Raw genomic sequence first — 57,671 nt, forward strand, 5'->3', positions numbered from 1 at the left:
CACCTTTAGTGTCATGCCTCAGCGGTGGGTGGTGGAACGCTCTTTTGCTTGGCTGGAGAAATGCCATCGCCTTTGGAAAAACTGTGAGCGGCAATTGAATACCAGCTTGCAATTCGTTAATTTGGCCTTCCTCACTTTGCTCTTGCGCCGGGAGTGATCAAAAAAGATCTCGAACAGGTTCTAAGTTGAGTTGTGCTTCAGCATTGCCCTGCTCTGCAGCCTTGCGATACCAGATCAGTGCCTGTGATGGATTTTTTGTAATGCCCTGTCCATCTTGATACATGACGGCAAGTCTGAACTGCGCCACAGGAAAATCCTGCCCGGCTGCCTTGCTAAAATAATTGAATGCCAGGGTATAGTTTCTCTCCACACCACGGCCTTTGTAATACAAGTAGCCCAGGGCGCTCTGCCCGCGGAAGTCTCTCTGGTCGGCGGCTTTGCGAAACCAGGCTGCGGCCTGGCTATAGTCTTGTGGCACGCCCTGGCCTTTGCTGTACAAGACACCCAGATTAAACTGGGCTGTGGCATCGCCTTTTGCTGCCAGTGGCCTCCATTCCTTGAGTGCAGTTGCAAAGTCCAGGTTTTCTGCTGCAGCAAATCCAGTGGCAAGATCTGCATGAGCAAGCGATGCATGGAGCGCACTTGACAACATGAGTAGGGGAATGAATTTGCGCATGGATGGATTAAGAAGTGATTAACAAAGATTTACTTGAAATGAAATAGGTGGTTGGCGTCGGGTGTTGCACTTCAATTTCTGTAGCAGCGACTGCACTGACGCGCTCAAGGCCGCAACCCGGCTTCCTGGTTTTGGCAGTGATTGTGTTTTTTCGTTTTTTTTGGAAAGGAAGAATAAGCTTTAATTTTTTTGTACGCCATACAATGTGCGGTGACACAGGTCTGCCATAATGTATTCAATCCAGAGGGATGTTACTGCAGCAATATGCCCCCAATCTCTGCAGAGTCCGATACACGGCCATATATTTTATGGGCAGCAATGAGCGATTTCATTGCTTCTGCACTTTTGACGAGTAATCCAAGTGCCTTGAAAGCAGGTGGGGCAAGCAGCATGTCTTCCAGCAAGGATTGCTGTATGACTCCCAATACGGCAGAAACCTGTTCATCAACTTTGCTTCTGACATATAGTTGACATGTGCCTGCATAAGAGCAGTGGAACAGTTGCAGTTTCTGATCAAGCAGCTTGTGCGTGTAGCCATCCGGATTATTGTTGATGTAGTTGTCGGCATGAATGACTTCTACTCCGCTCTTGGTTCGCAGGATCTTGGTACCCTGCCTGAAGCTTCCATCGGGATTGAATTTGCCGAGGAAAGCGAGATTTCCATTGACCTTTAAATAGCCAGAGTCATATTCTCCTTTTTGATTCATCAATCCATAGAATACGCCCAGCCTGGAGACAAGTATCACGTGGCCTGTGATCTTTCCATCGACTGCTTCGCCTGTGATTTTTCCGGGAACCTGAGAAATATCCTGAGTATTGGCTGGTCTGCATTCCGGGTTGTTGCACCAGAATCCGACAACCACACCTGTAGCTTTTCTATATTGATTGCAGTCTCCACGTATGATTGCGGATGATCTGATCGCAGTTTCATTTTTTAACGAGCCAATCGGGCTGATCTCGCACAATGCGTACTTACGTGTACCTGGCTCTGATTGATAGGCAGGCTTTCTCACGGGTGTTTCTTTAACTGGAGCAGGTGGTGGTGTATAGGTATTGTTACTGCTGGTCGCACAGCCACTTAACCCCGCAATGACAAGCAGGACGATGCAGGTAAAAAAAGAATTCCACAAAAGTTTATTGTTGCGTTTCATCTTTCACCTTTGGCGGTGTTTCAATTACTGCATTTTGTCCGGGTTCGTAAGGGGTGTTGAATTTTTGTTCTTCTTCCTGAGATATTTCTCCAATGGGTGCAGCGGCAGCAGCAGGTGACGCATCTGCAGGTGCTTGTATAGTCAGCCTCTCTGGGATGACAATTTGGCGCGCTGCATTCATGGCGGCCTGAGCGTCGCGGACCAGTTGGTCACAAGGTATCGTCGAAACTTGTACATCCATGACGCTGCCATCTAATTGCGGGACATGGCAAATTTCTGGTGGCTGCGGTGTTTTGGATGAATATGCTGAGGCCACGAGAAAGATTGCGCCAAGGGTGACGATGCCTCCCATCTTGCTGTCAGACATGATGTTCTCCTTGTCAATTTTTCTTGTGAATTACACATGTACTACTGTAATGTCTTTTGAAAAAAAAGGCTATTAAAGTTTTTGAAAAATGATATTCTTTAAGTGCCAGCATTCACCACGGCAAGCATTGTTTTTGATGTCATACGAAAGGGTTTTGATATGAAATATTGTCGAGTAAAAATGCCTCACAAAAAATTGGAATGGAAATGCAAATGCGGGAATGTCTTACCGGACGACAGGAACTTTTGTGTGCAGTGTGATCGTGAGCGGCCTATTAAATAAATCAGATAAATAAATTCTCATCAGGTAGTTCGTCATTGTCATGCAATAGAGGGCATCAGCCGACTGGTGTCCTTTATTAATAATGGCAACATGAGGTTAACATCCAGGCGTCTGGTGACAGATATCATGAAGATAGATGCACGCTTAAGTGGAAGTCGCTGCTAGCGCTAGCATTGTCAAATGAGCTGAAAAGGGAACGCTTAAGTTTTTCTCTTTCGTCACTATGCGGACAGTGGACAAGATGTACTGTTTCAAGTCCGCAACCAAAGCTTGCGAAAATCCATCCAGCCGCAGCGGGCCAGGGTTACGCCGCCGAGTTGCGGGCCATAGTCTATGCCGTGGCGGGTGTGGCGCATGGGCAGTATCCAGGCTTCTTTATTTTATTGTGGCAGTCAGATTGCTTCTGTCGCCCCAACGTGCGATGAGGGCAGAAAATGTCGCCACACTACTTGTGACTCCGCGCCCATTAGGATTGATATCCTTTATCTCTTTACCGACAGCAATGCAACCCTGTACCTGAAATGGCCAATTGGCATTATGGATTTCGCACAGGCTGCGGCCTTGCTGGCCGGCTGGTATCATTTTTGGGGTACCGTAAATGCCAAGTTTGGGATTGTGAAATACGATCGTATGCCCGTGAGCGGGTGAGTCATAGGGCAGGAGTTGATAGTCACCCACCGGGATACAGGACTTGTTAGCCAAATTATTGTTCCAGGGTTGCTCGCAAGTAAAACAAAAAGATTTGCCATCGATAAAGAGTTCGCCAAAAGTTCCGTTTGGCCCTGACAATGCTTGATTACGTATGATAAGCAACTGCATCCTTGTCTCCTTAAGATAGTTGATGTGTCTAATGTCTGACTAAAGCCTTGGACAAAATTTATCGCAAATGAAGTAAGTGATTTGCATCAGGGTTTTCACTTGACTTTGCAGGACCGGCTTTAGCCGCGAACCCCTGATTGATGATCATGCCGCTGTTGATTTCAGCACGGGTGATGGGACGCATGTTTTGCATATGAGCCGCTCTGATTCGCTCAATTGATCCCTTCACTCTATTCACTCACTGTTGCGCATACTGATCAATTGCTTTGAGCAGGTTGCCGGGGATGCTCATCTGGACCGATAATTTTTGTGCTGCATCTGCTGACTGTGCAGACATCGTCGCCAGGATGTTATCGCGATTTGCTTTGGCATCGTAGGTATCCGAGCTGGCTGCCAGCGTATAAAGCGCGCAGGCTATGATCTTGTTTTGTGATACGGCGGCTCCTTTCTCGTACATTGCCGCCAATGCTGACTGGGCATCGCCATTGCCCTGATCAGCCGCTTTACGAAACCAGCTTAAGGCCAAAGGTAAATCTCTGGGTGCGCCCGTTCCATTTACGTGCAAAATGCCTACATAAAATTGTGAGGCAGCATGTCCCTGGTCTGCGGCTTTGTGAAACCAGCTATAAGCTTGCGCGTTATCCTGTGTCACGCCTTCGCCGTCGAGATACATGGCTGCCACGTTGAATTGTGCAGTGGCAAGGCCTTGAGCGGCAGCCTTGCTGTACCATGCCAGCGCTTGAGCATGATCCTGCTTTACCCCACGCCCATGGCTGTACAGGTATCCAAGACTGAGTTGTGCGGACCGGTCTCCCTGCTCTGCTGCTTTGCCATACCAGATAAAGGCTTTTGCATGGTCTTGCGGCACTATCAGGCCCTTGTCATACATGAGCGCCACATTGTATTGTGCAATGGCCTGGCCTTGCTCTGCTGCTTTGAGATACCATTCAAAAGCTTGTTGAGCATCTTTGTTGATACCTTCACCATTGTTTAGCATAAACGCCAGATTGAGCTGGCCATCTGCATCCCCCTGGTCTGCCGCTTTGCGAAACCATGCCGCCGCTTGCGCTTCGTTTTTGGTGACACCTGTTCCAGTAAAGTAGATGTGGCCCATTTGCACTTGGGCCTCTGCATCGCCAAGCTCAGCTGCCTTGCGGAACCAGATGAGTGCCTCTGTAGAATTTTTAGGAACACCTTGCCCAAGTTCGTACATGACGCCAAGCCTGAATTGCGCTGTGGGTAAATTCTGCGCGGCGGCTTTGCTGAACAAAATGAAAGCCTGCTTATAATCTTTTGTTACCCCCCACCCCTTATAGTAAAAAGCACCCAGGTTGTGCTGTGCGCCGGAGTATCCCTGGTCGGCAGCTTTGCGATACCATTCTGCGGCCTTGGCATAGTTTTGCGGTACCCCCTGGCCTTTTGCATATAAGACGCCCAGATGAAATTGCGCTACGCTATTGCCTTTTTCTGCCAGTGGCTGCCATTCCTTGAGTGCAGTTGCAAAATCCTTTTTCTCTGCCGCTTTAAATCCGGCGTCAAAATCTGCATAAGCAAGAGACGCATGGAGTGCACCTGACAACATCAGGAGGCGGATGATTTTGCGCATGGACGTTTGAGAAATTGAGGGACAAAGATTTATTGTAAATGAAATAAGTGAGGTGCGTCAGGTGTTGCGCTGGATTTTTTGTAGGAGCGGCTTTAGCCGCGAATGCCCGATATAGCTAACAACGATAGACACGGTGACAGGTTCGCGGCTAACGCTGCTTCTACTTAGTTATTCCTGCTTAGCCGGTTTTACTGACACACCTCAAGGCCGCAGCCACAGCTTGCGAAAATCCATCCAGCCGCAGCGGGCCAGGGTTACGCCGCCCAGTTGCGGGCCATAGTCTATGCCGTGGCGGGTGTGGCGCATGGGTAGTATCCAGGCTTGTTCGACCATGCGGGCGAAGCAGGCTTCGATGAATGCTGCGCGCTTTGTCGCGTCTGCCTCTGCGGCGATTTTTGTGCTGGCTTGCGCCAGCCAGTTGCGCGCTGTTTTGTCTGTCATCTGCTTGACCAGTGATTCTCCGGCCAGCCAGCTATACAGGCCAAATTCCATGTCATTGTCGAGCACGTCACCGGCAATCACCACGTCCGCCCAGTCCCGCCAGCCGTAGGGGCCAAATTCTGGGAAGGGCAGGATGTGGATGCTGACATCGGCGCCTGCCTCGCGCAATCTGTCTGCTACGCAATAGGTAAGGGCGATATGGCTGTCGAGTTCATAAGTCACGACGTCGAGGTGGGCAGGCAGGGTGGGTGCTGTGGTTGTAGTTTGCTCAGGTAAATGCCGCCATTGCGGCAGCATGCCAAAGGCCATGGGGCGGGTTTCTTTTGCGGCCAGTTCAGCCGCCGCGGTACGCAGCCACGCGCCGACTGCAAGGCGTGCAGCAGGCGTGGCAAATTCTGCGCGTGCCGGGTTCAGCATGACCAGGTCACAACCTTGTTCCAGCGCGCGTATTCGTGACCAGCTATCATCAGCTGCAGGTACTTGATCAGGCGAGGCATGTGCCAGATGCAGGTCAACTTCAGGCAAGGGGCTGCCATGCGGCACTACCCATAAATCGATTTCATCCAGCAGGGCACGTACGCGGAAATAGCCATCAAACGCTGCCAGCGTGGCCCGGTGTTCATTATTGCGTATCAGCCGGAAAGGCCCGGCACCTATGGGCAGCGTGGCAAAATCTGCGCGCCGTGCATCATCCACTGGCACGATCACGGCAGCATGATGCGCCAGCAGATGCAGCAACAAATGATCGGGCTTGTTGAGTTGCAGCTTCACACTGCGCTCTGTGCCGCTAATGACGGTCAGGTGGGCAAACATGGAGCGGTAGGGGCCGTCTGTATCGCGGGCGCGTTGCAGGGTATAGACCACGTCCTCGGCGCGCACAGTGCGGCCATCGTGGAATTGCAGGCCGGGCCGTAAGATAAATTCCCAGCTACGGCCATCGGCACTGGCATCCCATCTGTGTGCCAGCGCCGGGATGATCTGTTCGCTGGCACGATCATACTCCGTCAGACCAGCGCATATCTGCATGATGATGTGCTGCTCAGTGCGGCGGTTGATGTGGATGGCATCCAGCGCATGCAGGGGGCGATAAAAGGGCATGCGCAAAGTGCCTGCGCGACCACTGCCAAGGTAACCGGGCAGTGATTGCTTGAGGCGTTCACGTCCGGCATTTGGCAAGCCATCAAAGGCAGCTTCGAGTTTGCCATCCGCCAGCAAGTGATGCAGCCTTTGCAGGCGCAGGCTCTCATGGTCTTGCAGCAGGCTCAGGCGTGAGCGATGGCCGCGCCCGTTGCCTGGCTGCCAGTCTATCCAGCCTTGCTCTTGCATGCGCTTGAGCAGCAGGCGGGCATTGCGCTCGCTACAGCACAGGGCCGCAGCGATCTGGGCCAGGTCGGGTGCCTGGGCGCCGGGATACCATTCGGCCAGACGCTGGAAGTGATCTAGCAGTCGCATTTTGTCCGGTAATAAAGGGGGAAAGAAATACCTGATTCTATCCGTTTTGTGCTTCCGCCTTTGATATACGCTAGCGGCATTGTTTCATTCCGCTCACTTTTAAGTTTCCATGTCTACTTCTTCACTTTGGCAACATGCCAGCTTTCGCCGTCTGTATGCATCGACCATCAGCTTTTCACTGGGCACGCAAATCTATCAGCTCGCCATGCCGCTGATACTCTATCAGTTGACGCAATCTGCCGGGGTCATGACGGGCATGCGCGCCGTTGAACTATTGCCCAATCTGCTACTGGCGATGTTCATCGGCGTCTGGGTAGACCGCATAGACCGTGGCCGCTGGGCACGCTTTGCCATTGTCGGCATCGTCGTCTTGACCGGCATGCAGGCCGTGTTGCTGGAGAATGGTGCGCGGGCTTTGTCTTTTTTCTTTATCACCGCCTTCCTGCTGATGACCCTGCATTATGTGTATGCGATCTGCCGCATGGGCATGCTCAAGGAAATGCTGCCAGAACAATTGCTCTTGCCTGCCACCGGCCATTTAACCGTGCTAAACCAGGTGTTCAGCATCCTTGGCCCGGCACTGGCCGGTGCCGTGATTTCCATACGCATGGACCTGGGCCTGTGGCTGCCCATGCTGGCGATGCTGCTGGCCGCCTGGTTGCTCAGGGATTTGCAACTACCAGTGCGCAAACCGGATGCAGATGGCTTCTGGAATGAATGGCGCGATGGCTGGCGCGTGCTGGTCGCCAACAAACCCCTGTGGCACCTGGCCTGGCTGGTGGTCATCATCAATGGTAGCGCAGGCGTGGTGGATGTACTGTTTTTATTCCGCGCCCGTGACCAGTTGCAACTGAGCGCAGCCGAAGTCGGCCTCATGTATGGCGTGGCAGGCATAGGCGGAGTCATCGGCGGCCTGGTCGCCAGCCGCCTGCGCCAGCACTTTGGCCTGGGCCGCCTGCTGGCACTGGAACTGGGCGTCGAAGCCTGCTCCATGCTCTTACTGGCCTGGGGTAACAGCATCCCCTTGCTGCTGCTGGCACTGGCCATCAACAGCTTTTGCACCGTCATCGGTAACGTCTGCGTCTGGGGCTATCGCCAGGAGAGTACAGACAGCCGCTACATAGGTCGCATATCCGGCCTGACCGGTTCACTATTCAAACTGCTGATGCCAGTGAGCCTGGTGTTGTCTGGCGCATTGGTGGGGGACTTGCCACTGGCCTGGATATTGAGTGCCTGCGCGGCCACGCATTTCTTGCTGGTGGTGGGGACGCGGGTGTCTGCGGTTTATGGGGTGGAGTAGGGGGAGTAGAGATAGTTGTGATTCATGTTTTGTAGGAGCGGCTTTAGCCGCGAATTCATGGTGCGGGCAGAGCAATAGACACGGCGACATCTTCGCGGCTAAAGCCGCTCCTGCAAGGGCTACACGGGCTATGGTACTGGTTTGGGTATGAGCAAGCCGCTGGCAAGCACTTGAGTTTCGCAGGTCTTGAGTGTGCTTTTGAGCCAGCGAGACTTGGGATCTCGTTTGAGATGATTGCGCAGGGTATTGATCATCCTTATTGCTGCTGCGCCTTTAGCCAGTAGCAATCGTTGATTGGTTTCGCTTTCTTTTGACAAAAACTTTGCAGTTTCATTAAACAACGCTTCGGTACGCTGCAATTCTTCTTTATGCATGAGTTGCCCAACCCTGGAGCAAGCGGAGAGTGAATAGTCAGCGATATACAAGTCTGTCAGTTCACGGAAAAGAAGTTCCCCGGCCAGCTCATATTCCCCTAAATCAAAGGCCAAAATTCCTCGCGGCTGTTTTGCTAACAAAGATTGTGGGGAATCATATTGACCAAGAAATGTGATGCCATGCCTGGCAATAGTGTCTATCGCACGCTCAAATTGACTTTCTGCAGCAGTCCATGAAGTTGATCCCGCATCGATACCGCCCGCGCATAAATGGCGGCTGAATCCAACGCAGCGAGGGAAAGAGTCGCCAGACGACAACTGGTATCCCATCCAGTACGGACCAATCAAAATATTGAAATAGGGATTGCCTCTCGCAGAGAAACTAAAAGCAATCACCCAGACCAGCCTTTGGTCGTCACATGGAAAGCGCCAGTATATTGGCGTATCGTTTTTCCCTTTGATAAACCCCAGTTCTGCCATACGGCTTGTCAAGGTTTTGAAGTAGGTTTTCTTAAACTCCTGGTAGTTCATGACACTGCTCCGTTCGGCGTTTCAATGTACTCTACCGGCTGATTTCTGATGCTTACACTCTGCCTTACATCATCAAGATAGGCAGTTTATATCAGGTCGATCAATAATTATTATCGGCTCATACTTCAATGCGAAAATATAGTTATCTGCTCTATGAAGCGTTGCGAAAAAGTGCGCATTTCCTGTTGCTCAATCAGTAGGAACCCATTTGACAACTGATAAAAACAGGATTATTCTATAAAGATGAAAACACTGAGCATACTCTTTTTTACCTCCGCCCTCCCGGCATGTCAGACGACATCCCGGGGCCGCTGATGTGTGCCCGTTGAAACTCTGATCAGATTGAATCAGAAAAAAAACAAAGGCCCACAAGGGCCTTTTTTGTTTTCCAGCACTTTGTTTCCGGTACTTTGTTTTTGCCCTTGATAACCAAAAACTCAGCACCACTTTAGTAAGCACTTTTAATTGTAACTAGTACCAAACATTCTCTCATTGAGGAGCCATATAACATGAAGTCAGCAGATGTAGAACGCGCGCGGGTCCACTGAAATAAGGGTGGTCGCATGGCCCCGCGGCGCTGTCACCAAGACAACCCCACGACCGCTCGCTATGAAAGATCATCATGACGAACACTGTCCCCCGTGCCGCTTCCAACAAGGCATCTGCTCACTCTGCGCGTAACAACTGGCGCAACTTTGGCATCATCGCGCACATAGACGCTGGCAAGACCACGCTGTCTGAACGCATCCTGTTTAAAACCGGCGAAATCCACCGCACTGGCGAAGTCCATGAAGGCAATGCCACCATGGATACCATGGCACTGGAAAAAGAACGCGGCATCACCATTGGTGCAGCGGCGACCCGCTGTGTCTGGAACGGCCATGAATTCACGCTGATTGATACACCAGGCCATATCGACTTTGCGATAGAAGTTGAACGCTCTCTACGCGTGCTTGATGGTGCCATCACCGTCTTGTCCGGCGTCGCTGGCGTGCAGCCGCAGACCGAGACTGTCTGGCATCAGGCTGAGAAACATGGCGTACCCATGATCATCTTCGTCAACAAGATGGACCAGACCGGCGCTGACTTTGCCCGTGTCACAGAACAAGTGCGCAAGCAACTCGGTGCGCGCCCTGTGCCACTGGCGATACCTGTAGGCGCGGCGGACGAGTTTGGTGGCGTCATCGATGTCTTGCAACAGCGTCTGTTGCACTGGGATGCCAAGGGCAATATGACGGTGCTGGCTTTGCCTGCAGAACTGCAGGCGCAAGCCCAGGCGGCTTATGCCTATGCAGCCTCGATTGCGGCAGAAGCGAGTGATGCATTGACGGATGCCTATCTGGCGAACGACACGCTGACCCATGCAGAAATTTTGCAAGGTTTGCGTAGCCTGACGCTGGCCAGAAAAGCCACGCCCATGCTGGCAGGTTCTGCGTATAAAAACGCAGGCATAGAACCGCTGCTTGATGCCGTGATTGACTGGCTGCCTGCGCCTGACGACCGCGCTGCTCCTGTGGCTACCTTGAATGGTGAAAGTGTGACCGTGGCAACTGGCGATGCTGATCCTCTGGCCGCGCTGGTGTTCAAGGTCACGCATGATGAACATGGCTCGCTGGCGTTTGTGCGTATTTATGGTGGTAGCTTGCATGAAGGTGAAACCATCTGGAATGCCAGCCTGGATAGTTCTGTACGCATAGGCCGTCTGTATGTCGTGCATGCGGATGAACGTACCAGTACCACGCAGTCTGGCGCGGGCAGTATCATCGCCATCGCCAACCTGAAAGACGCGCTGACCGGGCAAACTTTGTCCAGCAAGGCGCAAGCGTGGACGCTGGAAACCATTCATGCGGGTGAGCCCGTGGTGGCGCTGGCGGTTGAACCAGGCAGTGGCACTGACCGTGCCAAGATGCTGGCTGCACTCGACAAGTTCCGTCGTGAAGATCCGTCTTTGTGTCTGGAAAACAATGTCGAGACTGGCGAGACTATTTTGTGGGGCATGGGTGAATTGCATCTGGATGTGGTGCTCGAACGTGCCCGCCGTGAAGCTGCGGTGGATATACGTGTCGGCGCGCCGCATGTGGCTTACAAGGAAACCATGGGTCTGCGTATGGTCGAAGCAGAAGGCAAGCTCGACAAGCAAAACGGCGGCAAAGGCATGTATGCCCGCGTTGTCGTGCGGCTTGAGTTGCTGGATGAAGGCGATTTTGCCTTTGCCAATGTCGTCAAAGGCGGCGTGATACCGACGGCGTTTTTCCCGGCTGTTGAAAAAGGCGTACAGCAGGCCATGCAACAAGGCCCGCTGGGGCAAAAAGTGACAGGCGTCAAAGTCACTTTGCTCGATGGTGATTTCCATGCCGTTGACAGTAACGAAATGGCCTTCATCATCGCCGCCAAGGAAGCCGTGCTGGCAGGCTTGCGCAAGGCCAGCCCGGTCTTGCTTGAACCTGTCATGAAAGTGACTGTCGATGCCCCCGCCATCAATACCGGCGATGTCATCGGTGACTTGCAAAGACGCAGTGGCCGCGTGTTGGGCATCACAGAAAACACAGGTCGTGTTGAAGTGGTGGCCGATGTGCCCCTGACCAGGCTGTTCGGTCATACGAATGACTTGCGTTCCTTGTCACAGGGCAGGGCATTTGCGAGCTCAGTCTACGCGCGTCATTCGGCTTGTGATGTGGCTGAGGCGTCGTTTGTGTAAGGCGTGCAAGCTGTAGCAATCGTGGATAACAGGCAGGCGGCATGTTTGTTTTGTTGTTCACGAAGTAGTATGAAAAAGCCAGGGCCGGTGCTCTGGCTTTTTTGTTGTTTTATGCAATAAAGTGTTAAATTGTCTTTCAAATTTTATTATTTTTACTATCATGGAAGCAACTTGTCTTTCGATGTGCGAAGTGTTGTCGTAGATCAATATGTGCATTTTAAAATGCACTACGCTGGGTTTAAGAGCTGTTGATTGAACAGGGCCAGCAGGCGGTTTATCCATCTGTTTGCCGGAGCAAAAATCTGGTGATGAAGTGACGCTTGCAATTCTCTTCAGGCGTAACTGCAAATCATTGCGGCATTTTGTTGATCACCTGATTTCTGCCCCAAATCCACTGATTTTGTATAGATACAAAGATGTGTCCAATTCCCCGGCAAGGGACCTGGATTTTCGGCCGGGCCCGCTTTGTGGCCAGTGATCGTTGTGGATTTGGAGTGCAATATGGCAACTCATACAGGCAGCCAGTCAAGCAATACTTCCAATATACCTGGTGAATACCTTGCCTTTCGTCTCGGTAGCGAAGAATACGGCGTCGATATCCAAAAAGTGCAAGAACTGCGTGGCTACGAGCCTGTCAGCACGATCGCTGGCGCGCCTGAATATGTAAAAGGTGTGGTCAATTTGCGCGGCGTGATCGTGCCCATTTTCGATATGCGCATCCGGCTCAAACTGGGAAGCGCAAGTTATAACGACTCCACGGTCGTCATCGTTTTGCATGCTGCGGGCCGCACCGTTGGTGTCGTTGTAGACGGCGTCTCTGATGTGACCGCGCTCACGCCAGCGCAAATCAAACCTGCACCTGACTTTCATACAGACATCAATGCAAATTATGTCACAGGGCTAGGGATACAGGATGAGCGTATGCTCATTCTGATTAATATGGACTTGCTCTTGCTGGACGAAGTCGAGTCCGCCGACGAATCCGAAGTCGATAGTTCCTGATCCCACCTGCATGCCGTGCCGGTTCATGATAGGTGACCACTGTCCACCGCCATCACCCCCCTCTTTGTTTTTCCGTGTTCGCAATTTCATTGTTTCATCCACTGTGCATGAATTTTTGAATGAGGTTACTCTTATGCGTAACAATCAACCAGTCAGCGGGAAAGAAGTTGAAGTCAAGGATGGTCAATCCATCGTTTCTAAAACTGATCTCCAGGGCAATATCCTGTATTGCAATCCCACCTTTATTGAAATCAGCGGCTTTGAAGAGCATGAGCTGATAGGCTCGCCGCATAATCTGGTGCGCCATCCGGATATGCCGGTGCAGGCCTTTGCCGATCTGTGGGGTTCTGTCAGAGAGGGACGGCAATGGGATGGCATGGTCAAGAATCGTTGCAAGAATGGTGACCATTATTGGGTGCGGGCGAACGTCACACCCGTCATCGAGAAAAACCAGGTGGTGGGTTATATGTCGGTCAGGACCAAGCCCAGCCGCGCCGAGATTGCTGACGCTGAAAAACTCTATCAGCGTATGCGTGAAGACAAATCTGGCAGCATGAAATTACGGCATGGACAATTGATCAGCACTGGCCTGGTGGGCCGCGTCCAGCGTGCACTGGAAATGTCTGGCACCAGCAAACTGGTGCTGGGCATGCTAGCTATTTTTGCTGTCATCCTGGCTGGCAGTGTGGCGCAATTCATGCGTACTGGCCTGCAGTTGTTTGACCTGGCAGCCTTGTGCCTGGCAGGCATCCTGATTGCCTGGAATACCTTTACTATCCACCGTGCCTACATCCAGCCGCTGCAACAAGCCATTCTGGCAGCCAGAACCATGGCTGGAGGTGACCTGACGACGGCAGTACCCAAAGGTGACGACAGCGAGATGGGGCAGTTGATGCAAGCCATGCGGCAGATGAATATCAATCTTGTGTCCATCATTGGTGATGTTCGTACCAATGTCAATTCCATCACCCTTGGCAGTAGAGAGATCGCCGATGGCAATCTTGAATTGTCTAACCGCACCGAATCACAAGCCTCCAATCTGGAGGAGACTGCCGCCAGCATGGAAGAATTTGCATCCACCATCAAACAAAATTCTGATAGTGCGACGCAAGCCAGCCAATTGGCAGAGGCAGAATCAAAGGTGGCGCAGCAGGGCGGTGATATGGTCAACAAGGTTGGCAGCACCATGCATGAGATCAGTGACTCGGCAAAGAGTATAGAAAACATTATCAGCCTGATTGATGGCATTGCATTCCAGACCAATATCCTTGCATTGAATGCCGCTGTAGAAGCAGCGCGGGCAGGTGAACAAGGGCGCGGGTTTGCGGTCGTTGCCAGTGAAGTGCGCAATCTTGCCCAGCGTTCTGCTTCTGCCGCCAAAGAGATCAAGACACTCATCGGTGACTCCATGAGCAAGGTTGACACTGGCAACAAGCTCGTCGAGGAATCAGCCAGGACTATGGCGCAACTGGTGTTGTCAGTACAAAATGTGACCAGCATTATTCATGAGATCAGCAATGCCAGCAGCGAGCAGAGTGACGGTGTTGAGCAAATGAACCAGGCAATCACGCAAATGGATGAGCTGACACAGCAAAATGCAGCCATGGTGGAAGAAGCCGCCGCATCCGCAAACAGCCTGGCGGAAGAAAGCAAGAACTTGCAGCAGGCACTCAGCGTATTCAAACTCAATGAAGCTGGCCAGGCATCGACACGCTCAAGATCGGTCAGCATCCAGCGCGCAATTCAGGTAAAGCCAGCCAGGGCGAACGATGGCAAGTCAGGAGGCAAGCAACTGCAGTACAGGGCTGCTTGATAATTCCAGTTCGTGCCGGGGCCTGTGTATCGTAGGCGCGGCAGTAGCACATCACTAAAGAAGTGGTGCTGGCAATCTTGTGCAAGGCCAGCCCGGTTATGTTTGAGCCAGACCTGTCTATGTGCGTCATGCGGCTTGTGACGCGGATGAGGCGTCGTTTGTGTAAGCTGTGTTGAATGTGGATGATGGGCTAGCTGTAGTCTGGTTTGCCTGTTGTTGGCAAGCTATTATGAAAAAAGCCAGGGCGGGTGCTCTGGCTTTTTTCTTGGTGTTTTGGATGGGTGCGATACTTCAGCCCTTGCTGTGCAATAGCTTAGTGGTACACAAAGTGTACCACTAAGCTATTGCACATGAAGAAATGAGTTATAGTACTCCTAATATCCGCCAAATCATTCGCCAACTTATTCGCCATGAAATTAATAACTCATTGTTTTTAAAGTAATTTATGGTGATTATCTTGTTTTAAATGATTCGCCATTGGATGCGCCATTTTCATATGGTTATAATGCTTGCATGGAAGATAGTATGAGTAAATATCATTACAATAATCCTCACCAGATGCAGCCCATGCTTCCAGGTGAATCAAAATTAAATGATTTACGGCCACTGGCGGCTGATCTTATTAACAAGGCCAAAGATCTTGCTGCGCAAGGTATGCCACATTTGCGTGCCTTGCTGCGGGAAACCTTGCGGCCCATGAATTCTTTTTATACCAATAAGATAGAAGGGCAGCACACAGAACCCTTGTTGATAGAAAGGGCGATGAACAAAGATTTTTCCAGTCAGCCAGATGAAGCACGCAAGCAACGTATCGCCGTTGCCCATATAGAAACCGAGCGCTGGGCTGAAGCAACTTACCCGCACTTTGATGCTTCTATTTTTTTTCAAGCGGATGTAACGCAAACCATCCACCGTCATTTGCATGCACAACTCTTGCCTGAAGACCTGATTCAGTTCAATGAAGATGCTGTCAGGCAAGTGGTGTTGCCAGGGATATGGCGTGAAGTGGGTGTCATCGTTGGGCAGCATATTCCCCCAGATCCGGTGACCGTGCACTTGTTTATGAAAAAATGGCATGAGGCTTACCAAAATGCGCGGGCGGGTGAAACTGCGGTCATTGCCTTGCTCGCGGCACATCACAGGCTGGCCTGGATACATCCTTTTTTAGATGGCAATGGTCGCACTGCACGTCTGCACACACATGTCGGGCTGAACGCATTGGGTTTGACGCAAGGTCTATGGTCGCCTATGCGTGGCCTGGCGCGTCAGCAAGAAAGCTATTATGAGCACCTGATCAGTGCTGACCGTGTGCGTCAGGGTGATCTGGATGGCAGGGGCAATTTGACTGAAAAAGGCCTGGTCGCGTTTATTGAATTTTTTATCAAGGTTTGCCTGGATCAGATTTCTTTCATGAATAATTTGCTTGATATTGCCGGTTTTGAAAATCGTCTTGCGCAAATGCTGGCGGCTGAATCAACCCGTAAAGAAACCAGGTATTTGAAGCTGGAGGCGGCAGTGCCCCTGGCTTATCTGGGTAGTGTTAAAACTCTGGAAAGAAGCAGATTTAAAAACATGATGGGTTTGGCAGATCGCACAGCAGACCGTGTTCTTGCAGATTTATTCAAACTGGGGGTGATCACTTCATCAAGCCCTAAAGGCCCGGTGGAACTGGCTGCACCTTTGTATATGTTTCGCTATCTTTTCCCCAAGCTTTGGCCAGAGGCGGAAGCAAATACACAAGTATAAATGTACTAATCTCTCTTCTGTATACTCTCGCAAGCACCATCCTGGTGCATACTTCCCCAGGCGTTTGCTCAGCGTGATCAGACAGGCAAGCCTTGATGCACTAAAAATCAACATCTCCGGCAAGTTTTAGTGGAACAAAAATTGCTGCCTGTAAATGATCACCTTGCATTTATGGAAGTGTTTCACGCCATGCATGAACCTGCCTTCCTGGCGATGCTCTTGCCAGAACATCTACACCCCGGCGCAACACCGGCCTTGCAGGCTGCGCTCGCGCAAGCCTGCAGTATTGATCTGCTGGAGCAGACGGCTGCATTTGGTCGCTGCTGGTATCACCCTGATAGTGATGAAATGGTATTGTCCGTCGTTGCCGCCACCATGCTGGGGGTGGCTCCTGGCTGGCATGCGACGCTGGAAAGCGGGTTTGCCAAAGTGCTGGTGGATGATATGTTGCAGGCCAGTGGCATGCTGCGCAATGCACATGCCAGGCCAGCGCAGATGGAGCATGAATTCCGCATCTTCAATGAAGGCAGTGGTTTGCGCTGGCTGCGCTTGAAGTCCGTGCCACAGACCATGGCATCACCCATCTTTGAAGGCATATTGACGGATATCACGGCAGCGAAACATGCTGCCATGCGTGAGCGCCTGAGTTTTGAAACGACGCGCTTGTTTGTCGGTGCAGATTCAATTGATGTTGCTGTCACCAAGGTGATACAACTGGTATGTGAAAACCTGGGTTGGGACTGGGGTGCCTACTGGACAGTAGAAGCTGATGGCCTGGGTGAGCGCAAGCTGACGCTACAGAATTTCTGGCATGGGCAACAAGAAAAGCTGGCCTTGTTTACGCAAGACAGCCAGAGCATGCAGGTGCGCCCTGGCACTGGCCTGGTGGGGCGGGTGTGGCAGCAAGGTGAGCCACGCTGGGTAGAAAGCATGGGCGAAAATGATGATTTCATTCGCAAGAACAGCGCCATGCAATGTGAATTGCGTTCTGGGTATATCTTCCCGGTCGCCTATATTACCGATGAAGGTTACCGCCATTGCCCCGGCGTGCTGGAATTTTATAGCCGCCTGACACGCCAGACAGAGGCGCAATTGCCGACATTGTCAGCCACCATAGGCGCACTCATCGCACAGACAGCGCAAAGGCTGGAACAGCAAGAAACCATACGCCTGCTGGCGCAAATCGATGGCCTGACCGAGCTTGCCAACCGTAGCCATTTTTACCAGATACTCGACAGCACCTGCAAGCGCAGTGCTGCCAATGGCACCGTATTTGGCCTCATCTTTATCGACCTCGATCGTTTCAAACCCGTCAATGATGCCTTTGGTCATGAGGCTGGCAATGTCGTCTTGCGCGGTTTTTCACAACGCGTGCAGGCATTGTCTATCCCCGGCAAACTGGTAGGGCGGCTGGGTGGTGATGAGTTTGCCATCCTCTACCAGCCTGACGGTTCTGCCACGCCTTTCAATGAGCAGCTTGATAGCCTGGTCAAGCAGGTGCTGCATGCAGCGCAATTACCTTTCATGTTCAATGGCCATGAAATTACTGTCTCGGCCAGCATAGGCATCAGCATCTATCCCGACAATGGTTTGACCGGCCCTGAGCTGTTGCGTGGTGCCGATACCGCCATGTACCGCATCAAGAAAAGTGGCCGCAATGCCGTTAGCTATTTTGCCAGCAGCACGTCTTACACGCTGGCCGTGCAACAGTCTGACCTGGCCCAGCGCCTGACCATGGAAACCGAGCTGCACCAGGCTATTGCCGACAATGGCCTCTATCTGGAATACCAGCCCATTTTTGCAGGCAATGGCCAGATTCATGCGATAGAAGCATTGATACGCTGGCGTCGCGCCAATGGCGACATCGTGCGGCCAGATGTGTTCATCCCCATCGCAGAAGAAAGCCGCCTCTTCATACAGATAGGCAATTGGGTAGTGCATCGCGCCTGCCATGACCTGGCGCGCCTGCACCGTTCCGGCTTTGAGAATTTAAAAGTGCATGTCAACATGGCCGCTTCTGAATTCACTTCCAGCAGCCTGCCTGATGAATTGCGCGCCATCGTTGAGCAATCAGGCATCAAACCCCATCATCTCTGCCTTGAGCTGACAGAAAGCATGCTCATGCATCAGCCTGACCATGTCATCCCCATCATGAGTATCTTGCGCCGCCTGGGTTTTGGCATCAGCCTTGATGATTTTGGTATGGGCTATTCTTCACTCGCCCACTTGAAAAACCTGCCCATCTCCTCGATGAAGATAGACCGCTCTTTCATCATGGGCCTGCCCCAGCAAAGCGAAGACCGCGCCATCGTCCGCACCATCATAGAACTGGGCCGCAACCTGCATCTGAACGTGATTGCAGAAGGGGTGGAGACGGATAATCAACTGGCTTTCTTACGGCAGTTTGGGGATACGCTGATACAGGGGTTTGTGTTATCTAGGCCGCGGCATATTGATGACCTCATCCGTGAGTATGGGGCGGGTTTGCGTTAGCGATGCGGTGCGCAGGGCACAGGCTACAGGCTGCATTTTTACTGTTCCCATGTAAAACCGTGGCACCTGCCTATTTGAATATCTTCACGCCGTCATTCCTGCTTAGATTCAATCTGGCGAGGACTTTGCAAAAACCATGCCGCTGACGGTATCAAATGTGGACATAAATTCGGCTATCCGGTGCAGAAGTTAGCACCAGATTCATGACAGGTTTCACATCTTGTTACACTAAATGCTGTTTAATATATTTAGAACTCATTTCATAAATAGGATGAGATGCGTTTGTCTCATAACGTGGGCTGGCAAGGCGGACGAGGCAGTCAATAGCTTTGCCTATTGACAACGAGTCGAATTGTCAACACCTGCAGTCCAGCACGCGTTATGAGGCAAACCCTTCGGGAACTGACGATTTGGGCGCATTGCTGCGCGAAGTTTGTTACCTCGCCCTCGCTAAGGCAGGAGCCTTAGCAGCGCAGGGTAAACACCTGAGGCCTTGCACTGCATCCCAAATCGTCTTGTTCGCACTCACCCTATTTATGAAATGAGTTCTAATTTACTATACTGATCTCCAGCTGCCGGCAACTTGCGCAGCGTCTACCCACCTGCCAACTTCTTCTGGCAGGAACGTTCCATTCAGTCAGCACGAAGTTCTTACATTCACCCTTATTTATCCGGAGACCGTATGAATGCTATCAAACTTATTTTGATGTTCGTTGCAGCAATGGTGGTTCAAATCAACGCGCATGCAGGGAATATCTCCCTGCGTGTTGCTTACAGCGATGGCAGGCAGGGCACGAGTTTTACGCCGGTACATGCCGAGCTTGGCGAGTTTGCCCTGACGCCCAGTATGGCCGATGGCGGCCAGACAGAGAAATGGCGCGTCGTCGCCAAAAATGCACAAGGCGCTGTCATCCATGAAGTGCTGGTCAGGAATGCGCAGCAGCGCCATATAGAGGCGTTTGACCCCAAAACCGGCGCGATTGAAGTGTCACAACAAGTCCGCCAGGCAGACGGTGTGTTTGAAGTATCGCTACCCTTTGATGCCAGGATCGCCAGCATAGAAATCCTGCAGCAATCTACGGCTGCCACGGGCGATACCCGCATGACACCAGTACCACCGCAGCAAACTGTATTTGACCGTGCTACGCTGGAAAAAATGCTGCGTAGCAGCCAGCTGGCACGTATGCAGGCCCCGCCACCTGCTGCAACTGTCACTACCATAGTCAATAACGGCCCGGCCAATGCACGCATGGACCTGGTCTTTGTCGGCGATGGCTATACCGCTGCCGAGATGGATAAATGGCGTACTGATGCGCAAAAAGTTATCGATGGTTTCCTGGCCGACCCCCTGTTTGCCGCCAACCGTGCCAGCATGAATGTACACCGCGTCGATGTCGCCAGCAATCAGTCCGGGGCCGATGAGCCTGACCGTGGCATCTACCGCGACACTGCAATGGATGGCAGCTTTTATTGCTACAACATCGACCGACTGCTGTGCGTGAATTCAACCAAGGTGTACAACATCGTCGGCTCGGTGCTGGCGCCTGACCAGCGTGATGTGATTGTCGTTGTCTCCAATTCCACCCGTTACGGCGGCTCTGGCGGCGAGATTGCCACCTTGTCGATGAATAACCAGTCAGTCGAAATTGCCCTGCATGAAATCGGCCACACCGCCTTTGCCCTGGCTGACGAATATGACTATGGCACTTGCAGCCTGAGCGCGGAGCCAACTTCCGGTGACGTCTCACTCAATGGCACGCGCAATGTCAAATGGGGCAGGTTGATCGCCTCCACCACGGCTGTGCCAACTGGCCTGGGACAATATCCCAATGGCACGGTCGGTACTTTCCAGGGCGCACAGTATTGCAAAACAGGGAAATACCGTCCTACTGAAAACTCACGCATGCGCACGCTGGGTTATCCATGGCATGCTGTTAACGAAGGCCTGGCCAGGGCCGTGTTTGCTTCTTACGGCCAGCCAAGCGGTGGTCCGGTCACCCAGACTGGTTCGCTGACTAACGGCGCAACAGCCAATGCACCCAGCGCATCCCCTGGCTATATCCAGGCAGGCAGCGGCACCTTCAGCATACAACTGAGCGGGCCAGCAGGCACGGACTTTGATCTCTACCTGTACAAATATTCTGGCAGCGCCTGGACCAAGGTAGCCAGCAGCGAAGGCAGTGCATCGACTGAAGCTATCAACTATGCAGGTACGGCAGGTTACTACTATGTGCAAGTCAAATCGTATTCTGGCAGTGGTAACTACTCGGTGACGTATTTGTTCCCACCGCAGTAGGCTTCGTATGGGCGTTTTGTGTTTGGTACAAAATGCCCATTCTTGATTTGTTTAATTGTTCTACGTTGTAGCGCGCCTTTAGTTGGTGAAGATAAGACCAAAAATCTCACCACAGAGGCACAGATACACAGAGGTACAGAGATACAGAGATACAGGGAGGAGGAAATACTGCATTTCTTTCGTTCTCGTTTCATTGATGTGCCCTATGCCGCTGCTTATTGGTATCGTAGCATCTCCCAATTTCAGCGTGCGCAAACCGTGTTATTTGTTGATTGGGATACCCCTTCAATCGTCATTCCTGCGCAGGCAGGAATCCATCGTATTAGCACCGTAAGGTTCTTGATTTGCCGCAATCAGCACAAGGCTGTCGAAAAATGTTTGCGTAATGGATAAGCCGAGTGCCGTGCCCCTACGATACTATTAGTCAAAGACGTTTTTTTGACACCAGTTTCGTGTCATACGCGGCCCCACGGTTTTTTATCATTTGCATGACATACTGGACCATCCGAATATGTAATTCGAGGCGAATCTCATATAGTTCATTGTTCTCATTTCTTGCTTGAAAGCAGACCTCTGGAGGGCCTCGTTGCCAGCAAAAATATTCCATTTTCGTCGAATCCATGATTTGCATTGATTCTTCGCTAGCCCAAGCTATAGCCGCAGCTTTCAGGCTTAACTTGCGCTGAATGATAGAGAGATAAATGAGTAAAAAAAATAGCAGGAGGAACATAGTTTGTAATGACCCAAGGCTTACGTTAGCCTGATCATGCTTTCATGGCCTTTTGTCGAAAAACTGAAAGTACATTTTTTCCGGATGAGAAATTTTGCTTGTATCCTGAATGGTACTACAAGCTTGCTATTATTACTGATGCATCGCGCTTGAGGCTCAGGCAAGGTCAGAACGATGCATTGCAACGAACCCTGCAGTTGATGTAAACCTGGGCAAATCGCTTGGCATATCTAACTGTATATCCTCTGAGTCGTCATTCCTGCGCAGGCAGGAATCCATCTTATTGGTGCCGTTTGCTCTGATGTGCCGTATTGAGTTTGCTACGCCTATCCTGATTTAAGAAATCCCTTCATCAACCAACGAACGCCGCTGGGCTCCAGCCTGCGCTGGAGCGACCTGAAGAAGCTTAGTAGATGGTGACTGATTTCAGCCAGGTGAGGCCTTGACTACTCAAAAAATGTCAACAGGATTTTATTGAAAAATCATCCCGCCACCCGCGGCCAGCTAAACCTGAACACGGCCCCTCGTGGCTGGTTGGAATCCAGGCTGATGTGGCCGCCCAGGGACTCTATGGTTTTCTTGATGACGGCCAGGCCCATGCCGCTGCCTTCTACTTCGTCGCGGGGGCGCAGGGTCTGGAACATGGCGAAGACGCGTTCCTGGTGTTCTATGGGGATGCCAGCGCCGTCGTCGGCGACTTCGAAGAGATAGTGGTCTTCATTGGAGATGGAACGCACGACGATGTGGCCGCTGCGTTTGTCGTGATGCTTGATGGCATTGCTGATGAGGTTGCGCAAGACCAGTTCCAGAGCGACATTATGGGTCGGGGCTTTGGGGAAACTGCCTTCTAATTCGAGATCGAAAGAGGCGTCGCTGCAGCATAGTTCAAAGACATCGCGCACCAGTTCGGCAAAGTCGATGGTGACGATGTTGCCGCCCAACTGGTCGGCGCGGAAGTAGAGCAGCAAATCTTCCAGCAGTTTTTCCATGCGGGTGATGCGCACGCGCATGAGGTGCAGGTGTTCGCTGGTTTCTTCGTTGATCTTGCCTGCCAGGTCTTCAGTGATCCAGGTTGCCAGCTGGCTGACGCCGCGCAGCGGGGCTTTCAGGTCATGCGAGGCGACATAGGCAAAGTCTTTCAAATCCTGGTTGCGGCGCGAGAGTTCATCGATGAAATGCTGGCGCTCGCTGATATCAACTATCGCCGAGAGTATCTTGACCCCATCGGCAGTGTCGATGGGGTTAAGACTGACTTCGACCGGGAATTCAGTCCCATCCTTGCGCAGGGCATAGAGTGTGGGGGCGGGTTGCTCAGGCTGTTCATTGCGCTGTTTGCGAAAGCGTTCAGGCACCAGCATGTCAAAGGGCTGGCCCACCAGCTCTGCACGCGGGTAGCCAAAGATTTTTTCACTGCGGTCATTGATCATTTCTATCATGCCTGCCTGGTCTATCAGCACCATGGCATTGGGTGCCGCATTGACGACCTGGCGGAAATGTCGTTCACTCTGGGCCAGGCGGGCAGCGAGTTTGTAGCCATTGCTGAAGTCACGCGCACTGAGTGCCAGGCCAAAGATTTTGCCTGCCTTATCTCTGATGGCTGAGATACTGAGTGACACCGGTATCTCCCTGCCATCGGCATGGCGGCCCATGGTTTCAAACTGGCCTATGGCGCTGTTTTGTGCCAGCAGTTGTATCAGGGTAAGATGGTCGGGCAATTGACCATCAGGGAAGAGCAGGGCAAAAGCCTGGCCGGTGATGGCATCATGCGCATGACCAAACAGCAGGCTGGCGGCATGGTTCCAGCTGATGATATGGCCATCAAGGTCGCTGCCTATGATGGCATCTTCTGATGAATTGACGATGGCAGCCAATAATTCTGTCGAAGTCTTGTTATCCTTTACTGCCATCAGACGACTCCTGCCGCACTGGTATTCTTTGGCCAGGTGAACCTGAACACGGCCCCGCGTGGCTGGTTGGCGCTGAGATGTATATTGCCACCCAGGGACTCTATGGTTTTCTTGATGATGGCCAGGCCCATGCCGCTGCCTTCGACTTCATCCCGCGGGCGCAGGGTCTGGAACATGGCAAACACTCTTTCGCGATGTTCTGGCGCAATGCCGGGGCCATCGTCGCAGACGGCAAATTCCAGCCATTGCTCATTGGGGATGGCTTGCACCACGATGTGGCCTTTCTTGGTATCGTGATGCTTGATGATATTGCTGATGAGATTGCGAAACACCAGTTCCAGCGGTACTTTGTGGGCCTGGCCACGCGGGAATTCACCCTGCAATTCCAGGCTGAAAGCCTTGTCAGAGCAACAGAGTTCAAACACATCGCGCACCAGTTCGGCAAAGTCGATATGCTGTACCGCACCACCTAGCTGGCCCGCGCGGAAATAGAGCAGCAAATCATCCAGCAGCCTTTCCATGCGCTTGATGCGTATGCGCATGAGGCGCAAATGCTCATTCGTGTCATCATCAATCTTGCCAGCCAGGTCTTCACTAAGCCAGGTGGCAAGCTGGTCAACACCGCGCAGTGGCGACTTCAGGTCATGCGAAGCGACATAGGCAAAATTATTCAATTCCTGATTGCGCCGTGACAGCTCATCCGTGAAGCGCTTGCGTTCAGAGATATCCACAATGGCAGACAAGACCTTGAGACCATCGGCAGTTTGTATGGGGTTGAGACCTATCTCAATCTGGAATTCACTGCCGTCCTTGCGCAAGCCAAACAGGTCGCGGCCTGAGCCCATGGCGCGGGTGCTGGGGTTGGTGAAATAGCTGCCGCGCAAGCCGGGGTGCTGGGGCCGAAAGCGGGCAGGGATGAGAATTTCCATGGGCTGGCCCAGCAATTCGGCGCGTTGGTAGCCAAACAGATGTTCAGTCTGGGCATTCACCATTTCTATCTGGCCCTGGCTGTCTATCATGACCATGGCGTTTGGTGCAGCTTCCACCACGAGGCGGAAACGCTCTTCCTGGCGCTTGCGTTCGCTGATATCCACAATCGCCGACAAGACCTTGAGACCATCGGCAGTTTGTATGGGATTGAGACCAATCTCTACCGGGAACTCGCTGCCATCCTTACGCAATCCAAACAGGTCACGGCCAGAACCCATGCTGCGACTGCTGGGCTGCGAAAAAAAATGTGAACGTAAACCTGGGTGGTGCGCACGAAAACGGGCCGGTATCAAGACTTCCATGGGCTGCCCCAGCAATTCTTCGCGCTCATAACCAAAGATTTGCTCAGTCTGGGCATTCACCATTTCTATCTTGCCCTGGCTGTCTATCATGACCATGGCATTTGGCGCGGCTTCGACGACGAGGCGGAAGCGTTCTTCCTGGCGCTTGCGTTCGGTGATATCCACAATGGCCGACAAGACCTTGATGCCGTCGGAAGTTTCTATGGGGTTGAGGCCTATCTCTACCGGGAACTCAGAGCCGTCCTTGCGCAAGCCATACAGCTCGCGGCCCTGGCCCATGACGCGGCTGACGGGCGCAGCAAAATAGCCGGTGCGCAAGCCAGGATGATGACGCTGGAAGCGCGAGGGGATCAAGATTTCCAGCGGCTTGCCCAGCAGTTCTGAGCGGGTATAACCAAAGATGGCTTCGGCCTGCGAATTCACCATTTCTATCAGGCCGCGGCGGTCTATCATGACCATGGCATTGGGGGCAGCGTCCACCACCTGGCGGAAATGGCGTTCGCTCTGCGTCAGGCGGGCGGCGATGCGATAACCTACACTGAAGTCGCGCGCAATCAGCGACAGGCCGATGATATTGTCGCCGTCGTCGCGTATGGCCGAGATGGTCAGGGCCACCGGTAATTCAGTACCATCCTGGCAGCGTCGCATGGTTTCAAAATGGCCTATCGATGCGCCTTGCTGCAAGAGCTTGATGAGCGACAGATGATCCGGCAATTGCCCGGCAGGGAATAAGCTGGCAAAGGGACGCTGGTAAATGGCCGTGGCGCTATAGCCAAACAGGATTTCTGCCGCATGGTTCCAGCTGAGGATATTGCCACTGAGGTCACTGCCTATGATGGCATCGTCTGCCGAGGCGACAATGGCTGCCAGCAGGGCATGCTGTTCATTGATATGACTGGATTGCTTGCCTGTTTCATCATGCTGACTGTGGTGGTCCAATTGGCTCATGGCGGAAGCTTCCGGTCAGGTAGCGATCTTCAAATTCATTCGACGGAATGGGACGGGAATACAAATAACCCTGTAAAAGTTCACAACCACGTTCAGCACAAAAGCTGGCTTGCTGTTCGGTTTCTATGCCTTCTGCGACCAGAGACAATTCCATGGTCTGGGCAAAGGCGATCATGGCCGCCAGCAGACGCTCAGGAGAATCACCCTTACCTACACCAGCGACAAAGCTCTGGTCTATCTTGAGGACATGGATGGGGAAGAGTTTCAAATGACCAAAGGACGAATAACCCGTACCAAAATCATCCAGCGAGAGCTTGACGCCGCGTGCAACCAGTTTGTGCAGGATGGCGGCAACATGAGCCGGGTCGCGTATCAGGGCATTCTCGGTGATTTCCAGTTCCAGGTAGCGCGGGTCCAGGCCGCTGCTGTGCAGGGCCTCATCGACGGTATAGATGAGATTATCCCCCTGCAATTGTATGGCCGAGACATTCACTGCCATTGTCAGTTCCTGCGCATGCAGGAAAGGAAGAGAACGCCATTCCTGCAATTGGGCGCAGGCAGTGCGCATGACCCACTGGTCTATCTCGAACATCAGGCCCAGTTCTTCTGCCATGGGCAGGAAGACGCCCGGCGTCAGCACGCCCTCGACAGGATGATGCCAGCGCAGCAGTGCTTCCATGCCACCGATGTGGCCATTGTAAGGATTGATCTTGGCCTGGTAATACACCTGCAACTGGTTATTGCGCAAGGCATGACGCAAATCACGTTCGAGGTACATGCGGTGGCGCACGGCCTGGTGCAACTGGTCAGAATAAAAATGGCTCTGGTTGCGGCCCTCCTGTTTGGCGCGGTACATGGCAATGTCGGCACACTTCATGAGCTCGGTCGCATCATTGGCGCATGAGCCAAAGACGGCGATGCCTATGCTCATGGTGACATGCCATTCCAGGCCATCCAGCACGATGGGTTTCTTGAAGGCTTCGACAATGCGGGTGGCCAGCAGGATGGCCTGGTCGACTCTCTCCATATCCTGCACCAGCACCACGAATTCATCGCCACCCAGACGGGCCAGCAAATCGCTGCCACGGGTAGTCGTGCCCAGGCGACGCGCCACCTTGATGAGCAACTGGTCGCCTATGGCATGACCATAGGTGTCATTGACGTTCTTGAAGCGGTCCAGGTCGAGCAGCAGCACGGCCATCTTGCCATGCAGGTTTTCACGCATGGCCCGGCTGACAGCAAAGGCCAGCGCCCGTTCAAAATCATAACGGTTGGCGAGACCGGTCAGGGCATCATGCTCGGCCAGTTCACGCAACTGGTTATAACTGCGGCTGAGTTCAGCCTCCAGCTTATGGCGGTGGCGCGCCTGATGGACGGCGCGCATCAGGCGGCGGGCGTTGACTTCTTCTTTCAGTAGAAAGTCTTGCGCACCGGCTTCTATGGCTTGCTCGGCCAGACTGACATCTTCCTGATGCGTCAGCATGATGATGGCAGTGTGCTGGGTTTTGTCGAGACGCAGGCTTTTTAAGACTTCTATGCCATCGCGGTCAGGCAGGCGGTAATCCAGCAAAATGACATCGAACAGGGTTTCTTTGGCTTTCAGCAAGCCATCGAGGGCGTTGCTGGCTTCAACGATCTTGACGCTGACCGCGACTTGCTTGAGCGCGCGGATAACGGTGCGCCTGTCTACTTCATCATCATCAATGATGAGAATATCAAGCGTTGAAGTTTGTGGGGGCGCGGTCAATATCATGTTTACACCTCAGGCAACCGGCAGTTCTACGACGCGCCAGTAATGATCCAGCATTTCAGTCACGCGCATGAAGCCATCGCCCACATGCTGTTTAACGATATAACCTGCTACATGCTTGGAATAAGCCATGAGCTTGTCCTGGTCATCTTGCGAAGTGGTCAATACAAACACCACCGCTGATGTCAGGTTCTTATCCTGGCGCAGTTCAGCCAGCATCTCTTGCCCGTTCATACGCGGCATATTGATATCAAGCAAGATGAGATAAGGCTTGGACAAGCCCTCAGGGGAGCGCAGGATTTCCAGCGCTTCTACGCCATCATGGGCGCGCACGATGGGATTGGCGATCTTGAGTTTTTTCAGAGCGCGCTCTATGCCCAGCACATCTACATCGTCATCGTCGACGACCAGGATAGTGACCGGTCTGGTTTGCGGAATGCTGTCATCCATTAGACATCCTTTCGCCTGCGCACATCTATAAATAATACTCTAAGGCAATATTGTTGCAATCTGAAATTTGTAACACAGCATATATGCTCGCTGGTTTTTCCTCTGGCGTTGAAGACCAGACAGCGATTTTTCATAAAACAAAAGCATGATTACCAAATTTACATTTATATTATGCAATTGTCCATATTGCTGCAATATTGATATGCTTAATTTGCACTCTTTTACTTTCCTCTGTGGTTTACCTGCATGCCTGGCAGCTTTGAGACAGAGGTGGAATACCACAGCATAAGGCATGATCTGGTAACTTCTGATTACATTTTTGCTGGTATTGCTTATAAAATTTACATGGCTGCACATTTATAATATGTGGAAACTAATTTCTGCAAGGTTAAGAAGCGCACATAAGCGCATTATTAATATGCACTATCTATCACCAAGGCAATGACGATGTTCAAAAACATATTTCATTTCATCACTATCCCGCTCATCAGAAACATCCTGATTGCCTGGTTCCTGTTTTATCTGATCGGCAGCACCTTCAGCGCCCAGTACATGCGCAACATCCTCGGTTTGCCGGTCATCATCTGGTTTATTTATGCCTTCTTTGCAGGGCTGGCTCTGGAAGCCCGCAGGCATAGCAAGCTGGTGACTCAAATCCAGCAATTTTCGGGTGTAGACAGCGCAAAATGTGCCGACGTCTGTGACCATGACGGGCTGGCCGTCAACTATGACACCAAGTCCATCTATATTATTGATGAAGGCAAGCCCAAATCCTTTGCCTGTGCCGACGTGCTGTTTTATGAAGTTGCAGACAGTTCTTATCGCGCCATGGCCGAGCCCAAAATCGCTGGCGGTGGCAATGGCATCTTTGCTACCTTCAAGCGCTGGATGCGTGGTTCTGACGCCATAGGCAGGGTCAAGTTCTGGGTCAATGATGCAGAACATAGCGTCATCATCATCGCCGTCTCCAAGAAAAATATCCTTGATCAGTTGCACCACTTTGCGCTGACCAATGGTATGAAACTGAAGACGATGTAATTCTTATCAGATAGCTGACACCTGGCCACCATGTTGCATACCTACACCACCAAGACCAGGCGTTTTGCCCTGGCATGCAGTATTCTTGCCACTTGCCTGGCAGGCACTGCCCAGGCTCAGATGTGGACCGCCATCCCTGCGCTTGACACAAAAGCCGACGTCATCACCCAGCGCGCCGACGACCCCATCTATAGCCGCATGGCGGTCGACAAAAAGTACAGGGAATTTGCCCAATATGCCATCAATGTCAAAGGCGAGCAGCTAGGCTACCAATTGCTGCTGGAATCGCGCGCAGCCCTGTTCACCCAAAAAGACTTGCGCCAGGTGTATGCGACCAGGGCAGGTAATTTCCATGTCAGCTACTGGGTCAGGGAAGCGCCCAACTTCCGCACCATGCCCTTCAAGCGCAACGCTGTGCTGGCCTTTATCGTGGTTGACACTGTGCCCGCCAAACAGGACGATGCGCAGTTCAAGGCCGTTGCCGACAAATTGCCCTATGTGGTTTACCAGATCAAGTGGGAGCAGCCCAATAGCAACCATGTCGCCACCATACGCATAGACGACAGTGGTTCTGCCGTCAAATGGGATTGCAAGACCAAGGAAGGTGTGGCCATGCCCACCATGCTGCAACCTGTGATTATCCACAAACCAAAAAACAAGGATGAGCAAGAATACTACCGCACCGGCTATTACATCGCCGATGATGGCAGCCTCAAAAACAATGGCTCAGGCCGCAGGAATATCTGCAATAAACGCAGTGTAGGCCCGGAGGATGAAGTGTCGAAGTGGGAACGCTTCTGGGGGTGAGCCTGCGCTGATCAAGCTGGCGCGTCGGGTTAGTACCCAGCGCCCAGTGCCTTGTCCTGCCACCTTATCAATGCGCTCACCAATATCACCAAAACGCCTCTCATCCGGATTGATGAGAGGCGTTTTTGCTGGAATGGGAGGGCTTTAAACAAACAGCCTGGCTTTGGTATCGCCATAGGCTGTCGTTTCAACTTTGGTGATGAAAGGATAGTCCTGATCTGGCAAAGCCAGCTTATGCAGCGCCAGCACCAAGCCCAGAAAGCGCCAGCTGACTTTCATTGGCTGTAAGGCATCCGGCACGTCAAACTGGAAGGCAAGAGCAAAATTTTGACTGATACTTTTTGATAGCTTAGACAATCTGTCAAAGGTATTCGCGGTTGCAGCAGTACCAGCGGGAACCTCATTTTTCAATTGCTCGAATAATGCCGCTTCTGCGACGACGGCAGTCCAGGCCTTGCCTGCACCATAGGCTATACGGCGCACTTCCCACAATCTGCGGAATGAACTCTTCATTTGTGTGTCCGGCACAATGGCATCAACACCGTTTTGAGGCACCAGAAATAGTGATTCTATCCAGTCTTTGGGGCCAGCACCTGGCACCATAGTGGACCAGAATTTTTGTTCTGACCAACCGCTGTAGTTCAGGCCATAGGCTACCCAGCTTGCGGGAGAGCCACCCATACCTGTGTGTTCTGCGCCAGTGTCAACAGCTGCAGTAAGGCAGGCAAGACAGCTTTCTTGTACCGCAGCCATCACCTTGGCAGCCGGGGTTTGCAAAAGGCGCAGCCAGGCATTCAGATCAAGTGTACTAATACCGTTGATATTAGCCTGGGTTACGATAGCATCTGAGCCTGCTGTGCCGCCAAACAAAAAATCGCTGATACGTGAGCCGCTGCCGGATGACACTGCATTGAGTTTTTCCAGCAAGCCAAAGAAGCCTTTCAAGTGATCCTTATTAATACTATCGCCACTGCCTTTGAATTCTGCATTAAAAGGTGGTGAACTGTCTTTGAGTGCCAGCATTTCCAGATTCAGCGCCAGGCTGGATTCACTGACGAAGCCTTGATAATTCACAATGCTGCTCAGGCTGATGGCATCTCTGGCGACGATGATCTTGCCATCACGGTCAGTATTGACAGTGATACTGTCGAGTACCGTGGTCGTGCTGCTGGCATTGATAAAATCAAACACACTCAATGAAAAGCCGGTACTGATCTGGCGTTGCTGTGTACGCCCAAACAGGCTTTGTATTTCCTTCGCACTGGCTTGGCTTTCGCATAGTTTGATTTGTGCTGCATAGTTGTCCAGTTGGCCGGTCCAGAGGGATTTATATAAAGCCTGTGCTGATGGTGTATCTTGCAAAAAACTCACCTCGATCAAGGTCGTGGTGCTTTGCTTTTTTTGGTAGGCATAGGCAACTTCCAATGCCAGTTTATTGCGTTCAATTTTTTCGATGGCTTTGCTAATACGCTCTCTGGCATCATCATAGGACTTGAGCCAGTTACCCAATCGGGCAGTCGCTGCACCTACCTGGGTTTGCAAGTCGCTGATAAATTGCTGCAAATCGGCAGTTGCCAGCCCCAGTGACTGTGCTATTTGTGTGGCTGCGGAGTTTGCCAGGCCATCAAGTCTCGTGCCCAGTGCGGTGATTTCTCCATTTATTTTTTGACTGACTTCGCCCAGTGCAGCAGTAAACCCAGTGTTCAGGGCTGCTGTATCAAAGGGAATGCCAGCGAGCAAGGTGCTGACTTGCGTCTGCAACAGATTTTGCGCACTAGTCACAGCTGCCGCGCCTTGTGTCAGGTAAGCCTTGGTGTAGTCATCGACAATTTTCTTCAGGCTATTGCTCAAAGCCAGCGTGGCTTTGCTGGTGGGGCCGCCAGTGGCAATATCCAGCAAAGCCTGGGCTGTATGTGTCCAGTCGTCATCAGCAGTCAAGCCCAGTTTTTGATTCAATGCAGTCAATGCCAGACCCCGCAGATCAGACAAAGCGCCAAGTTTGCTGATCAGCGGTTCAGCCGAAGGCAGTATCTTGCTCATGACAGGATTCAATGCAGCCTGGATGCCGTCTATTCCTATGGATGCCGAAATATCGACTGCGGCACCTGTGCTGCGGCTTACACCCCTGTCTAACTTGACGACGGGCTTGCCATCCTTTTTGATCACGGTCAGGTGCTGGTGACCATCAAGCGCCCAGCTGGCCGCAAATTTTGCCGAAACGCCAGCGGCGATATTCACTGGCGTGCCCAGAGGTACCGGGCTCCAGGAAGGCGTGGCACCGGCACTGGCCACAGTCTGGACCAGTGCACTGCTGGCCTGGATGTTGCCACTCAGGTTAACAGTGCCAGAGACATCCAGACTGCTGACGGCAAAATCATCTCCCTGGCAAGCAGTCAACATGCCAGGCAAATCACCTGGTGCTGGCAATTGTGCCAGACTCTTTAGCAAAGCCTGGCCTACATAATCACTTGGTGGATAATTGAAGCACAAGTCAAGATGCGCCGTTGCCGTGGCGCCAGCGTTGACACCTACACTTCCCCATACTGGTGCTGCGTTGGCACCTGCATTGGCCCCCAGATTGCCTAACAAGCCCAAGCGGAAAAAACTTTTTTCAGGCACGGGCTGGTATCCCAGAGCCGTGGCCCACTCAGGCTGTTGTTTCATTACTTCGATAACAGCATTGGCTTGAACGTTGGCAGAGGCTGAGGTTTTAAATGTGAGCGCCCCCAGTCCTGCTGCGCCGCCTGCTTGCGCTTGTTTAGTCAGAAGGGGGTACATCAACACCCCTTTGGGAGCGGAGGCGGGAACAGGTTCTGTTTCCAGCAATTTCGATAACTGATAACCCAAAGGCTGTAATGCGGCGGGTAGCTGATTGTTCAGTGCAGTGCGCAAGCCCGACCATTCAGTCTTTAGTGCGTCCCAGTCAGCTTGCCCCAAGGCAATCGGCTTCTGATCTTGCTCAAGTGCACTGAGCAAGGTTTGCAAGGCTTTTGGCCATGTTGTGTCAGCTCCAGCGTTGTTAGTACTAAGAGTATTGAGGGCACTGAGCAGGGCAGAAAGCAAGGACAAATTTTGCCCCTGATTTTGTACGCTGCTACTTAACCACGATAGATTGTATGCACACATGTTTTGACTCCGCTATATAAGGGGAAACCGTAAGGACAGCTACAAAAAAACAAAAAAAATCCAGACGTGTGTCGTCACTGTGACGATGCAGGCACAGGCATGGATGGAAAAGCAAAGAGAGTAAGCGGCTACAAAGGCTGGCCAGGCCGGGCAATGTTGGTCTTGCCTGGAGCATGTGGGAGTCATGCAGCCGGTAAGTGTCACTGATCATGCAAACATCAATGACTTATCATATTAGCTATTTGTATAATTAAAAGTCAATTGATTTATTTTCTACATTATTTAACAATCCATGCCTCTGAAGTGCAGCAGACCTGCTGGCGCAATCATGGCTGCTCAAATGAGAAAAATGGATGCACAAGGCCTGGTTGGACAGAGCAGAGTAGTGTGCGTCATGCTGGGTGCATGCAGGGTAGTAAGCTGGGCAACTCATTTCATCAACAGGATGAACAGGATGAGTTCCACAATGATCGGGCCATCTCGTGCAAGGTCAGCCAAGCCCAGAAAATTCCACTTACTGCAAAATGGCTGACAACAATACTGATTGCTGTAAAAGTCGACTTTTAAGGAGCCAGCCTCCCACCGTCACCTTGACTGGGTGAGAGCTTGAGGTTCTTGTCGATGGGAACATTTTTCTCTTCGCACAAGCTGTCACGCCATTTTTTTGAGCTGTCAGAATTGGCTTTGATGCGCCCCCAGAACGTCTGGTCATCTTCCTGCAACTCCATCACTTCCGCCTTGCAGTCATAGACCGTGATGAAAGGCGTTTTCACTGGTTCATCCGACTTGTCTCGCGCGCGGATTTGGTACAGGGGAAAAGAGCGCAGGTCGCCATTCATGCGCAATTCTGACAACTTATAACAAGTCTGGTCATCTTTGACTTCTGACTTGATACAGCGCATATCTTGCGCACTTGCTGACATGCTGAAAGCCAGCAGGGCAATACCCGCTAAATAAGACAGATGTGTATGCTTCATTGCGTACTCGCTAACATAGAAAGCACGCATTACATCATATTGATGCTTGTGAGCGGAGCTGGAGCGGGAAAGATTCGATTAACAATACCAGCCGTTGCGTGAAAAAATACTTTGCGCCGTAATAAATAATGAGTGGAAGCGCTGATTGCCAGGCATACATCACTCAGCCATGCATGATGCGCTCAGTCAGTGCCTGCAACTCGGCCAGTGCCATGCCATTTTTTTGAAACTGATAGAGAGGATGTGCACACTCCTGCAATTCTATTGCCGGGCGTTCACCCAGGGGCCGGGTATGCAGAATTGCTTCCAGATGCAAGGTGGTTGGCGCGTAGGGCAGGGCAGATGAAAACCAGGCAAAATAGGGAGGCTCAGATTCGCGACCTTCTTCTTCCCATAGCTCGCACGTACGGTTGAAATTCTCTGCGCTTAACGATACCCAGGCCAGCCAGACAAATTCTTCACCTGTTTCTATAATCGGAATTTCTACCCGCCCCAGTACGAAAAAATATTTTTCATCGACTATGCACTGGTCTGAAGATAACAGGCAGCGCGCCTCGCGCTCTGCTTCCGGGATGGTATACCAGATTTCTGGTGCAGATGGCCCATAGCACATGGGATAGCCAGTATGGTATGCGCCGCATGTCGCGCATTGAAAACCTGATGAAGTAGTCATGAGTACAATGAAACAAAAATCTGATGGGGATCTTCATAAAAAAAATGATCCTCTCCTAACTGTATCAATATGCTACCAAACCGTCAGCCATTGCTACAAATCATTACAAAAGCCCGTCAACAACCGCACTGTCTTCACCGTTATTGTCTGCATGCAGCCATGTGCGCGTATTGCGCCTGGTGCGCTTAGTGTATTGATGATGGAGTAATAAATGAAAACCCTGCCTTTGAGTTTAAGCGCGATTGCTGTTGCCGCCATGATGACTGGTTGCGTGGTCGCACCTCGTCCTTATTATCATGCCCAGCCTCAGCCAGTCTATGCGCCGCAACCTGTGTATGCGCAACAGCCTTATCAGCCCAATGTGGTGGTCGTGGAAACTGCGCCGCCTGCTCCTTATGCTGAAGTGATAGGCGTGGCACCCTCACCAGGTTATATCTGGATAGGTGGCGCCTGGTTCTGGGAAGGCGGCCGCCATGTCTGGCACCGTGGTTACTGGTCCGCACCAAGAGGTGGCCATGTCTGGGTCGGCCACCAATGGGAAAGAGTAGGCCATGGCTGGCATTTCAGAGAAGGTTACTGGGCACCGCATCGCCGCTAATCCCCTGGTCTTTTGATTGCATGGCGCAGCTATTGCGCCCTGCAAGATGCCTGTGCTTTAATCTGGTTCACAAAAACCAGCCAGATGTTTACATGCCATCTACACTCATCGACAATCGCCGGCGCACCTTGCTGCTCAGTCCCGCTTTGCTCTTGCTGGCCTCACCACTATTGCATGCAGCCAGCACCTACCAAAAGACACAGGTCGATGGCTGGACCCTGATGCTGGACCAGGGCATACAAAGCGCAGACGCAGCGGCCAGGGCTGCCTTCATGGCAGCCTTGACAGAGCAGTTAAGCAAACTCAGGAAATTGCCAGCCCATGCACAGAGTGCTTTGCGCAGCGTCAGTATCTATATATCCAGCGGCACTTACCGCGCCTTTGGTGCACAGCATCATCCATCAGCACTATGGCTGAAAGAGCATGGCTATCCGGTTGAGTTTGCAGGCAATATAGAAATCTGCAACTGGAAAGAATTTACTTCCATGGTCAAAAGCCAGCCATGCGCCATCCTGCATGAAATGGCACATGCCTACCACTTTCAACATCCCGAACTGGATGCGCTCATCAAGCGCGCCTATGAGAATGCCAAAGCCGCAGGGCTATACCGCAAGGTCACCCGCGACCACAGACCAGAGTTGCAGGAGGCCTATGCCCTCAGCAATCATCAGGAATATTTTGCTGAACTCAGCGAAGCTTATTTTGGGGAAAATGATTTTTATCCCTATAACAATGTCGAGTTGAAAAAAAATGATGCGCAGGGCTATGCGATGCTGGAAAGTGTTTGGAAGATGTAGTCACATCCCCATGTCCAGTTTTATCAAAGGCCAGTAAAAAATAAAGGCGGGTGCCATCATGCGTATCTGCTATCTGCCTGGTCAACTTTCTCCTTTAGAACCTTCATTTTTTTACCTTCATTTCTCGCCGTTTCAACTATCGCTTTTAAAAAATATTTCCGGAAAGCGTCATGCGAGCTGAAAAGACACAAAGTTAAATAAAGCATTTATTATTGTTGTTAATTAGTATATTCTTATAATTACTAAATTGGCTTGCAACTGACGACTGGAAAGATGGCATGATCATGCTCCTTCATTCTCACGGGCAAGGAAGGTATTGCCGGTTTTCGCTGCCCCCATGCATGTAATTTGTGATGTTGGTCTTCATTAACATACTCACTTTTCTCTCAAGTTTTTAGCATCAGGATTCAAGCATCCATTTCAGCAGCAAGTATTTACTGGATGCGTAAGACGTCCATAGGAACTAAGCGTGCTGGCTGCCCTGGCCATTGAATGGGGCCCTATGAATGAAGCCCGGTTAATTGACACCAGTTAATAGACTCCCATGACCTGACGTTTTTGAAAGGCTAATACAATGGCTGATATCAAAACCTTGCTGGCCCGCATCGCTTATTCAGATATCTATACTCTGGAAAATGACCGGACTGCCTATTTCTTTGAAGCAGGCATGGCAATAGATGCAGACGGTGCCGCGCACGCTTATCATCCACAGACAGGCATGGGCCTGGATTATCTTGGAAATGCTGGCGTGCATGGTAACTGGTGGGCCTTGGTCACTGACAATGGCATGCCCAGCGGTAAGCCTTTGCTGCAAAAAGCGAGTGATCCTGCACCCGGATTTTATATTTCAAAAACCAGCCTGGAAGATAAGGATCGTGCCTTGCAAGATCCCCGCCGCTATGTCGATGCTGAAGTTATTCCATTTTTTGTACTGCCTGGCAAGTTCAAGTTTGGTGCAAAACTGGGTGATCTGGGGATAGCTATCAACACCGGCAATGGCAAAATCTGTGGCTGCATTCATGCCGACAACGGGCCGAGTGGAAAAATTGGCGAAGCTTCCATTGCCCTGGCAAACAAGCTGGGCGTGCCCAGCAACCCAAAAAAAGGCGGTGTTGCGCATGGCATAGTCTATGTGGTTTTTCCAGGCAGTGCCAGCGGTTGGCCGGCCTCACCAGACACTTTAGAGCAAAGAGCACAGGCCAAATTTACTGCCTGGGGTGGTTTGGCCAGACTCAAAAACTGCTTGCCTGATATTGCATGGCAATAAACCTGTCTGGCCTTGCCTGAAATGTGATACCACCTTTCTATCTGGAGATTGTATGCGCCATTTTATGTGCTACCCCATCGTACTGAGTGCCATACTTTTTTTGTCAACTGGCTGCACAGTCACTGGCAAAGGACTGGACCCCGGGCCTGCCAGCGCGGCAAGGATAGGGATGGAAACTAAAGAAGGTGTGGCTAGAGATTATCCTGTCAATCTGTCGACACTGATACTTTTGTCTGTTCATGGCGACAAACGTAAAGTGAATGACACTGCCGCATCTATGCGCGCAGAAATGCAAGCGGATCTCGTCGCTATTAAAACCCTGCCTTCGGTTTCGACACAGGAGATTGATGCTGCGCAATCAGAAATTGAATATGCCCGTAAATATTTCTATGATCATTGTCCTAGCAATGATCGTTGCGGGGTGTTGCGTGACAGGGTACAAGATCGCCTGATCTGGGCTTCTGAAAGTGCCTGTACGGATTACATGAGCAGCGTCAGAAAATCATTTACCCGCACTAATCTTAATCTCGGGGCGGCAACAACTGTTTTTGGCACGCTGGGCAGCCTTGTGACATCCATCAATACAGCCAGGGTGTTTTCTGGCGCTGGCGCAATTTCCAGCGGTTTGCGCGCTGAATATAATGACGTCTATTTCGCTTCTCAGGCATTTGAGCTGGTTTCCAAAGCAATACGCGCTACACGCGAAAAGGCACTCAAACGCATACATGATAATCGCCAGGCTAAAGGTATTAAAGAATATACACTTGAAGGTGCCATCGCCGACACCATGACTTACCATAGCTATTGCAATGTCATGGCAGGGCTGGAAGAAGCAGCCGATGCCGTGACGCGCGAACGCGACCCAGGACTCAAGAGAATCAACGAACTGTTGCAGGGTGCCAATACAGGAGCGACTTTTTCTTTGGGTACAGCCACTATCGATACTTCTGGTTTGCCGTCAGCTGCCAATAGCTGCAGACTGTTAACAACGCTTGCGCAAGACAGTAAAAAGGTTGTAGACGAATATACAGCGAACAATAAAAAATTGTTGGCAGACTCCACTGCAGACGCCGCAGCCAAGAAAGAATCTGCTGCGCACCTTGATAAAATCAAGAAACTCGACGAGGAAATTCAGCAATTGTTTGCGAATGCTAAGGGAGACTGCAATCTAAAAGATGGCGTCGTGGATAAAAAAGAGGCTGCCATGTTCGACGCAATTCGCAAATTTTCCAGTGTGGCACTATCTGAAAAAGCAGCTGAAAAATTGCGTTTTCAGTCTGCCAAAGAAGAAGTAAGTAAACTGCAATCAAAAATCGATGATATCTTAAGCCGTGCCAGATCGAAATTGGAAGAGTTGGTGGCACTTGCAAAAACCACGGCAACCTGAAACAGGCACAGGTGCCACGCACAGAAACACTCCAGCTTCATCAAATGCTGAATTGTGAGTGAGCCTGGGCCAGAGTAAAGGCTCACATCATTGTTAACGTTGACATCTGAATGTCGGGTGAAAGAAATTCAGACTACAGTTTTGCGCCGTGCGCTTGATAGTGCAGCGTAAATCGGCGATTGCGCACATGTCAGCGAGAATATTGCCTTGTCGCTGACAATTTACTTAGCTGCCTTTTTATCTCCAGTGATGGCCGGTTGAGTAGCGCTTTTCTTTTCACCGTAATTTCCTTTATACCTGCTGCCATTCCAGCCGGCACCGCCCCCCTTATTTTTACCTATCCCTGCGGAAGTGTGTTCGCGCACATATCAATACAAGAATAAGGGCTATCGTAGACACGTACACTAGGCTGCCATGCGAACGGAGTCTGGGTTTCATCGTCTCTGAAGTGATTATTTTGCGGCGTGTTGCCTTTCTTCTTCCTTTCCTTGTTATGCCTGGCTGGCGGCCTCTTTTTGATACCGCATTGTCACCAACGAGGAGAATACTATGCAGCAAACCGTTGCCGAGCTTTTGGTCGCCACTTTGCATGAGATAGGCGTGCGTCAGATTTTTGGGGTAGTGGGCGATGCCCTCAATCCATTTACCGATGCCATACGCAAGAACAAAGACATGCAATGGATAGGCGTCAGGCATGAAGAAGGCGCAGCACTGGCCGCAGCAGGACAGGCCAAGCTGACTGGTAAGCTGGCGGTGTGCTGTGGCACGACTGGCCCTGGTGCCAATCATCTCATTGCTGGTTTGTATGAAGCGCATAAAGATCATGCGCCGGTGCTGGCGATATCTGGCGGCGTTCCTGCTGCCCAGCGTGGCAATGATTATCTGCAAGAAAATACACCGGATTTATTATTCCGCGATGTTGCGGTCTACACACAAACGCTGGCCAGTGCAGACCAGGCTGCCCATGTGTTTCATCAGGCGATTGCGCACGCCTATGGCATGCATGGCGTTGCTCACCTGAATATCCCACCTGATGTATTTGCAGCAAAGACCGATGGCAAGATGGAGAGTCTGGCGACCTTGCGTGCCTCGCCAGAAATGGCCGCCGACTTTGAAGACCTGGCTGTCGCCGCCCATCTGATAGAGCAGGCCAAAAAGATTGCGATTTTTGCCGGTACAGGATGCCGCTCAGCGATAGCGCAAGTGCTGGCGCTGGCAGAGCGCCTGCAGGCACCCATCATGCATACCTTCCGCGCCAAGGACATGGTGAGTTACACCCACCCTTACTGGATAGGCGGGGTAGGTCTTATCGGCGGTGCGCCAGGTGTCGATGCCATGCAAGAGGCTGATCTGGTCATCATGCTGGGTTCAGATTACCCCTATACCGAATACCTGCCAAAGAACGGCAAGGTCATCCAGATAGACTTGCGCCCGGAAGTGCTGGGGCGGCGTACCGGTGTGCAACTGGGCATAGTCGGTGCTATCAAGCCCAGCATCATGCAATTGCTGGAGCTGTTGCCGCCGCGCCATGACCAGCAATTTTTCCAGAGCGTGACTGAAGCGCGCAATAAATGGGATGAGATGCTGAACAAGAAAGCCGCACTGAAAGACAGCGACAAGCATGTCAATCCACAGGCACTGGCACGTGGTATCAGCCTGCATGCGCGAAGCAATGCAGCCATCATCATCGATACCGGCGTGGTCACGCTGTGGTGTGGCAACTGGTTGCAGCAATCAGGCCAGCAAAGGATATTGGCTTCCTTCAATAATGCAGCAGTTGGTACCAGCCTGGGGCAGGCCAATGGTGTGCAGGCACTCGACCGCGACAGGCAGGTCATCGTGGCCGTTGGCGATGGCGGCTTCACCATGCTGCTGGGCGAGTTCATGACCAGTGTAGAACATCGCTTGCCCGTCAAGGTCATCGTTTTCAATAACCAGCAATGGGGCCTCGTGCATATAGAAATGGAAGAGGCCGGTTTGCCCGCTGACAAGGCCAGCACCTTTCCCAATATGGACTTTGCCGCGTTTGCGCAGGCTTGTGGCGCATCTGGCTTCACCGTCAGAAAATCTGCGGAGCTGGAGCAGGGTTTGCGCCAGTTGTTTGACGCCCGCGGCCCTGCGGTGCTGAATGTGTTTATTGATCCCGAAGAACTGCCTTCCATGCCCCATGTCCACCTCGACCAGATCTGGCGCTTTGGCCTGGCGCGGGTGAAAGAGGCCTTGCTCGCTATTCGCGGCGAATGAACGAAATTTTTATGGCAAAACGTATTCCCAAATCAACATGGAGCAAGTCTTTCACGCGTATCTTGAGCAGCATGAGCAAGACGATGACACGTGCGGGTACCACGGTGGTGAAAAAGGCTGTGACCAAGGCACTGGCGCTGCCCAGGGCAAGAAAGACAGCAAAGCTGGTCAGCACTGTCAAACCTGTAGCGGCAATACCGCTGGCCAAGGCCAGCCCCCGGCCTGACAGTAGCTGGACTGCGGGCATCACCGTCGGCCTGGCAGGTGCCAGGCGCTATCAACTGTACCGGCCACCAGGTGTGAAGCGCGGTGAGCGCCTGCCCCTCATGGTCATGCTGCATGGCTGCCTGCAAGATGCCGCCGCACTGGCTGCCAGCAGCAGGATGAACAGGCTGGCCGCCCGCAAGCGCTTCCTGGTGCTGTATCCCGAACAGGAAAAACTGGCGAACACCCATGCCTGCTGGAACTGGTATGAAACCCGCTCAGGCAGGGCGCAGCGCGAGGCCAGGTCCATCAATGCCGTGATAGACCAGCTTTGCCTGCAACAGCCCATAGACCCGCAGCGCATCGTCGTCGCCGGCCTCTCGGCAGGGGCCAGCATGGCAGCCTTGCTGGCGCTGGCTTATCCTGAGCGTTTCAAGGCGCTTGCCATGCATTCTGGCGTTGCCAGCGGGCTGGCAAATTCTACCGCCACGGCTGTCATGGCCATGCGTGGCCGCAAGCAGGATGCCGCCCCTTTGCCTGGCGGAATAAAGCTGCCAGCCTTGCTCGTCATACAAGGCAGCAAAGACCGTGTCGTCGCACCCGCCAATGCCGCATTGCTGGCGCGACAATGGGCAGAACAGGCAGGGGCAAAAGAGGGCAAGCCCCGCATCGTGCAACGCGGTACGCGTTACCCTGCCACCGTCACCAATTACCGCCGCCAGGGCCAGATTGTGGTCAGCCTGTGCGAAGTCACCGGGCTGGACCATGCCTGGAGCGGCGGCGCTGCCAGCCACGCCTATAGCGACCCCAAAGGGCCGGACGCATCCGGCATGATATGGGCCTTTGCCATCAAGCAGTTCTCTTAGAGCCTGCTGTGCGTGCCATTGTTGCTATGCGTGTTATTGCGGCAGCCAGAATCCCCTCCATCAAAAACACTTGAAAAACTCTTGCACAGTGTTGGGCAACACACAGACTCTGGCATTCAGGATGTCTATTCTGAGCATATTCTCCTGTGCTTTGTAGCAGATAAAAAAACAGGCGATGTCATTCCTAAAAAAACCAAGCGAAAGAAGACGGGTACCTATATGAATAACACGACAACTGAGGCAACTGTGCTGCTAGCCACATCAGAAAACGCAAGCCGTGCTGGCACATCCGGCGTGTCCTGGGGGGCGGTACTTGGGGGCGCCGTAGCAGCGGCTGCCCTGTCATTGATACTATTGATGCTGGGTACGGGCCTGGGCCTGTCTTCGGTGTCGCCGTGGTCTTATAACACCACGGTCATCGGCATTTCAACAATCGCCTGGCTGGCGTTTACACAACTGGCTGCGTCCGGCATCGGTGGTTACATCGCTGGCCGCCTGCGCACCCGCTGGACCAATGTGCATGACCACGAAGTCTACTTCCGCGACACCGCACACGGCATGCTGGCCTGGGCAGTGGCATCCCTGCTGACTGTGGGTTTGCTGGCCAGCGCAGCCACCAGCATACTCGGCAGCGCAGCCGACGCAGCAGGTACGGCAGTGAACGCCACAGCAACCGTGGCTGGCAATGCAAAAGTCAACCCGGTAGATTATTTCACTGACATGCTGCTGCGTGCCGACCAGGCTACTGCAACAACATCAACGGCTACAGACGGCACAGCCAGCAACTCCGGCAATAGTAATAGCGTACGCATGGAAGTAGGTCGCATCCTGTCCACAGACATCGCCAACGGTTCCCTGTCACCAGCCGACCGTGACTATCTCGCCAGGCTGGTTGCCAAACGCGCCGACATGACACAGGTAGATGCCACCAAACGTGTTGACGCCGTCTTTGATCAATTGAACAGGTCAGTGACAGAAGCAAAAAACTCGGCAAAACTGGCTGCTGACCAGGCACGCAAGGCAGCTGCAAATTCTGCCCTGTGGATGTTCGTCGCCCTGCTGCTGGGCGCCTTCGTCGCCAGCCTCGCCGCAACCCTGGGTGGCCGCCAACGTGATCAGGCACATCTGATCGCATGATTTTTCTCCCTTGCTCATTAATCCATTAAGTCATTAATGAGCAAGGGCTTACACCACTTTATAATTTTTCGGAGCCTATCATGCGTTCTATCTTACTTTTACTGCTGGGAATCCCACTCCCTATCGTTATCCTGATCGCCTTGTTTGTGCGTTAAGTTGTAGAGATATAGCAAAGGCCAGCTGTTTAGCTGGCCTTTGTTTATCTACTGCCTGCAGGTCGACACTTGTGAGATTAGAGCGTGGCCGCACATACTTTCTTGACAAAAAAACGACTACGATGGTGTATTACGCCCAACATCTACTAACATATTCCACGGACATGTCTCTATAAATTCATCTACATTTTTCTTGGACTTTAAATCTCTAAGTTTATCGTGCGTAACTAATAATCCTGTTAAGCGTTGATTCCATTGGCGATAGTTCATTCTCAATACCACAATTACTTCGGAGAAATCTCCTGCATTTTCAATCTCTGGCAATCTGTAATTATTCATTTCAATCGATACGAATTTTTCAAGAAATACCACATTTTCTTGATTGTATGCTGCTCTTCGCTCAAGTTCAGGCAAGTCAAATAAGTCGTTAAACCTATTCCATCGTGATTGACGTTTTTTATCATCAGAGCTCATTTTATCAGGCAAGTTTTATATTATTTATCAATAATAAAACAATCGAAGAAATCGAAGTAAGCGCCAGGGCAACACGCTTTATCACCTATCTGCTTTCAACTTAAGATGCCTCAAAGTTACCATACACACTAAATTCCACAGGCAAGCCAATTTCAGCAATCATAGCCGCAGATGTGGTATCCAGCATAAACTCAACACTGGAATCACCTCCATCTTCTTCTGTTTTACTAATGAATATGTTAAGCCAGACATGTTCTGCATTTGGCAAGTTACCCAGCAAATCAAAGGCATGCTCAAATGTGGATTTGAACAGGGCAAGGTGATCCACGATAGGCATGGCATATGACACCTCGTCGCTTTTCCAAAACCAAAAACCAAATTTAGAGATAATCTTTTTGGGAGAACGAGAATTACGTACACTCCCTTTTCGACCAGAAGAGCGGGGATTGACCCTTAAAATGCTTGTGATCTCCTCGGGGTCAAGGGAGTCACCTGTAATTCTCAGTGCGAGATTTGTTTGCATAAAAAAACGATACGATATCCGGTCATTTCTCAATCTCCATCATCGTACATCATCGTAGCCTGTTTCAGTATGCATGTGCGATCCAGATACTCAGATCGCACATATGGATACAGCTTAATTTGTTGGCTTACTCCGCCAGCTTCACATTCATGGTAATCCGTGCCGTGAAAACTTTCAGGTCTGCAGTATCAAATACATCTACAGTCACGATCTTGTCGCCTGCTGTGGTCCAGTCGAGGTTGCTGCCGTCGGCGATGGCTTTGACGTCGGTCTTGGCCTTGGCCAGGTATTCTACTGTCATGCCCTTGGGTATCCAGCGACCGCCTTTGGGGATGGAGACGTCGGTCATAGTGCCTGCCACCAGTTCTGCGGCATTGCATAGGGCAATCGCGTGGACAGTGCCGAGGTGGTTGGTGATCTCGCGGCGGAAAGGGATCAGGGCTTCTGCATAGCCTGGGCGCAAGGTGTTCAGCGTAGGGTTGATGGTGCTGAAATAGGGGGCCATCTGGCAGACCATTTTGCTGAATTGCTCTGCGCCTGCCATGTTGAACATGTCTAATGCCTGACTCATTTTTACTCTCCTTGTTGGGCGATGAAGTGAATTATTTTATAGAATGTTATTCTGTAATAGAATAATATTCTATAATAATTTTCAGTGTCAAGCGCTTTGCTGCTGCCTGTCCTGCGGTATCATCAGGCACTGATATCTTCAGTAATCCTTTATTGGTAGCAAACTTTGTCAACAGCAGACATACTCGAACGTAATTATCCTGGCAGGCGGGCGCAATTAAAGCGCGATATCCTGCTGGGTGCGCTTGCCTGCTTCAATCAGCATGGCCTGGAACTGACGACGATAGAAATCATCAAGCTGCATTGCGATACCAGTGTTGGCAACATCTATCATCATTTTGGTAGCAAGGAAGGCCTGGCGGCGGCGCTGTTCTTTAGCGCGCTGGATGATCAGGCGCGTTTGCTGGGGGAGTATTTGCAAAAGGCCGATACTGCCCAGGAAGGAGTGGCAGCCATCGTCGGCAGTTATGTAGACTGGGTGACTGAACAACCTGAACTGGCACGCTTCCAATACCAGGCGCGGGCTGCCATCGCCAAGGGGCCGCAGGCAGATGAGCTGGTGGCAAAAAACCGCAGCCGTAACAAGAACATTTTTAGCTGGTGGTCTGCACCTGAGCGCCATGCGCATATCAAACATATACCCGCTGACTTGCTGCCATCGCTATTAATAGGCCAGGCAGAAAACTATTGTCGCGCCTGGCTGTCCGGACGCATCCCGACCTCGCCAAAAAAATACCGTGCTTATCTGACCCAGGCTGCGTGGTTGTCGTTGGCGATTACGCCAGATGTGAAATAAGCAGCTTAGCGGGAAACAGCGTTAGCTTGTGAAACCAGCAGTTTTTGCTTTGTTGCTTGCGGCGCATACAGATTCACCCGCTGCAATTCAACCTGGTCAAGGCGTACGAAGACAAAGCCCTGTTTCAGGCTGGCGTCCAGTGCTACTGCCAGGCCTTCGGCAGAATCGGATGCGGGTTTGTTCATGTGGGCGATGATGACGTCGCCTGCCTGCAGGCGTTTGAATTGCCTGATGATGGCTTGCTTGCGCAGGGTTGCGCCCTGGTCTGCGTTTAAAGAAAAACCAGCGATCTTGTAACCCAGGCGGTTGATCTCGGTCATCGCCAGCGGGTCATATCTGGCGCTGGCACCGCGATACCATTGTGGTGCTATGCCTATCGTGCTGGTGATGGCTTTGGCACCTTCGGTGACTTCACGCTGCAAGCCAGCGATATCAGGTTCGCCTGTCAGGCCATAGATTTTACGGCCAGGCCCGATGATGGCGGGGATGTGTTTTTCGCCGTGGTCTTCGACACCAAACAAATCCAGGTTGGCCTTGATGATGGCAACGCCTTCAGGGTTTTTATCCAGCCATTTCTTGGTCACGAAAATAGTGGCCGGTATGCGCTTGCGTATCAGGAAATCCAGCAGGCTTGCATCAAATTTGCCTGAGCAGGCATCCAGCGTCAGCGCTACTTTATTGCTACTGTTTGCAGACGCAGCGATGCGAGTATGCACTTCCACCGGCATGGCTTGCGCCTGTGACAGGCAAGCCATGTAGCTCAGTATCAAAAGAAGTGATGCAGGCTTGCCGCTGAAAATCATATTGAAATTATGTTGTGATGAGTAATGTGGACGGCAGGAGTATACGCAAAGCCCCACAGATATCAGCCAAAATTACAATTGGTAAAACATCATCCGGGGCACAAGCATCAAGGAGTAATGATTGTGCATTTGACAAATCAATTTTATTGGCATAGGGTAGCTGTTCTTTATTTATCCATGATGACAAACAAGGCCATGAAATCCACATCTATCCTGTTTTGCAGTTTGCTCGCCTTATCAGCCGCCAGTCTGGCCCATGCTGCGCCTGACAGCAGCAGTTTCAAAATGGAAGGCGATGCTGCCATCTCTACCATCGAAGGTGTCTCTGGCACGGTCACAGAAAATGGCAATGTGCTGGAATTAAAGAATGGTGAACTGCGCCTCAATGGCAGTGTCATCTATAAAAAGAAGGGGGCAATCAAGGTGCAGATGGTGCACAAAGGCACATCATTCAATTTGAAAGTCGACGACAAGGATGTGCCATTGCCGGAGCAGAACAAGAAGTAAGCAGGCTCCGCTGCTGACGTGGCAATATCTCTGATGGACAGTTTATTTTTGCGCTACAGGGCAAGTCTCGGGCATCTTGCGCTGCCTGAGCAAGGCGATCAGTGGCTTGTTCTTTGATGCAATGGCTTCTGCAAACAGTGAATAGACACGATTGTATTCATCGGCCTCAGGGCAAATGAAGTCAGCCAGTTGCGCATCATTGAGCTGCTTGAGTGCTGTCAGCAATTCGGCAGACATGGGTGTATTGCCAAGTACCAGATTGCCACCTTCATTGAGCCTGCGCATGCTGGCGCCACTGCGCAGCAGGTAGGCCAGCATGTCGGCACCACCATGTGCCAGCATTTCCAGATTGACTTTCTTGTGCAGTTTGTGCGCCAGCATTTCTGCCTGTGCTGCCGTCATTACACCAAGGCGCGGTTGCAGGCGCTGCCTGGCAGCGATGCTGTAAGACTCGCTACTGGCCTGTGAAAAGCTTTGCACAACCCAGGTCTCGGCGGGTGACAAGCCATCCCATTTATAGAGACCATCATGCGGGTCCATGCCAAGGTCCAGGGCAAATTCTATCGCCGCGACATTGCTGCTTTCCAGTGCCAGTGACAGCAATGAACGTCCGGCGACGATGCGTTTCAAATCCACTTCATGCGCCTGCAGATAGCGTAAGGCAGGCAATAATTGTTCTGCCGGGATTTTTTCTCTGCTGGCAAACACATCCCACCAGGACGGTGGTTCATGTTCCGCATCATAATTTAACTGTTCCGGCGGATAATGTTGCGACTTGCAAGTCAGCGGCAAATGCTGCTCGACAAACACTTCCATCAAGCTGGTATCAAGGCTGACCAATACCGGGTTCAGATAGGCACAGTAGGTAGTCAGGCGCTCATCTCTTTTTTGAAAATCGGCCAGCAAGGCGCGCAGGTCAGTGACACTGGCCCTGGGGATAATGCATTCTTCCAGCGTTCTTTGCTTGCTGGCTTGCTCATGCCTGCTGTATGTCAGCTCTTTTGCAAAACGCTCATGCTCGCCTTCGCAGGCGGCACTACGCAAAAAATTCTTTTGCCAGTCACGCTCATTCTGGGCTTCTGCGCGCAGGCTTTCACGCTGGTTTTGCCATTGCCTGAAGTTGCTCAAACCTGCACTCGTCAACATGCTGCCAAGCACGCAAACCGGGAACACTACCAGCGGCAATGACAAGGCAATCAAGGCGCGGTGCCAGAAAGGTTTTTTTAGTTTGATGAACACGACCACCATCGCAACGATGCTGAGCAGGGCGCCGCCCACTAGCGCCATGATCAGCTCTTCAAGCCTGGCGGTGTTTGAAATGGCCCCGGCATAACAGCATGCCGGAGCAAAAAACAGGGCGAGTGTGAGACGTTTGCAAGCTTGCATGGTAGATGTGAGCGGGCTTTATTCTGCGCTTTACTCTGAGGTATTGTTTGCTCTTGGCATTTTGGGGCAAGTCTCAGGCATCTTGCGCTGTTTCAAAAAAGAGATGATCTCTTTATTCTCAGCTTCTATGGCCTGGGCATAGACAGCATATCCATCGTCATATTTTCCAGGCACTGGGCAAATAAATTCTTGCAGTTGCTGGTCATTGAGTTGATTAAGCACTTCCTGCAAGGCCGGTGATAAACGCGTGTAAGCGTTGAAAGCGCCATCGCCACCACTGTTCATGCGATGCAGGCTGGCACCGCTTTTGATCAGGTAAGCCAGCAAACCGGCTCCGCCATCCTTGGCATTATCCAGGCCGCCTCTTTCACTTATTTTATGTGTCAGCGCGTCTGCTTCTTTGGCTGTCATTTCACGCAGGCGCGACTGTATGCTTCTCCGGTCTGCCTCGCTATAGGTGCCCATATCGGTAAAAGAAAAGCGCTGCAAGGTCCAGGTTTCCAGGGGCGTGAGTGTGGACGATTCTTTGCTGATCAGATAAGGGTCGGCACCAGCATCGAGGGCAAACAGGATGAGTTCAGGCTTGCTGCTTTCCATTGCCATTGATAATAGTGAGCGGCCATCGATGGCGACTTTCATGTCCACGCCATGCGCCTGCAAATAGCGCAGGGTGTTCAGCAATTTTGCTGTATCGGCATTGCGCTGCTGGTTCACCACATCCCACCAGGTAGGGGCAAAGGGCGTGGCATCATCGGTATGAGAATAGGTGTCCGCAGGGCAGGCGAGCGACAGTTTTTGTGCGGCAAAGACATCCAGCAAACTGGTATCCATACTTTGCAATACCGGGTTCAGATAAGCACAATGAGCCCGTGGCCCGGTATTGCGCTCGCGCAGATCAAGCAACATGGCCTGCAGGCTTGCCGCATCCGCCCGAGGCAAGATGCAGTCTTCCAGCACGCGCTGCTTGGTTTCCTGATCATGCGCATCCGATGCCAGCTCTGATGTGAGGCTCGCGCTATCTCCATTGCAGGCAGCGGTGCGCAAGGCATTGCGTTGCCAGGCTTCGGTTTCTTCCTGTATCCGCAGCGCGGTATTCTGATCCTTTTTCACATCACTGGCCTGCTTGACGAGATAAGAAGTCGCCATGCTGCCGCCCATGCAGACAGGGAAAACCAGCAGAGGCGAAGCCAGGGCCATCAGCAAACGCGGCAGGAAAGATTTGTTTGACTTGACCAATACCACGATGATGGCGATCAGGCTGCACACAGTGCTGCCCGCCGCCGCGATGATCAGCTCTTCCAGTTCGGAGCGGGGGCTGAAGGCAAATGCCTGGCTGGCGAAAGAGAAAAAGAATAGTGTGAGCGGCAAGCGGTAAAGACGTTGCATGATTGGGCTTTATCTGTAGAACCTTGCATGCACTTGTGACAGGCAAGCTCTTGTTCAAGTTTGATGGTCTGGATGTGAATTCGATTCTTATGTTTATAAATGATTTGCAGAAAGACACTCGTCTACTTCATGGGACTATACCATGAGGCTAAAAGCGATATCTGTTTTTGCTCGACCATCAACTATGTCTGACACAGTACAGGCCAGGACATGATGACATCCTCTAATTAAGGCATGCCACTGCCAAAGCGGATACGACGCAGTGTAAGATGTGCACAAATCCATCCCACCGCTAAAATATGAATATTGTTGCATTCGGTGTTTCCATGCCTGTTTCCAGGTTCATGACTGCGCTATTCCCAATTTTTGCGCTTCAATCTTTGCCATCTCTGGCGGTGGTTGTTTTACTGCAAATCATCATATTTGCACGCTCAGGAGCGTTTTCTGATGCCAGGCGGGAATGGGTCGCGCCGTCGATTATTCTGACGGTAGTAACGGCCTTATTTTTGCGTCTGGTTTTCTACATGTTTTTTGCAGATCAGGCGCTTTTATCTGTGCATTCACCTTTCGTCGGTTTCCTGTCTCTGCATGTCTTGTTATCTTCAACGCTCGCTGGTTTCTTGTTTACCCGGTTGACTTTAAGCAGGCCGCGTGAATACCGGCCATTGAAAGATGTGGCATACCATATGCGTAGCTTGGTGCTAAGCTGCCTGCTGATGTTGTTGCCAGGCGCGTTGTATTTGACTGCGATGTTTTTTTCCTGGCTCTCATTCAGAATCTCAGGCTTTGCTGCTTTCGTCAGTAATGTGCATGCGCCTTTATACTTTATTGCTTTCCCAGCTTTTATCTGGCATGTGTACATCCTCAAGCATCTGGTTCAAATTGCGGGAAAGAGCAAATTGCTGTGGGTAGGTTCTGGCATTATTTACTGGACCTTGCCGACATTTTATTTTGGCATGTCGAAGTATCTGTTCGCCATTGGCCGCTACCACATGAATCTTGATTACACGCAGATATTAGTTGTGTTGGCAATCTGCGTCATAGGTAATATGAGTATCGTACGCAGTGTGCGCCGCATGGCCAGGGAACAACTAAGGTTTGAAGAATTTGTCAGGGACTGCGAATAAGTCGAAAAATAAAATGCAGCGCATGCAAGTGCATGCGCTGCATTTTAAAAATGTGACCGTGCTTACTCTGTATTCTTACCCTCTCTTCTTACCCTCTCTTCTTACCCTCGCTTCATCCTGTCCTTCTCCTTCACAGAACGCATCAGCACCTTCCACTTTGACCTCGCCGCGATCCTGTCCAGCGGGGTTTGCTGGTTGCGGCGGGTTTCGCGTAGCAGTTTTTGATAGTTCCTGAGTCTGTCTTCATCCACGGCGGCGCGTACGGCGCAGCCGGGTTCGCTCTGGTGGCTGCAGTCGCGGAACTGGCATGCTGCGGCCAGGGCGTCGATGTCGGCAAAGCTGGCGCTCAGGGCTTCTTCATCGAGGTTGAGTTGCAGGGTACGCAAGCCAGGTGTGTCGATGATGCAGGCACCGCCAGGGCACAGGTGTAGCGAGCGTGCGGTGGTGGTGTGCTGGCCACGGCCATCGCTGGCACGCACGGCACCGGTATCTTGCGCGCTGCTGGTCAGGGTATTGGTCAACGTAGACTTGCCAGCGCCGGATGAACCCAGCAAGATCAGGGTGTGTCCCGCTGCCATCCAGGGGGCCAGCAAATCTGTCGCCATGCTGCTTTGGCCGTTGACGGCAAATACAGGCACGCCGGCAGACAGGCGTTGTTCCACCTCGGCCAGACGTGACTGTGCATCTGCATGCACGTCAGCCTTGGTCAGCACGACCACGGGTGTGACTTCTGCTGCATGCACCAGCGCCAGATAACGTTCTAGCCTGCGCAGGTTAAAGTCGCTGTCCAGGCCCATGACAAGCAGGGCAGTATCGATATTGCTGGCCAGGGCTTGCAGCCGCCCCTCGTTATTGCGGCGGGCCAGATGCGTCAATGGCGACATGCGGGCGATGAAGTGGTGGCCACAAGCTGCATTGCCACTTAATAAGCCCCAGTCACCAACCGCCAGGCTGTCATCGTCTGCCGCCAGCTCATGCAAGAGACGCGGCAGGGCGCGGGCCTGCATGGCCTGGCTGCCATTGTGGACGACCAGGCTGTCGCGGTGTACTTCAGTAATGCGCACCATTTGTAGCGTGGCATTGTCGACTGTGTCGGCGGCGTCAGCATAATCTGCTGCCAGTGCATGTAGCTGGTTGGCGATAGCCGGTGTCAGGCCGATCAGGCGCAGGGATGCGAAATCAAAATTGATCATGATGAGTGTATGTCCAGATTCAGGCGTGCATTTTTTTGTATGCACTAAACCATCCCGCAGGCACGGCAATGACGAAAAAGCCGGGACGTGCAGGAACGAAAAAAAGAAAATGGAAGCCGGCGCGTGATCAGACGCGCATCAATACACTAGCGAGGAAATTGTTAAGACAATTGTAAATACGCGCCAGAAAACGATGTGGGCAGATCAGGCAGCCGACAAGAGGGCAATATCCGTGGTTCTCATGATGTTGTCTCCTGTGGTGGTTGATGGAAAGCGTAGTGTGCCAGCAACGGGCGAGGGCGTCAACGGGAAAAACTGCCTGGTGGCCTGCATGCGGCCAAGCCACGCCAGGCGATGGCCTCATTGTACCCGCTCAGGAAGAAATAATATCAGTTACATCGATGTGACCAATGCCTATGAGTTTGACCAGGACGTCACCGTAACCAACGTAAGTAGCAATATTGCTTTTATGCTGATAAAGATAGACGCCAGCCGCTTCGCCGCTATCGACGGCGATGATATATGCTTGTCCGGCTGCCCGTGATAATGCTTGCTTTGTCGCGATAGCGCCATCGATAATATTTTTGGGCAGGCTGTCGAAGTCAGAAGTAGTGATCGCGAAATAGCCAAGTGTTGTCGCCGCCATTCCTGTGATGAACTTGTCTGTACCAGTAGCATTGAAATTGCTGATCGTTGTCAGTGTATTTTTGATGTTGCTGAATGAAGTAGTTTTTATGTTTAACAGATCGTTCCCATCTCCGGTCGTAGCAAGCAGTAAATTTGTTGCGCTAAAGCCACTGGTACTAAAATTGAATGTGCCTGATTTACCTTCTGTCTCAACAATGTCAATGATGCCTGTGCCAGCTGTCACGTTGATTGATGCTCCTGGCACATTGACATTCACGCGCGTAGAAGAGCTGCTTGCTGAAGAATAAATTGATAGCGTGCCAACTCCATCCAGATTGATGGTGACACTACCAGTTTCAGCAATCTTGGTGTAAGTAGAATAAGTGGAGCTGTAGCTTCCCGTCATACTGACCTTGATATTGCCTGTTCCCGCTTCGTTACTGATATAAGAACCCGGCCGCATTCCCAGGCCTGCGATGACATAATCACCTGCACCACCCAGTTTGAGCATGGAAGTCATATTGCTGACATCGACAGTGGTCGCCACATTGCTCATGATCGAATGCACGACATCATTATTGTCCTTGATATCAAGTGTGCCGCCTTTGTCCGTTAGGCGGATATCACGAAACTGGCTATTCTCGATAGTGAACTTGCTGTTGCCACCCAAATTCAGGCTGGATGCCTTGACTGAAGTGATGCTGACTTGCTGGCCATTGTTCACCGTCAGGGAATTATCATTACTGCCAAACATGTTGATGGTAATGGCACGTGATGGTGAGATTGTCAGGCCGCTTTCATCACCCCGTAAAGTGATCGCACTTACACCCAGCATATTTGCGGTACCGACGGTAGCACTGCCGCTATCCGTGATTTCCAGTATATGTTCACCTGCCGTGGCATTAATAAAATTGAGTGTCGCAGTCGACAGGTTGGCATTCGTTGTTTTGATATAGGCGCGCCCCTGTTCTGCTGCCTGGATCACGCTCTGATTAGCGCCGCCCAACGTAACCGATGAACTGCCGGTAATATTATTGAGCTGCACGGTTTGACCAGCCAGATTACCCAACACGATATTGTCACCACCATTGAGCTTGTTGGCATTGATGTAGGTGAAACTGTTCATGAAATCTGTGCCAGCAAAGCTCGTGTCTGAACCAGCCTGCAAGTTCAGGGTTTGTACGCCGCTGATGATGGTCGATGCATGACTGACGGGTGAAAAAAAAGTATTCACATTCAGTGCCACATTGCCGCCACCACCGGTGAGGCTGGTGTTGGCTTTCAGTAGCTGGCTATCGTCCACAGAGAAGTTGAAGTCAGTATTTTTACCTGTGTTATTCTGGCCAGAAATCACGGCAACAGTCGCTGTACTGGCGAGCCTGTTGCTATCATAGGGCGTACTGGAAATCAGTTTTTCTATCGCGATACCCAGATTGTTGACAGCATCCGTGGCGCTGACATGGTCGACAACGGGTGCCAGCCAGCCTCTGGCAAGCTTGAATACCGCACCACCCATGGTATAGGCATAGGCAGCCGCCGCATCCGTTGCCAGCTTTTGGGTAAAAGAAGTTGCCGCCGTGTTCTTGGCTTGCACTGCCACCAGGTCTGCACCTGTCGCACCGCTCAAAATCGCAATCGCTGCTGCACCTATGCTGACCTTGCCGGAATTGATCTGCCCGCTCCAGTAAGTCAAACCGTCAGCATCGGCCTTGTGGTTGAACAGATTGTTATACAGCGCATTGATGGTTTGCTCAGTCGAAAATCCTGCAAAGGCGCTGGCATATTCCTTTTGTTCAGAAAAGCTCTGGGCAATTTGCAGCAGGTTCAGATTTGCATCTTTCCAGTATGCCAAACCAGCTTTGTCGGCAGGACGATTGAAATAAGCGATGTATAAATTCTGGATATCGACTTCGGTAACCATATAAAAACCTTGCTGCAGTGTAGGTAGACGTGGCATAGACATGCCAAAGAGTCGGCATCATCGCAAAAAACTGGATGCTTGTATACCTGCAGGCGTTTTGCTGGCACTTGCCTGAGCAAGCGCCAGTAGCGTGTCAGCACATAGGTGGGGCCTGTCTCAAGTCCTGTTCACCGACACCCCACCATCCACCAGCATGGCCGCACCCGTCATGAATGAAGATGCATCTGATGCCAGGAACAGTGCGGCTCTGGCGATTTCCTCCGGCTGGGCCAGGCGTTTCAGGGCATGCAGGCTGGCGACCTGGGCCATGGCTTCTGGCGTGTGGTTCATCTGGTGTGCCATGGCTGTCTCTGTGCCGCCTGGCAGGATGGCATTGACACGTATGCCTTGCGCGCCAAATTCTGTTGCCAGCGCCTGCGTCAAACCATTTATACCGGCCTTGCTGGCGGCATAGGCGGCAGTGCCAGGAAAGCCGACAGTGTGGCCGACAAAAGTAGAGGTGAAAATCAGGCTGCCAGCACCGCGTTTTTGCATGGCCGGGATTTGATATTTGGCAGCAAAGAAGGCGCTGTTCAAATTGGTGTTCAGCGTGTCTTGCCAGCCTGCGGCAGATACTTGCGGCGTTGGTCCAAGTTCACCCATCGTGCCTGCATTGTTGAAGGCAATGTCGAGGCCGCCAAATTCACGTACTGCAAAATCAACCAGGGTTTGCGCATAGGCTTCATGGCGCACATCGCCTGCAATGCCAACGGCGCGGCCGCCTGCCTGGCGTATCTGCACAACCAGGCTGTCCAGCTCAGTTTGCCGCCGCGCAGCTGCAATGACGGTTGCACCCTCGCTGGCAAACAGCAGCGCGGCTGCACGGCCTATGCCAGAACTGGCGCCGGTGATGATGACGACTTTATTGTTGAGAACTTTCATGCTCTACCTCTTTGTGGTGTTGGACAAGAAGCGGCAGTATTGATGCTCCGGCTTTGACAGTCTCGCCAGAATCGGACTGGAGATTTCCAGAACTCATTTCATGCAGGGATATTGGAGTGAGGAAATGTCTGGCTAATCCCGGGGCGCAGAATTCAAGTTGCCTTGGTGCAGGACCCGGGCGTGATTCCAACTCTGTAAATAAATTAGCGGAAAATTGTTTTTTTGATATAATAAAAATGTTAACTTTTCTATAAGTTCAAGCATGCCGCCAGAATGCAGAATGCGGGATGCTTAGTGCCAATACGCTCTCCAGCGTCATTGTGAAGAACTATCAGTCGACAAGTCGTTGAAGATTGTTATTGAAGATATTTGCAGCGCCTGACGTATCACCAGCCTTACCGCCTTCATGCAGATAGTCAACGGTAAGAGCCTGGCAACTCACCACATCCTTAAAGGAGCATCAACATGGCAGACCTGGCAAACGGTATCAATGCGTGGATTTTCTTGAATGAAGATGAACCTCCCAACACCAACTACAACAGCCCTGACAGTTGCTTTCAAGCGCTGATCAACTATAAAACCTACAACAGCGCCACTTTTCTGGGTCTCGCATTTTTTGTGATTGCGCCTGCCAGCAATGGCTACACCATAGAAATAGGTAACGCATCGCATCAGGGGGGAATGAGCAACCAGGATTATCTGAACGCTGTGCTGCATGATGCACGCCAGGTCAATCCCAATATCAAGTTCCTGGCGACCATGGGGTATTCGGGCAACAATACCCTGGCCGGAATTTTTGCCAATGGTGGCGACCCGCAAGCACAGGCTACCGCCTTTGCCAATAATCTTGTTACCTACCTGCAAAAAACGGGTATGAATGGCCTGGATATAGATTGGGAAGGGTATCTCTCCGACACCATGACCAAGGATCAGTTCAGGATATTGTTCACCACGATACGCCAGGTATTTGATCAGCAGCCGGTCAAATATTATCTGTCGTTCACACCCGCATCACCTACAAAGTCGACAGACTATCCTACCGTGAATAGTGCCTTCGATTTTGTCTCACCGCAATTCTACGATGGCAGCTCTTTGCCTGAATATACCAAGGCTGGCATATCCCCATCCGTGATGGGGTATGGCGCACAGTTTGAGCCAGGCAATATTGCTCCCAATAGCAGCGCACAACAGGTATGGAATGTTGTTTCCTCAGGCTTTCAGAGTGGTGGCAGCCAGTACAGTTATCAGGATATTTTCATGTGGCGCTTAAACTCAGGCAACTTCCAGTTTGAGCAGGCGCAGTTCATGATCCTTTCTCAACTGGCTAATCCACCGTCTGGCAATGCGTTTGACGATACCGCGATTATCGCTGCGGCAGGCAACCCCATTATCACGCAAGTGACAGTGCGCTCCGGCGATGTGCTCAACGCCATCCAGTCTGTCAACACTGGTACCGGCCCCTACAACACCGGCACACAGAATAATGAAACCGGTGTCTTCACCACCCTGCAGCATGGCGGCAATAGTGGAAATGGCCAGGTAGCCACTATTCCCTACAATGACCCTATCGTCTCCATCTCTGGCTATACCGGCACATGGTTTGGCTGGCAGTGTGTGCTGCAACTGACGCTCAAAGGAAAAAGCGGCACCACTTACGGCCCCTACGGCAGCATGGCCAACGCCAGCTCTCGCAACGCCTTTTCACAAGTCGCCCCATCCGGGCAAAGCGTGGTCGCCTTCAAAGGCTCGACAGTCACGGTCCCACTGGCAGATGGCAGCCAGCCGGCAATCATTGCGAACTTGAATGCTGTTTTTGCCTGAGTGATTTTATTGCCGGGCCCGCATGTGGATTTGTGCGGGTTGCTTTGGAGCGGTGTAATGGACAGGACTGAATATCACTTTGAGGGGCAAAGGCAGCGCGGCAGGGCGTGACAGATGCAGATTGCCTATGCTATTGGCAGTGCTGAGGCGATGGAGTGGAGCGCGTGCTTGCCAGCAAACTAGATAACGGAGATTGATATGGCGAATTTTCAGGGG

Annotated in this window: 45 protein-coding genes; 22 read left to right on the forward strand and 23 right to left on the reverse strand. The window is 51.8% G+C overall.

Annotated features, from left to right (window positions below; translation table 11 throughout):
- On the forward strand, window positions 1–157 hold a 157-nt coding region (locus DFR42_RS18875), incomplete at its 5' end, for a transposase (RefSeq protein ID WP_146218891.1).
- On the opposite strand, the gene DFR42_RS18880 is transcribed toward DFR42_RS18875, so the two are convergent.
- The 6 genes from DFR42_RS18880 to DFR42_RS18905 all read right to left on the reverse strand — a co-directional run bounded on the left by DFR42_RS18880 (window position 158) and on the right by DFR42_RS18905 (window position 6,794).
- Window positions 158–676, reverse strand: coding sequence for a tetratricopeptide repeat protein (locus tag DFR42_RS18880; protein WP_110256594.1), 519 nt, complete (start codon window positions 674–676; stop codon window positions 158–160). It lies immediately after the preceding gene.
- A gap of 251 nt (window positions 677–927) precedes the next feature.
- Window positions 928–1,827 (reverse strand): hypothetical protein, encoded by a 900-nt coding sequence (locus tag DFR42_RS18885; RefSeq protein WP_110256595.1) that lies wholly within the window; start codon window positions 1,825–1,827, stop codon window positions 928–930.
- Complete coding sequence (locus tag DFR42_RS18890; RefSeq protein WP_110256596.1) at window positions 1,811–2,194, reverse strand: hypothetical protein; 384 nt, start codon at window positions 2,192–2,194, stop codon at window positions 1,811–1,813. Before DFR42_RS18890 ends, DFR42_RS18885 begins: the two co-directional genes overlap by 17 nt.
- 657 nt (window positions 2,195–2,851) lie before the next feature.
- Window positions 2,852–3,295 (reverse strand): DUF5675 family protein, encoded by a 444-nt coding sequence (locus DFR42_RS18895; RefSeq protein WP_110256597.1) that lies wholly within the window; start codon window positions 3,293–3,295, stop codon window positions 2,852–2,854.
- Between the two features lie 238 nt (window positions 3,296–3,533).
- Window positions 3,534–4,901: a tetratricopeptide repeat protein gene (locus tag DFR42_RS18900; RefSeq protein WP_110256598.1), complete on the reverse strand. Its 1,368-nt coding sequence runs from the start codon at window positions 4,899–4,901 to the stop codon at window positions 3,534–3,536.
- 201 nt (window positions 4,902–5,102) lie between these two features.
- Window positions 5,103–6,794 carry an ABC transporter substrate-binding protein gene (locus DFR42_RS18905; RefSeq protein WP_110256599.1) on the reverse strand — a complete coding sequence of 564 codons (1,692 nt, stop codon included), beginning with the start codon at window positions 6,792–6,794 and terminating at the stop codon, window positions 5,103–5,105.
- A 109-nt stretch (window positions 6,795–6,903) separates the two neighbouring features.
- Between DFR42_RS18905 and DFR42_RS18910 the strand changes: the two genes are divergently transcribed.
- Window positions 6,904–8,094, forward strand: coding sequence for an MFS transporter (locus tag DFR42_RS18910; RefSeq protein ID WP_110256600.1), 1,191 nt, complete (start codon window positions 6,904–6,906; stop codon window positions 8,092–8,094).
- A gap of 128 nt (window positions 8,095–8,222) precedes the next feature.
- Here the strand turns inward: DFR42_RS18910 and DFR42_RS18915 are convergent, their stop codons facing one another.
- Window positions 8,223–8,999: a hypothetical protein gene (locus DFR42_RS18915; protein ID WP_110256601.1), complete on the reverse strand. Its 777-nt coding sequence runs from the start codon at window positions 8,997–8,999 to the stop codon at window positions 8,223–8,225.
- A gap of 622 nt (window positions 9,000–9,621) precedes the next feature.
- On the opposite strand from DFR42_RS18915, the gene fusA reads away from it, so the two are divergent.
- The 6 genes from fusA (at window position 9,622) to DFR42_RS18945 (ending at window position 21,047) form a co-directional block, all read left to right on the forward strand.
- Window positions 9,622–11,697: an elongation factor G gene (fusA, locus tag DFR42_RS18920; RefSeq protein WP_110256602.1), complete on the forward strand. Its 2,076-nt coding sequence runs from the start codon at window positions 9,622–9,624 to the stop codon at window positions 11,695–11,697.
- Between the two features lie 501 nt (window positions 11,698–12,198).
- The gene (locus DFR42_RS18925; protein ID WP_110256603.1) at window positions 12,199–12,699 is read left to right on the forward strand and encodes a chemotaxis protein CheW; all 501 of its coding nucleotides are present in this window, start codon (window positions 12,199–12,201) and stop codon (window positions 12,697–12,699) included.
- A gap of 133 nt (window positions 12,700–12,832) precedes the next feature.
- Window positions 12,833–14,512, forward strand: a complete 1,680-nt coding sequence (locus DFR42_RS18930) for a methyl-accepting chemotaxis protein (RefSeq protein WP_110256604.1) — start codon at window positions 12,833–12,835, stop codon at window positions 14,510–14,512.
- Window positions 14,513–15,037: 525 nt separating this feature from the next.
- Entirely contained in the window at window positions 15,038–16,258 is a 1,221-nt protein-coding gene (locus DFR42_RS18935) for a Fic family protein (RefSeq protein ID WP_170133580.1), read from the forward strand.
- Window positions 16,259–16,429: 171 nt separating this feature from the next.
- Window positions 16,430–18,751: a putative bifunctional diguanylate cyclase/phosphodiesterase gene (locus tag DFR42_RS18940; protein WP_245937015.1), complete on the forward strand. Its 2,322-nt coding sequence runs from the start codon at window positions 16,430–16,432 to the stop codon at window positions 18,749–18,751.
- 682 nt (window positions 18,752–19,433) lie between these two features.
- Window positions 19,434–21,047, forward strand: coding sequence for a M64 family metallopeptidase (locus DFR42_RS18945; RefSeq protein WP_110256606.1), 1,614 nt, complete (start codon window positions 19,434–19,436; stop codon window positions 21,045–21,047).
- A gap of 1,212 nt (window positions 21,048–22,259) precedes the next feature.
- Here the strand turns inward: DFR42_RS18945 and DFR42_RS18955 are convergent.
- The 4 genes from DFR42_RS18955 to DFR42_RS18970 are packed head-to-tail and all read right to left on the reverse strand — an operon-like array spanning window position 22,260 to window position 28,124.
- On the reverse strand, window positions 22,260–23,684 hold the full coding sequence (locus tag DFR42_RS18955; protein WP_110256608.1) for a sensor histidine kinase: 1,425 nt from the start codon (window positions 23,682–23,684) through the stop codon (window positions 22,260–22,262).
- Window positions 23,684–25,924: a PAS domain-containing sensor histidine kinase gene (locus DFR42_RS18960; protein ID WP_211324359.1), complete on the reverse strand. Its 2,241-nt coding sequence runs from the start codon at window positions 25,922–25,924 to the stop codon at window positions 23,684–23,686. Before DFR42_RS18960 ends, DFR42_RS18955 begins: the two co-directional genes overlap by 1 nt.
- Window positions 25,893–27,677: a putative bifunctional diguanylate cyclase/phosphodiesterase gene (locus DFR42_RS18965; RefSeq protein ID WP_110256609.1), complete on the reverse strand. Its 1,785-nt coding sequence runs from the start codon at window positions 27,675–27,677 to the stop codon at window positions 25,893–25,895. Before DFR42_RS18965 ends, DFR42_RS18960 begins: the two co-directional genes overlap by 32 nt.
- 9 nt (window positions 27,678–27,686) lie before the next feature.
- Window positions 27,687–28,124 carry a response regulator gene (locus DFR42_RS18970; RefSeq protein ID WP_110256610.1) on the reverse strand — a complete coding sequence of 146 codons (438 nt, stop codon included), beginning with the start codon at window positions 28,122–28,124 and terminating at the stop codon, window positions 27,687–27,689.
- Between the two features lie 447 nt (window positions 28,125–28,571).
- Between DFR42_RS18970 and DFR42_RS18980 the strand changes: the two genes are divergently transcribed.
- A complete protein-coding gene (locus DFR42_RS18980; RefSeq protein WP_110256612.1) occupies window positions 28,572–29,162 on the forward strand; it encodes a hypothetical protein in 591 nt (196 codons plus the stop codon).
- A gap of 30 nt (window positions 29,163–29,192) precedes the next feature.
- Window positions 29,193–29,969 (forward strand): hypothetical protein, encoded by a 777-nt coding sequence (locus tag DFR42_RS18985; RefSeq protein ID WP_110256613.1) that lies wholly within the window; start codon window positions 29,193–29,195, stop codon window positions 29,967–29,969.
- A 144-nt stretch (window positions 29,970–30,113) separates the two neighbouring features.
- Here the strand turns inward: DFR42_RS18985 and DFR42_RS18990 are convergent, their stop codons facing one another.
- From DFR42_RS18990 to DFR42_RS19000, 3 genes are all read right to left on the reverse strand, one after another.
- The gene (locus tag DFR42_RS18990) at window positions 30,114–33,095 is read right to left on the reverse strand and encodes a hypothetical protein (RefSeq protein ID WP_146218892.1); all 2,982 of its coding nucleotides are present in this window, start codon (window positions 33,093–33,095) and stop codon (window positions 30,114–30,116) included.
- 563 nt (window positions 33,096–33,658) lie between these two features.
- Window positions 33,659–34,072: a hypothetical protein gene (locus DFR42_RS18995; RefSeq protein WP_110256615.1), complete on the reverse strand. Its 414-nt coding sequence runs from the start codon at window positions 34,070–34,072 to the stop codon at window positions 33,659–33,661.
- Window positions 34,073–34,235: 163 nt separating this feature from the next.
- Window positions 34,236–34,745: a DUF2199 domain-containing protein gene (locus DFR42_RS19000; protein WP_110256616.1), complete on the reverse strand. Its 510-nt coding sequence runs from the start codon at window positions 34,743–34,745 to the stop codon at window positions 34,236–34,238.
- Between DFR42_RS19000 and DFR42_RS29550 the strand changes: the two genes are divergently transcribed.
- The 8 genes from DFR42_RS29550 (at window position 34,744) to DFR42_RS19035 (ending at window position 43,245) form a co-directional block, all read left to right on the forward strand.
- Window positions 34,744–34,953: a hypothetical protein gene (locus DFR42_RS29550; RefSeq protein WP_211324360.1), complete on the forward strand. Its 210-nt coding sequence runs from the start codon at window positions 34,744–34,746 to the stop codon at window positions 34,951–34,953. The genes DFR42_RS19000 and DFR42_RS29550 overlap by 2 nt on opposite strands.
- Before the next feature lie 3 nt (window positions 34,954–34,956).
- Window positions 34,957–35,343: a YXWGXW repeat-containing protein gene (locus tag DFR42_RS19005; RefSeq protein ID WP_245937016.1), complete on the forward strand. Its 387-nt coding sequence runs from the start codon at window positions 34,957–34,959 to the stop codon at window positions 35,341–35,343.
- Between the two features lie 92 nt (window positions 35,344–35,435).
- Complete coding sequence (locus tag DFR42_RS19010; RefSeq protein WP_146218893.1) at window positions 35,436–36,140, forward strand: M90 metallopeptidase family protein; 705 nt, start codon at window positions 35,436–35,438, stop codon at window positions 36,138–36,140.
- A gap of 574 nt (window positions 36,141–36,714) precedes the next feature.
- The gene (locus DFR42_RS19015; RefSeq protein WP_110256618.1) at window positions 36,715–37,407 is read left to right on the forward strand and encodes a glycoside hydrolase family 75 protein; all 693 of its coding nucleotides are present in this window, start codon (window positions 36,715–36,717) and stop codon (window positions 37,405–37,407) included.
- A 52-nt stretch (window positions 37,408–37,459) separates the two neighbouring features.
- Window positions 37,460–38,794 (forward strand): hypothetical protein, encoded by a 1,335-nt coding sequence (locus DFR42_RS19020; RefSeq protein ID WP_110256619.1) that lies wholly within the window; start codon window positions 37,460–37,462, stop codon window positions 38,792–38,794.
- Between the two features lie 549 nt (window positions 38,795–39,343).
- The gene (locus DFR42_RS19025) at window positions 39,344–41,038 is read left to right on the forward strand and encodes a thiamine pyrophosphate-binding protein (protein ID WP_110256620.1); all 1,695 of its coding nucleotides are present in this window, start codon (window positions 39,344–39,346) and stop codon (window positions 41,036–41,038) included.
- 11 nt (window positions 41,039–41,049) lie between these two features.
- Entirely contained in the window at window positions 41,050–42,108 is a 1,059-nt protein-coding gene (locus DFR42_RS19030) for an extracellular catalytic domain type 1 short-chain-length polyhydroxyalkanoate depolymerase (RefSeq protein WP_110256898.1), read from the forward strand.
- 219 nt (window positions 42,109–42,327) lie between these two features.
- Window positions 42,328–43,245 carry a hypothetical protein gene (locus DFR42_RS19035; protein ID WP_245937017.1) on the forward strand — a complete coding sequence of 306 codons (918 nt, stop codon included), beginning with the start codon at window positions 42,328–42,330 and terminating at the stop codon, window positions 43,243–43,245.
- Window positions 43,246–43,517: 272 nt separating this feature from the next.
- On the opposite strand, the gene DFR42_RS19040 is transcribed toward DFR42_RS19035, so the two are convergent.
- The 3 genes from DFR42_RS19040 to DFR42_RS19050 form a co-directional block, all read right to left on the reverse strand.
- Window positions 43,518–43,874 carry a hypothetical protein gene (locus DFR42_RS19040; protein ID WP_110256621.1) on the reverse strand — a complete coding sequence of 119 codons (357 nt, stop codon included), beginning with the start codon at window positions 43,872–43,874 and terminating at the stop codon, window positions 43,518–43,520.
- 100 nt (window positions 43,875–43,974) lie between these two features.
- A complete protein-coding gene (locus tag DFR42_RS19045; RefSeq protein ID WP_110256622.1) occupies window positions 43,975–44,397 on the reverse strand; it encodes a DUF4279 domain-containing protein in 423 nt (140 codons plus the stop codon).
- A 127-nt stretch (window positions 44,398–44,524) separates the two neighbouring features.
- Window positions 44,525–44,968, reverse strand: a complete 444-nt coding sequence (locus tag DFR42_RS19050; RefSeq protein ID WP_110256623.1) for a hotdog fold domain-containing protein — start codon at window positions 44,966–44,968, stop codon at window positions 44,525–44,527.
- 165 nt (window positions 44,969–45,133) lie between these two features.
- On the opposite strand from DFR42_RS19050, the gene DFR42_RS19055 reads away from it, so the two are divergent.
- The gene (locus DFR42_RS19055) at window positions 45,134–45,763 is read left to right on the forward strand and encodes a TetR/AcrR family transcriptional regulator (RefSeq protein ID WP_110256624.1); all 630 of its coding nucleotides are present in this window, start codon (window positions 45,134–45,136) and stop codon (window positions 45,761–45,763) included.
- A gap of 5 nt (window positions 45,764–45,768) precedes the next feature.
- On the opposite strand, the gene DFR42_RS19060 is transcribed toward DFR42_RS19055, so the two are convergent.
- Complete coding sequence (locus DFR42_RS19060; protein ID WP_110256625.1) at window positions 45,769–46,566, reverse strand: polysaccharide deacetylase family protein; 798 nt, start codon at window positions 46,564–46,566, stop codon at window positions 45,769–45,771.
- Between the two features lie 195 nt (window positions 46,567–46,761).
- Between DFR42_RS19060 and DFR42_RS19065 the strand changes: the two genes are divergently transcribed.
- Window positions 46,762–47,073 carry a hypothetical protein gene (locus DFR42_RS19065; protein ID WP_146218894.1) on the forward strand — a complete coding sequence of 104 codons (312 nt, stop codon included), beginning with the start codon at window positions 46,762–46,764 and terminating at the stop codon, window positions 47,071–47,073.
- A 42-nt stretch (window positions 47,074–47,115) separates the two neighbouring features.
- Here DFR42_RS19065 and DFR42_RS19070 read toward each other — a convergent pair whose 3' ends face one another.
- Together DFR42_RS19070 and DFR42_RS19075 are read right to left on the reverse strand one after the other, a co-directional pair.
- A complete protein-coding gene (locus DFR42_RS19070; protein ID WP_110256627.1) occupies window positions 47,116–48,459 on the reverse strand; it encodes a hypothetical protein in 1,344 nt (447 codons plus the stop codon).
- A gap of 30 nt (window positions 48,460–48,489) precedes the next feature.
- Complete coding sequence (locus DFR42_RS19075) at window positions 48,490–49,845, reverse strand: hypothetical protein (RefSeq protein WP_110256628.1); 1,356 nt, start codon at window positions 49,843–49,845, stop codon at window positions 48,490–48,492.
- 299 nt (window positions 49,846–50,144) lie between these two features.
- Between DFR42_RS19075 and DFR42_RS19080 the strand changes: the two genes are divergently transcribed.
- On the forward strand, window positions 50,145–50,972 hold the full coding sequence (locus tag DFR42_RS19080) for a hypothetical protein (RefSeq protein WP_110256629.1): 828 nt from the start codon (window positions 50,145–50,147) through the stop codon (window positions 50,970–50,972).
- 101 nt (window positions 50,973–51,073) lie between these two features.
- Here DFR42_RS19080 and rsgA read toward each other — a convergent pair whose 3' ends face one another.
- From rsgA to DFR42_RS19095, 3 genes are all read right to left on the reverse strand, one after another.
- Window positions 51,074–52,165, reverse strand: coding sequence for a ribosome small subunit-dependent GTPase A (rsgA, locus tag DFR42_RS19085; protein ID WP_110256630.1), 1,092 nt, complete (start codon window positions 52,163–52,165; stop codon window positions 51,074–51,076).
- 373 nt (window positions 52,166–52,538) lie between these two features.
- Window positions 52,539–54,749, reverse strand: a complete 2,211-nt coding sequence (locus DFR42_RS19090) for a DUF4214 domain-containing protein (protein ID WP_170133581.1) — start codon at window positions 54,747–54,749, stop codon at window positions 52,539–52,541.
- 120 nt (window positions 54,750–54,869) lie between these two features.
- The gene (locus DFR42_RS19095) at window positions 54,870–55,634 is read right to left on the reverse strand and encodes an SDR family oxidoreductase (protein ID WP_110256632.1); all 765 of its coding nucleotides are present in this window, start codon (window positions 55,632–55,634) and stop codon (window positions 54,870–54,872) included.
- A 465-nt stretch (window positions 55,635–56,099) separates the two neighbouring features.
- On the opposite strand from DFR42_RS19095, the gene DFR42_RS19100 reads away from it, so the two are divergent.
- On the forward strand, window positions 56,100–57,455 hold the full coding sequence (locus DFR42_RS19100) for a glycosyl hydrolase family 18 protein (RefSeq protein ID WP_110256633.1): 1,356 nt from the start codon (window positions 56,100–56,102) through the stop codon (window positions 57,453–57,455).
- Window positions 57,456–57,671 lie beyond the last annotated feature (216 nt).

Source organism: Undibacterium pigrum, from assembly GCF_003201815.1.
GTDB classification, from domain to species: domain Bacteria; phylum Pseudomonadota; class Gammaproteobacteria; order Burkholderiales; family Burkholderiaceae_D; genus Undibacterium; species Undibacterium pigrum.

Excerpts from the sequence above, each read along its gene's own strand:
- DFR42_RS18955 (WP_110256608.1), bottom strand. The coding sequence starts at position 23,684 with ATGGCAGTAAAGGATAACAAGACTTCGACAGAATTATTGGCTGCCATC.
- DFR42_RS18900 (WP_110256598.1), bottom strand. The coding sequence starts at position 4,901 with ATGCGCAAAATCATCCGCCTCCTGATGTTGTCAGGTGCACTCCATGCG.
- DFR42_RS18965 (WP_110256609.1), bottom strand. The coding sequence starts at position 27,677 with ATGATATTGACCGCGCCCCCACAAACTTCAACGCTTGATATTCTCATC.
- DFR42_RS19070 (WP_110256627.1), bottom strand. The coding sequence starts at position 48,459 with ATGCAAGCTTGCAAACGTCTCACACTCGCCCTGTTTTTTGCTCCGGCA.
- DFR42_RS18930 (WP_110256604.1), top strand. The coding sequence starts at position 12,833 with ATGCGTAACAATCAACCAGTCAGCGGGAAAGAAGTTGAAGTCAAGGAT.
- DFR42_RS18895 (WP_110256597.1), bottom strand. The coding sequence starts at position 3,295 with ATGCAGTTGCTTATCATACGTAATCAAGCATTGTCAGGGCCAAACGGA.
- DFR42_RS18945 (WP_110256606.1), top strand. The coding sequence starts at position 19,434 with ATGAATGCTATCAAACTTATTTTGATGTTCGTTGCAGCAATGGTGGTT.
- DFR42_RS18910 (WP_110256600.1), top strand. The coding sequence starts at position 6,904 with ATGTCTACTTCTTCACTTTGGCAACATGCCAGCTTTCGCCGTCTGTAT.
- DFR42_RS18890 (WP_110256596.1), bottom strand. The coding sequence starts at position 2,194 with ATGTCTGACAGCAAGATGGGAGGCATCGTCACCCTTGGCGCAATCTTT.
- DFR42_RS19050 (WP_110256623.1), bottom strand. The coding sequence starts at position 44,968 with ATGAGTCAGGCATTAGACATGTTCAACATGGCAGGCGCAGAGCAATTC.
- DFR42_RS19065 (WP_146218894.1), top strand. The coding sequence starts at position 46,762 with ATGAAATCCACATCTATCCTGTTTTGCAGTTTGCTCGCCTTATCAGCC.
- DFR42_RS19040 (WP_110256621.1), bottom strand. The coding sequence starts at position 43,874 with ATGAGCTCTGATGATAAAAAACGTCAATCACGATGGAATAGGTTTAAC.
- DFR42_RS19030 (WP_110256898.1), top strand. The coding sequence starts at position 41,050 with ATGGCAAAACGTATTCCCAAATCAACATGGAGCAAGTCTTTCACGCGT.
- rsgA (WP_110256630.1), bottom strand. The coding sequence starts at position 52,165 with ATGATCAATTTTGATTTCGCATCCCTGCGCCTGATCGGCCTGACACCG.
- DFR42_RS19090 (WP_170133581.1), bottom strand. The coding sequence starts at position 54,749 with ATGCCACGTCTACCTACACTGCAGCAAGGTTTTTATATGGTTACCGAA.
- DFR42_RS19000 (WP_110256616.1), bottom strand. The coding sequence starts at position 34,745 with ATGACTACTTCATCAGGTTTTCAATGCGCGACATGCGGCGCATACCAT.
- DFR42_RS19020 (WP_110256619.1), top strand. The coding sequence starts at position 37,460 with ATGCGCCATTTTATGTGCTACCCCATCGTACTGAGTGCCATACTTTTT.
- DFR42_RS18940 (WP_245937015.1), top strand. The coding sequence starts at position 16,430 with ATGGAAGTGTTTCACGCCATGCATGAACCTGCCTTCCTGGCGATGCTC.
- DFR42_RS18970 (WP_110256610.1), bottom strand. The coding sequence starts at position 28,124 with ATGGATGACAGCATTCCGCAAACCAGACCGGTCACTATCCTGGTCGTC.
- DFR42_RS18880 (WP_110256594.1), bottom strand. The coding sequence starts at position 676 with ATGCGCAAATTCATTCCCCTACTCATGTTGTCAAGTGCGCTCCATGCA.
- DFR42_RS19060 (WP_110256625.1), bottom strand. The coding sequence starts at position 46,566 with ATGATTTTCAGCGGCAAGCCTGCATCACTTCTTTTGATACTGAGCTAC.
- DFR42_RS18985 (WP_110256613.1), top strand. The coding sequence starts at position 29,193 with ATGTTGCATACCTACACCACCAAGACCAGGCGTTTTGCCCTGGCATGC.
- DFR42_RS19035 (WP_245937017.1), top strand. The coding sequence starts at position 42,328 with ATGAATAACACGACAACTGAGGCAACTGTGCTGCTAGCCACATCAGAA.
- DFR42_RS19095 (WP_110256632.1), bottom strand. The coding sequence starts at position 55,634 with ATGAAAGTTCTCAACAATAAAGTCGTCATCATCACCGGCGCCAGTTCT.
- DFR42_RS29550 (WP_211324360.1), top strand. The coding sequence starts at position 34,744 with ATGAGTACAATGAAACAAAAATCTGATGGGGATCTTCATAAAAAAAAT.
- fusA (WP_110256602.1), top strand. The coding sequence starts at position 9,622 with ATGACGAACACTGTCCCCCGTGCCGCTTCCAACAAGGCATCTGCTCAC.
- DFR42_RS19045 (WP_110256622.1), bottom strand. The coding sequence starts at position 44,397 with ATGCAAACAAATCTCGCACTGAGAATTACAGGTGACTCCCTTGACCCC.
- DFR42_RS19005 (WP_245937016.1), top strand. The coding sequence starts at position 34,957 with ATGAAAACCCTGCCTTTGAGTTTAAGCGCGATTGCTGTTGCCGCCATG.
- DFR42_RS18990 (WP_146218892.1), bottom strand. The coding sequence starts at position 33,095 with ATGTGTGCATACAATCTATCGTGGTTAAGTAGCAGCGTACAAAATCAG.
- DFR42_RS19075 (WP_110256628.1), bottom strand. The coding sequence starts at position 49,845 with ATGCAACGTCTTTACCGCTTGCCGCTCACACTATTCTTTTTCTCTTTC.
- DFR42_RS19015 (WP_110256618.1), top strand. The coding sequence starts at position 36,715 with ATGGCTGATATCAAAACCTTGCTGGCCCGCATCGCTTATTCAGATATC.
- DFR42_RS19100 (WP_110256633.1), top strand. The coding sequence starts at position 56,100 with ATGGCAGACCTGGCAAACGGTATCAATGCGTGGATTTTCTTGAATGAA.
- DFR42_RS18915 (WP_110256601.1), bottom strand. The coding sequence starts at position 8,999 with ATGAACTACCAGGAGTTTAAGAAAACCTACTTCAAAACCTTGACAAGC.
- DFR42_RS18995 (WP_110256615.1), bottom strand. The coding sequence starts at position 34,072 with ATGAAGCATACACATCTGTCTTATTTAGCGGGTATTGCCCTGCTGGCT.
- DFR42_RS19010 (WP_146218893.1), top strand. The coding sequence starts at position 35,436 with ATGCCATCTACACTCATCGACAATCGCCGGCGCACCTTGCTGCTCAGT.
- DFR42_RS18980 (WP_110256612.1), top strand. The coding sequence starts at position 28,572 with ATGTTCAAAAACATATTTCATTTCATCACTATCCCGCTCATCAGAAAC.
- DFR42_RS18935 (WP_170133580.1), top strand. The coding sequence starts at position 15,038 with ATGAGTAAATATCATTACAATAATCCTCACCAGATGCAGCCCATGCTT.
- DFR42_RS19080 (WP_110256629.1), top strand. The coding sequence starts at position 50,145 with ATGAATATTGTTGCATTCGGTGTTTCCATGCCTGTTTCCAGGTTCATG.
- DFR42_RS18885 (WP_110256595.1), bottom strand. The coding sequence starts at position 1,827 with ATGAAACGCAACAATAAACTTTTGTGGAATTCTTTTTTTACCTGCATC.
- DFR42_RS18960 (WP_211324359.1), bottom strand. The coding sequence starts at position 25,924 with ATGAGCCAATTGGACCACCACAGTCAGCATGATGAAACAGGCAAGCAA.
- DFR42_RS18905 (WP_110256599.1), bottom strand. The coding sequence starts at position 6,794 with ATGCGACTGCTAGATCACTTCCAGCGTCTGGCCGAATGGTATCCCGGC.
- DFR42_RS18925 (WP_110256603.1), top strand. The coding sequence starts at position 12,199 with ATGGCAACTCATACAGGCAGCCAGTCAAGCAATACTTCCAATATACCT.
- DFR42_RS19025 (WP_110256620.1), top strand. The coding sequence starts at position 39,344 with ATGCAGCAAACCGTTGCCGAGCTTTTGGTCGCCACTTTGCATGAGATA.